Source organism: Thermostichus sp. MS-CIW-25, assembly GCF_054060015.1.
This window is the reverse complement of sequence record NZ_JBSSCS010000009.1, coordinates 1-57,671: the sequence shown is the minus strand read 5'-3', so window position 1 is coordinate 57,671 and position 57,671 is coordinate 1. Positions and strand designations below refer to the sequence as shown.

Below are 57,671 nucleotides of genomic sequence, written 5' to 3'. Positions count from 1 at the left end.
TAAAACCCTCTGCCGCCCAGCAGCGGACAATTGCCCTGGATTATATCAATCCCCATCCACCCAGATCCGAGCGTGGCCGCGAACCGGATTGCGGACTTGGGCAGTCTGGAGTGCAAAAAGCAGCCTCCCCCGCTCAAGGCAGGCGCAGGGATCCCCTACAGCGCTGGCCGCAAGACCTCGGCTCGACTTCCTCGGCAGCTAGGTTGACTTGGAAGTTGAGGATGACGACGGTGATGGGAGCAGGAGTGGGAGGCAAAGAGCGGCTGCTCCTCCAGCCCCAACTGTCGGCGTACTGTTGTGGGGGAACGTTGGGCAGGATCAGGACGGTGTTTTGCAGGACGTTGCTTTGCAGGGTGGTGGCGTTGCCGTTCAGGATCGCCATCTGCTGGGTGTGGGAAGTCTGAGCCAGGACGGCTGGAGCAAACCCGAAGCCGAGCAGAGCTGCCACTCCGGGGAGGAGGAGTTGGGTGGACAACATCGAGGATTCTCCACAAGACGCCAGGATGCCGACACTTTAGCCTGCTTTGCCCTCCGCTGAGTTGCCGCAAAAAAAGCTACGTGATGGGGAGGGATCCCTGCTGGGGACGTACAGCCGCGCGGCCCAAACCCACAAAAAGGCCTGCAGAGAGTACTCTGTGCAGGCCCGTCTTACTTATATCGTCTCAATTGAGCTCGGAAGGAGAAACCGGCCCCCGCTCAGGAGCCGTAGGGGAAAATCAGCTCTCCGGCTCAAACACCTTCAGATCGACCACATTCCCCCCCTGGAAAGTCCAGTGGGCAAAGGTGCCGGCCACCTCCCCATTCTCATCGAAGTTGATGGATCCAGAGGCGCCGGTGTAGAAGATGTCTTCCCCTTTGCCGATCAGCTCCACCGCCTTGGCCCACTCTCCGGGCAGGATCTCGGTGCCGGGGGGATTGGCCACTTCCCGCAAAGCATCCCGAACAGCAGTGCCATCGGTGCTGCCGGCTTTCTGAATGGCCAGAGCCAGGACAAAAGCGGCATCGTAGGCGGTGTCGATGTAGGGGGTGGGGGGCAGCTCCCCGTAGGCGGCTTTGTAGGCTTCGGCAAAGATTTGGTAAGCCTTGCTATCGGTGAGGGCCTGAGGCGAAACGCCGATGGATCCCTCTAGCTTTTCGGCTCCCACCTGGGCTGCCACGTCGGGAGAGCGCATGCCATCGGTGAAGACAAAGCGGTCAAATAGTCCTTCTTCCAAAGCTTGCCGCAAAATGACCACACCGTTTTCGGGGTAGCCGATCAGCACCAATGCCTGGGGATCCCCTTCCTTCAGTTGGGTCAGCTCACTGCGATAGGAAGCCTTGCCGGGCTCGTAGGGAACCGACTTGGTGATGGTGCCGCCCCGCTTTTCAAAAGCCGTCTTAAAGCTGTCGGCCAGGCCCTGGCCGTAGTCGTTGTTAATGTAAATAATGGCCAGGCGCTCCAGCTTCTCTTCACGGGTGATCTGGGCCAGGGCTACCCCTTGATAGGCATCGGAAGGAACCGTGCGAAACAGAAAATCGTTGTCCTCCAGAGTGGTAATGGTAGGAGCGGTGGAAGCCGGGGAAATTTGCGGGATCCGATTGGGAACCGTGACCGTCGTGGCCACCGGAATGGTGATGCCGCTGCCCAAGGCGCCGATGATGCCGGCCACCTTCTCCACGGTGACCAACCGTTGAGCTGCGTCGATAGCCGGCTGAGCCGACGTCTGGTCATCCGCTTCGACCACTTGGGCAGGGGATCCCAAAATGCCACCGGCGGCGTTGATTTGGTCAATCGCCAGCTTGATCCCTTTGAGGCAGTTTTCCCCGAAGGCCTGCAGATCCCCGGTAAGAGACATCAAGGCCCCGATTTTGACCGGCCCCTGAGTGGCCTGCTGAGCCGTGCTGGGCAGCAGAGTGGTGGCAAGAGCAGCAGCCGTCAGGGCAGCCGCCGCCGCAAAGGCCCGTCGGGTGAGTTTGTTCATGGGAGACATAACCAACAACCTCCTATGAGGGAAGAGAAAGTAGAACTCAGATCCCAAAAGTCAAGCAAGTGTTGAACCGTAGCAGTCAGACGTTGGCTCACCTCAAAGCGTTCCCCACTCCCTCAAGAAAAGATGGCTCCGGGAAACAGGCGGGCCAGACTCAGGATCTCGCCCGTTCCTTGGCTGCTGTAGGGCTGGCTGCGGCCTCCAAAGGCAGTTGCCCCTGTAGGAATCCAGGAAGGATAATAGGCAAACTCGGCCATTGGGCTCATTATATTTTGAGAAATACTGAACTCATCGGTCGGCGGGGTTTTCCCAAGGCAGCGGCGTGATTGTTATCGACGACATCTCCAAGCGGTTTGGCGGCATTAGCGCGGTGGATCACTGTTCCTTCCGCATCGAAACCGGTCGGATTACGGGCTTGATCGGCCCGAATGGGGCAGGGAAGACCACGCTCTTTAACATCATCGCCGGGTTTATTCGGCCCAGCAGCGGGCGCATCTGGCTAGATGGGGAAGACATCACCGGCCTGCCCCCTCACCATCTGTTCCGTCGAGGGCTGGTGCGCACCTTTCAGATCCCGCGGGAGTTTGGCCGCATGACCGTCTTGGAGAACTTGATGGTGGTTCCCCCCAACCAGATAGGGGAAAACCTGTTCGCCACTTGGTTCGGTTGGCGGCGGGTGCAACGACAAGAACGCAACCTGCAAGCTCGGGCGGAAGAGGTTCTGGAACGGCTGAACCTGATCCATCTGCGGGATCAACTGGCCATCACCCTTTCCGGCGGGCAGAAAAAACTCCTGGAACTGGGACGTACCTTGATGACCGATGCGCGGGTGATCCTGCTGGATGAACCGGGGGCCGGCGTCAACCGCACTCTGCTGGCGGATTTGATGCGTTTTATCGAGTATCTCAACCGCGAGCGCGGCTGCACCTTCTGCATCATCGAGCACGATCTGGATCTGGTGACCCGTCTCTGCGACCACGTGGTGGTCATGGCTGCCGGCAAGGTTCTCACCCAGGGATCCATGGAGGAGATCAAACAAAACCCAGCCGTGCGGGAGGCCTATTTGGGATCTGTGGCGCTGCCACCCCAGCCCTCCCCTCTGCCTTCGGAGGGATCCCTCTCATGACCCCTTTGCTGGACATCCAAGATCTCTACAGCAGCTACCGGGGGGTGGACATCCTCAAAGGGATCCACCTGAAGGTGAACCCCGGGCAAATTGTGGTGATCATCGGCCCCAATGGAGCCGGCAAATCGACGGTGCTGAAATCCTTATTTGGCTTGGCCACCATCCGCTCAGGCCGAGTGCTGTTTCAGGGATCCGACATCACCCACCTGCCCACTGAGCAACTGGTGCAACGGGGAATCGGCTTTGTGCCCCAGACCAACAATGTCTTTCCTTCCCTCACCGTGCAAGAGAACCTGGAGATGGGGGCCTTCATCCGACGCGACAACCCTGCCGCCCAATTGGAGCGGGTTTATGAGCTGTTTCCACCCCTGAAAGAGAAACGACGCCAAGCGGCGGGATCCCTATCGGGTGGACAACGGCAGATGCTGGCCATAGGGCGAGCGTTGATGGTGGAGCCGCAGTTGTTGTTGCTGGATGAGCCGACCGCCGGCCTGTCACCGCTGTACATAGAACAGACCTTCGCCCTCCTGCAAGAGATCAACCGTCTTGGCATCAGCATCCTCATGGTGGAGCAAAATGCCAAGCAGGCCCTGAAGATGGCGGACTGGGGCTATGTCTTGTCCACGGGAGAAAACCGCTTTGAGGATACTGGCCCCAACTTGTTGAACAATCCTGAGGTGCTGGAGCTGTTCTTGGGCGGGTGAGGCCCTCACCCCCCTCCCCTCACTCAAAACAAAAGGAGAGGAGAGTCAAGCGGGACTGGCCAGTTGCTGCTTGCGCAGTTGAGCTGCTTGGTTGAGAAGAGCCTCCACAAACGTCATCGCTTCTTGGGCAGAGTGACCGGCAGTGAGTTGGGCCAGTTCTTCGCGGCGTTCCCGTTCTCCCAAAAGCTCCACCCGCACAGAAGTTCGTTTTTGGTGCACCACCTTGTGAACCCGCAGGTGGTGATCCGCCAAGGCAGCGATCAGGGGTTGGTGGGTGACGCAGAGGATCTGGTGATCTCGGGCAATGCTGTGCAGCTTGGTGGCGATGGCTTGCGCCACTTTGCCCGACACGCCGGTATCGATCTCGTCGAAAACCATGGTGGCCACCGGATCGATGCGGCTGAATACGGCTTTCAAGGCCAGCAGAAAACGGCTCATCTCGCCGCCGGAGGCGATGCTGGCCAAGGGCTGAAGAGGCTCACCCGGGTTGGGGCTAATCCAAAAACTCACCTGATCCACCCCCTCTGCCGTCGGGGGGCCGGGTTGGATCTGCACCCGGAATTGCACTGCGCTCATCCCCAGCGGGCTGAGCTCTTCTATGAGGGCCTTTTCCAGTTGACAGGCCGCTTGTTGCCGCAGTTGAGAGAGCACCTGGCAATGGCGCTCCAGGTCTTGGGCAGCTTTGTCCAGCCGCACCTGCAATTCCTCTAGGTCGGTGTTGTCTCCTCGCAGTTGGGCCAACTCCGTCTGCACCCGCTCCGCATGGGCCATCACCTCGGCCAAGGTCGGGCCGTATTTGCGGCAGGCTTGTCTGAGTTGCGCCAAGCGCCGTTCAATTTTGTTCAACCGACCGGGATCCGCCTCCAGCGTCTCGCCGTAGCGAACCAGCTCCCGCCCCACCTCCTCCACCTGAATGAGAGCGCTGCTGACCATTTCCGCCAGAGGGGCTAGGTCGGGATCCCGCTGGGTCATGGTCTGGAGCAACCGTTCTACCTGGCCCAACAGATCGGCGATGGCCGGTGAGCCGCTGTCGTTTTGATAGAGCAATTGGTGAGCTGCGTAGCTTTGCTGTTGCAGTTCCACGCGGTGGGCCAGGCGCTCCCGTTCCCGCTCCAGCTTGGCCATTTCGTCGGGATCCTCCAGGCGCAGGGCGGCCAGCTCTTGCGCTTGAAACTCCAGTAGGTCTAGCCGTTGCAGGCGCAGTTGTTGGCTTTGCTGGCGGGATTCCACCTCTGTTTTCAGATGGTTCCAGGTTTGGTAAAGGGCAGCCACTTCTGCCCGTGTTCGCAACAGCTCTTCGCCGCCAAAATCGTCCAGCCAACGGCGCTGGGTTTGCGGAGATTGGATTTGAACGGTTTGCCCCTGGGCGGTGATCTCCACCAATTTGGCCCGCAGGCTGAGCATCTGGGCTTTGTTCACCAGCACCCCATTCACCCGCAGGCGGCTGGTGAGCTTGCCGTTGCGCAACACCAGCTCGCGACTACAAACCAGGCCCTCCTCTAGGGGTTCGATTTGTTCTTGTTCTAACCAGGCTTGCAGTTCAGGATTAGGACTGAAGATCGCTTCCACCAGACCTCGTTCGCTGCCAGTTCGCAGAGCCCGAGCTGTACCTCCTAGAGCTGCATCCAGCGCATCGAGGATGATGGATTTGCCGGCCCCGGTTTCTCCGGTGAGCACGTTCAGCCCCGCTCGAAAAGGGATCTCCAATTGCTCGATCAGGGCAAAGTTCTCGATCCGCAGCAGGCGCAACATAGGGATCCCGTGGGCTCAGCGTGCCGTTGGCAGTTTTCAGGATAGGGCTTGCAGGGGTCGCTCTGTCCCACGTTAGCGTACCCACCATCCCTCGGTAGACGGGTACTGTTAGCGCAGCGGTGCGGAGCACTACCCGTTCTGGTTTGGGGATCGGAAATTGGCAGCCCGGCTCAGCCGGCCAGGGGGTAGCGCTCCATCAGGTAGCAGAGGCAGTCTTGGCGGATGATGCGGCTGTTGAGGGTGAGCATGCCCGGCATGATGGGCACGCTGGTGCGAATTTCTCCGTTGCAGGCATAGAAAAAGCGATCCGCCACATTTTGGCCCTGCTCGTCTTGCACCTCCAGGTGGAAGCCGTTGTTCGTCCAGCCAATGGGGGTGTGGGGGGGAAGCTCCCGAAAATTGAGGAGATCCAAATCCGGCGGGAAGCGGATGTGGGAGGGGGATCCCTCTTGGTTGCCATCCTCTTCCCCAAAGCTGAAGCTCACCTGATCCGGGATTTTGACAATGGCGACGCTGTGGAACAGGTCGATATCTTGGCGGAAGACAGGGCGCTGCGGGATCGCCGACAGGTGAAGGCAGGCTTCCAAGAATTCGTAGGCATGCTGGGTGCCGTGGGGTTGATCCGGCTTGCCACACTCCAGGGTCACCGCCGGGCAGAAGCGCCCGAAGGCCATGCTCTGCACCCCTTCTGGCTTGGTGAAATAGAGGACGGTGCGCCCAAACAAGGTGGCCAGGTGCAGGGTAGGGGCATCCAGGTGATTGACACAGGCGTAGTGGGGGTTGGTGCCCGTGTTGTTGTGGATATCGACGCTGGCAAAAACGCCCCGCTGCTGCATTTGCTGCAGGACGGCCTGGGCCATGGCATGTTCGGGGGTGGAGCCGGAGCCCCAAATGCGGTTGTAGTCGGGTTGGCCGTCCAGCCGCCGTTGTCCTTGACGGGCTGCCTGAACATTGCCGATGAAGAGGGAAAGGGAGCGGGGCAATTCCCGTTCGCGGCAGCGGTGCAGAGGACTGTAGCGGCGGAGAAGCTGTCGCACCGCCTGCCAGCCGGTGGTTTCGTTGCCGTGCAGCAGGACGGACACAAACAGGGCGGGATCCCGTCGTCCCGGCAGATGGATGAGGGTTGGCCCACCCAATCGGTCGTAAAGCTGATGGGCCTCTAGATCCAGCAGTTGATCCGGTAGATGATCGAGAACGGTGAGCATACTGTTTGGGCTAAGAGGCTCGACTCAAACTTCTGGCTTCTGGCCTCTCTCCCTGGGGTAGGAGGGAGCAGAAGTCCAACGAAGTCCTTGGTCGCGAATGAACCGTTTCGCTGCGGTAGCTCGGGTCGCAACAAGGCCATCTGAGAGAGAGTTTGCCCACTCGAGATGCGGGCCAGGGATCCGTCCTGCCGCCGCGGTGGCCCACCGCTGGTACAACCGGCTGTGGAGAGAGCCCTAGCTGAGATCCCAGGTGTGTACCGGTTGGCCTTGCCGCTGCTGTTCCCAGTAGGCACAGGTTAATTGTTGCATATCTTTACCATGCCGGGCGACATAGCGGCGCTGCCAGGTGGCCCCATTCTGCCCCGACTCGACGCGGGCGCGGAGAATGCCCAGATACACTTGGATATCCTGTTGGGCCAAGTTCAGTTGGGCCAGCCCTCCCTCGGCCAGGGGGAGCAGCTCTTGCAAAAGCAATTGGCGCAGGGATCCCTGCCAACCCTTGAGCCAAGTGATGGGGGCCTCCAGACCCCAGCGGGCCGCCGTGTAGAAATTGGCGCGGCACTGGGCAAAGCTCAGCTCCTGCTCGGGGGGGACGGGCTGGGATCCCAAGGCTTGCACCAGACCAAAGTAGAAGGCCGCATTGGCGATCATATCGGGTAGGGTTGGGCCTGCCGCCGCCACCCGCTGTTCGATGCGCAGATGGGGAACCGGATCCAAGCCGATCAGGGGTCGGTTCCAGCGCCAGATGGTGCCGTTGTGGAGGCGCAGATGGGCCAGCTCCCAGGGAGAGGCGGCCAACGTTTGCGGCAGCACCACCGGGTAGCGATGCACATTTTCCCAAAACAGCTCCATCAGGGACTCTTGCACATAGCCTTGCCCAAAGGTGACGCGAGGTTGGTGGGTGGGGGCAAGGGGGGGTGGCCCATCTAGGGCCTGCTCGAACAAAGGGATGCGGGTTTCTGCCCACAGGTTGTGCCCGAATAGGTAGGGAGAATTGGCCGCCAGCGCCACCAAGGGGGCTGACACGAGCAGGGAAGCGTTGAAGTAACGGGCCGCCTGTTGGGGGGATACCTGCAGATGGATTTGAAAGGAGGTGGTGGCTGCCTCCAGCATGATGTCCGGGTGGGTAACCCGCAACCGCCCAGCCGGTCCTTCGATATCTAGCCCCAGGGAAGGGATCCCTGGGGATTGCTCGCGCCGGTGCAAGTTCAGGATTTGCTCATTGAGGGCCAGGTAACGCTTGCGGGGGGAGATCATCTCCAAGGTCAGTTGCTTTTGCTGCACCGTGGGCAAAATCCCGATCATCATCAACCCCGCCTGCAAGTGTTCGGCCACCCGGCAACAGCGATCCCACGTTTGGCCCAGCTCTTGCTGAAACTGCCGCAGAGCCAAGCCGGTCAAAACTTGGGGCCGGCTGTTGATCTCCACGTTAAACTGGGCCAGTTCCGGCACCACCAGCGGATCGTTCACCGCTTCCAGGTAGGCTGAGTTGATCGGGGCCGGATCTCCCTGAGGGGTCACCAGCCATGCCTCCAGCTCAAACCCGCCCACCGGGGATCCCTGGGCAAAGGGCTGACAAGCCGGATCCAGCCCCGGCGCACCGGCCAACCAGCGCTCCAGCAAATCCGTCTCTTGCCGGAGTTGAGCGGCGAACTTGGCAAAGTCTTCGGCGCCAAAGCTGAGGCAGGCAATCTCCTGGCCCATCGAGAGAACTCCGCAGAGGGCATGACACCACTGTACTGTCCTTCTCAGGGTCTTCAGCTCTCCAGGAGAAAAATATGGGCAGGCATCGTCCAGGGATCCAACTTGATGTAGTTGGTGGATCCCTGCCAGGAATACTGCTGGCCGTCCAACAGATCGGTCAGCTTAAAGGTTTGCCAATGCTCCAAATCCAGAGCCCCCAAGTTGAGGGTGACCCAGCCGGACTGAATGTGGAAAGGATCCAAATTCACTGCCACCAAAATGCGGTTATCGCCACTGAAGGTGCGCTTGGAATAGCAAATCAGGGCCTCGTTGTCGGTGGGATGAAACACCAAGCTCCAGTCGCTCTGCAGGGCCGGGTTTTGTCGCCGGATCCGGTTCACCTGCTGGATCAAAGGCCGCAAGTTATCCGGGGCATCCAGATCCCAGTGGCGGATTTGATATTTTTCCGAGTCCAGATATTCTTCGCTGCCGGGACGGAGCGGGCGGTTTTCGCAGAGTTCAAAAGCCGGGCCATAGATGCCGTAGCTAGCCCCGAGGGTAGCCGCGAGGATCAAACGCAGCATAAAAGCCGGGCGACCCCCCTTTTGCAAAAACTCGTTCAAAATATCGGGCGTATTGGGCCACAGGTTGGGGCGATAGTACTCCCGCATTGAGCTTTGGGTGAGCTCGGTGAAATACTCGGTCAGGCCCCACTTGTCGTTGCGCCAAGTGAAATAGGTGTAGGACTGGGTAAAGCCCAGCTTGGCCAGCGATTTCATCAGTTTTGGGCGAGTGAACGCTTCGGACAGAAAGATCGTCTCCGGGTGCTTGGCTTTGATCTGACCAATACACCACTCCCAAAAGCCGAATGCCTTGGTGTGGGGGTTATCCACCCGGAAGATCTTGACCCCCTGGTCAATCCAGTATTCGATCACACCTTTCAATTCTTCCCAAAGGGCTTGCCAGTTTTCTGTTTCAAAGTTGAGGGGATAGATATCCTGATACTTTTTGGGCGGGTTCTCCGCATATTGAATGCTGCCATCGGGCCGCTTTTTAAACCATTCCGGGTGCTCTTTTACATAGGGGTGATCCGGAGAGCATTGAAAGGCAATATCCAGGGCGATGTCGATGTGGAACCGTTTGGCTTCCGCCACCAGATGATGAAAGTCGGCCAGGGATCCCAATTGGGGGTGAATGGCTTTGTGCCCGCCTTCCAGCCCGCCGATGGCCCAGGGAGAACCCACGTCCTCTGGCTCGGCGGTCATGGCATTGTTCTTGCCCTTGCGAAAGGTGCGCCCAATGGGATGGATGGGGGGCAGGTAAAGCACATCAAAGCCCATTTCCGCAATCAGCGGCAGCCGCGCGACCACATCTCGGAAGGTGCCGTGGGTGTGTTCGTTGGGGCCACAGGAGCGGGGAAACAGCTCGTACCAGGCACTGAAGCGGGCTTTGACCGGATCCACCCAAACCCGCCGCTCTGGGTAGGTGCTGACAAAAGGGCGCTCGCCGTAAACCTGCATCAGGGATCCCAACGTGGGGGATAGGGCTGCTTCTATGGCGGGATCCCCCCCTTGGCGGAGTGTTTGGGCGTAGTTGCGCAGCTTTGCCTGCAGAGAGTGCTCCGCGCCGCCACCGCGATCGCCGCTTTGCTGTTGGGCGGCCCGCTCGATCAGCTTGGCCCCGATCAGCAGCTCCACAGAAACATCCTGCTCGGCCTCCACCCGCTTGTACAGATCCTGCTGCCAGGTTTTGAAGGGATCCACCCAGGCCAAAATCCGGTAAGAAGCTTGGCCGATCTGAGTGACCTGAAATTGGGCCCGCCAGCGGTCGTTGCCGATGGGATCCATGAAGATCTCCTGCCAACCCTCTGCACCGGCCTCGCGAAAACAGAGCACCGCCGAGAGCTGATCGTGGCCGTCGGCGAAGATGTCCGCTTCCACCACCACATACTCTCCCACCGTCCGCTTGATGGCGTAGCGCCCGCCGTCGATTTCCGGTGTCACCGCCTCGATGATGACGCGCTGCCGACCCTCTACTGGCCACATAGGATCCACCCTCTGTTTGTCTCCTGCCTGTTCGCAGACTGGCTACTCTCCACCCTCTGGTCAGGAAGGCTTGTCCGCCCCCCACGATACCCAGTTATTCAAGACTCCGTCCCGCCGGCGCGACTAGCCAGCCGTTACCGATACATCTTCAATGCGCAGAGCAGGAAAAGCCGTGCTGCCGTTGAAAACGGTCACCTCTTGTGAGATGGCGGAGATATTACGCAAACAATCGTAGAGATTGCCGGCAATGGTGGTCTCCAGGATGGGGCGTTTTTCGCCGCCTTTGACCAAGAAGCCCCCTTTCACCACCCCGGAAAAGTCGCCGGTGATGGGGTTGCTGCTGCCGGAAAGACGGGTGACAATAATGCCCCGCTCCATGGCATACAGCTCAGACAGGGGGGTTGTCCCCGGCGCCACTCTCAAACAAGCTGGCCCCACCCCCGGCAGGCTGCCCGCCCCCCCTGTGGCATGGCCGTTGGACGGGATCCCGGCAGCGCGAGCTTCGTAGCTGTTGTACATGAAGTTGCAGAGGATCCCTTCGTGAACCAAGGGGGTGATTTGGCGAGGGATCCCTTCGCGGTCGAAGGGCTCAATGGGGTAGCCGGGCAGGCCCAGGCCTTCAGAAACCACGGTGAGCAACGGGCTGGCGATCCGGGATCCCATTTTTTGCGCCAGAGGGCTTTTGCCTTTGCGCACCGCATCTGCCCCCAAGACAAAGAGGAGATCCCCCAGGAAGTCCTCCACCACATCTGGAGGGAGAATGATAGGGCCGCGAAAGCTCTCCCCTTCGGTAGCCCCCAGCGCCCCCACACATTTTTGGACAAAGCGATCAAAAGCCCGCTCCAGCGTTGGGATGAGATCGGCCCGCTTCTGGACGCTGTCGCCGTCGTAGGCAAAGCTGCCCACCTCGTCCCCATCAATGGCCATGCCAAAGAGGGAGCCCCCCGCTTCCACGCTGTGATGGTTGGCGCGGATGCCGGTGGAAGAGGCGATAGCCAGGGTCTCTTCCTCAACGCTGAGGGAGCCGCTGTCGATGGTGATGCGAGGGTCTTTGGATCGCACCCACTCCAGCAATTGGGATCCCAACTGGGTCAGGGTGGCGGCATCCAGTTCCAGCAGGCCTGGGTCGAGGGCAAAGGGCACCTGGGGCAGAGGTTGGGGCTCCGGCAGCCCGTTCAGGGGATCCGCCGGCGAAGCCTTGGCCATGGCTACAGCCTCAGCCGCCGTCTCGGCCAGCTCTTCCGGGCGGTTGGAGGTGGCAAAGCCCAGCCTGCCGCCACAGAAAACCCGAATGCCGAACAGGGTCTCGCTGCTGCTGCGGGCCAGGTTCAGGTCGTTTTTTTCAAACGTGACTTCCGTTTCCCGGCCTGAGTTGGCAAACACTTCTGCCTGGTCGGCTCCAGCAGCCAATGCCTTGTGTACACCCTGTTCACAAAGATCCAGCAGGTTTTCCGGGGAAATGATGGAGCTGGGCATAAAAGTGAGATGGCAAGAGGACAGTCCTATTATCGGCTATGGCTCAGGGATGCCTTTCCCAGCCCCCTGCGGCCCATGGGATCCCAGCACCAACCCCTTCGTCCAACAACGTCACTCTGGTGCGCACCTTCCGGCCCGCTCCCCCTGGGCAACAATCAGCAGAGAGCTACCCACAGGGATTCCACCCTGCAGCAGCAAACAAAGGGGCTGAGATCAAAAGGGATCCCTCGTGGCGCTTTGACCCCACTTGCCGCTTGTCCTTAGCGGCCTGCCGGGTGCAGGAACCCTAGAATGGAAGTTAAGCCTACTTGCCGTGAGTGCCCATGAGCCTTTTGCCCACTTCCGCTGCTCCCCTAGCCATTGCTCCGACAGCAGCCAAGCCAAGGCGACTGGACTTCGAGGTGGTGATTGCCGGAGCTGGGATGGTGGGATCCACCTTGGCAGCCGCTTTGGGTCAGGCCGGAATCCGTGTTGGGCTGATCGAGGGGCGGGATCTCTCGCAGGGGGTGGGGCCCGATGGCCGAGCCAGCGCTTTGGCTCTGGGGACAGCCCGCATTCTGCAGCGAATTGGGGTGTGGCCCCTCATGGAAGCCTGGGGAGTTTCTCCCATTCACCGCATTCAGGTCTCTGATGGGGAAAGCCCCTGGATGGCTCAGTTGTGCCGCGAAACGCTCCAAGCGCCGGCGCTGGGCTACGTCGTGGAAAATCAAATTACCCAAAAAGCTCTGTTGCAGCGCATTCGCGAGTGCCCTTCGGTAACCCTTTTCAGCCCTGCTCAGGCGCAAAGTTTCTCCCCTGCAGCAGATCACATTCGGGTAGAGCTGGCCCAGGAGGGATCCCGGCAAACTCTGCGAGCTGCTTTGCTGGTGATTGCAGATGGGGCCCGTTCGCGGCTGCGGGAACAGGCTGGGATCCCGTTATCCCGCTGGGGCTATGGACAGGTGTGCATCGTTTCCACCCTCACCCATGAGCATCCTCACCGGCAGGTGGCCTACGAGCGCTTTCAGGTCAGCGGTCCCTTCGCCATTTTGCCCACCTCCGATCCCCATCGCAGTTGCGTCGTCTGGACAGTGCGCCAAGCGGATCGAGATCGGCTGATGGGCTTGTCTGAGGCTGAGTTTTTGCAGGCCATCCGGCCCTGCTTTGGATCCCAGTTGGGAGCCTTGCTGGCGGCCTCTCCCAGAGCCTGTTATGAGCCACAGCGGGCCCATGCCCAAACCTACATCGGATCCCGGCTAGCTTTGGTGGGGGATGCTGCTCACACCACCCATCCGCTGGGGGGGCAGGGGGCCAACCTGGGCATGCGGGACGTGGCAGCTTTGGCCACCCTGTTAATCGAAGCCAAACTGACAGGCCAGGATCCCGGCGATCCGGCTTTGCTACAAGCCTACGAGCGCTGTCGCCGCCCAGAAAATGCGCTGGTTCTTTTCGCAACCGATGCTGCCAATCGCCTCTTTTCCAACCGAAGCTGGCCGTTGCTGGTCTTGCGTCGCCTGGGCCTGTGGGGACTGGAGGTTTTGCCGCTGCTCAAGCCTGCCTTGATGCGCCAAGCGATGGGGATCCGCCCCCACCAACCCCAACTGCAGCAGCTCCCTTTCCCTGCACCCCCGGAACCTCTGGCTACGCCTGTCTAGATCCGGCCAAACTGTTGAGAGCTGGGCCCAGATCCTCGCCCGCCGCCTTTGTCCCCAGCAGACCAAGCGCTCCACAGGGATCAAGGCTGCTCCAGGGGTAAGTCTGAAAACAGCAATGGGGCAATATTGGCCGCCTGGTTGATGGGGATCTCGTCGTTGACGGCATACTGATAAAACTGATCCAAGCGCCGACACAAACCTTCTGAGGTCAAAGCCTGCACATTGGAGCTGATGATATAGCTTTGGGAAGGAGAGGCGCGAAACGCTTGAAAGGCTTTGCGACAAAAGTCCTGCTTGGCCTCCGGGTCTGCTTGTCGCCACTCTGGCCCCGTAAGTTTGCCGGACAAAGTGGGGCCGGTTGCCGCTCCCAAGGGCAGGCCTGTTCCCAAGATTAGGCCAGCCAGGATCAGAAACAGAAGGCCCCCCTTCAAGACTGCCTGCCAGAAAGAGAACTGAAGCCGTTGCCGGTGCTGCTCCATGGTTGGATAGGCTGGAGTGGAAAGGGATCCCCTCGATCATACCGATCACACATACCGATCACAGGAGGATCTGAGGGAAACTCAGGATCTCGGCTGGCTTTGCCGCTCCCCTCGATCCCCGCTGCCGTCCTCAGGAATGGCCGGAAAGCTGGGTCCCTTTCATCCCTTACCCGCTTGCACCCTCCGTCCCGTGGCTCGCAACAAACCCCGTCGGAAACAGCCTTTCCCGCACCTCCTCGGCTCCAAATGGACTTCCGTTCAGCCTGTTCTAGGTTGGCGACATTTTCAGGTCACCGCTCGCCAACAAGGGGAAGGAGGGCTGGTGTTTGCCGAGCTCAGAGCCGTCTGCGATCCCCAGGTGCGCCTCTGGGTCAACGCGGCCACCCTGAAGAACCGGGATCTTTGGCAGCCGGGCTGGACGCCTCTCGAAGACGGGATCCCCTGTGGGCGGCAGGATCCCCTTCTGGACAGGGCTGGGGGATAGTTTCTCTCAAGCTGGGGCTCAGGGATCGATTAGGATCATCTCTCTAGTGTGGTGTTTTAATTCGGAAGCTTGAGGAGAAGAAAGCGGGATGGCCAGATGTGACGTTTGCGGAAAAGATCTTATCTTAGCTACAGCGATTATCAGTGGGCCAAGCGCTGCGCCAATCCCTACGGGAAGTCTCACCTCATCTGCTTCGACTGCTACAGTGGTTCGTCTTGTCCCATCTGCTATTCCCCTCTGGAGCCGGCAGAATAGAAAGAGGCGTTCTCAAAAGCTGCTTGTCGGTTACTCGACTCCCATCCCCCTAGCTCCTCGGAGGGGGCGATGGTCGACAAGGGTCTCGATGGTTTTCCCAAGGGAGCCGGAAAAGTGCGCATTGGCCAGGGCTACGACATCCACCGCCTCGTCGAGGGGCGCCCCCTGATCCTGGGCGGGATCCGGATCCCCTACGAAAAGGGGCTATTGGGCCATAGCGACGCCGATGTCCTCACCCACGCCATCATGGATGCTCTCCTGGGGGCTGCCGCTCTGCGGGATATTGGCTACTACTTCCCCCCTGAAGAAGAGCGTTGGAAAGGGGCAGATAGCATCCTTTTACTACAGCAAGTGGTGCAGCTGGTGGGCCAAGAGGGCTGGTGCGTTGCCAATGTAGACAGTGTGGTGGTGGCGGAGCAGCCGAAGCTCAAACCTCACATCCCCGCCATGCAAGCCCGTCTAGCCGAGGCAATGCAGATCTCCCCTAAGCAAGTGGGGGTAAAGGCCACCACCAACGAAAAGCTGGGCCCCGTCGGCCAGGGAGAGGCCATTGCTGCCTTCGCCGTAGCTCTGTTGCTGGAGTGCTAACCTTCCCAGCAGAGTCTGAAAAGAACCTGGTCACCCCACTGCCTGAGCTGCCAAACTGGCAAGCAATCGCTCCCTCAAAAACGCAGAATCTGCCCAAGTCGCAGTCAAACCACCCATTACCTGGATCCCCAATTTTCCCTCTGGGAAAGGGGCCGGGAGGGGGGCTACTCCTCTAGGAGAAGGGCTGGGGGTGAGGGCCTCAGCAGCGCGGAGCGCTTGGGCCACAGGGCGCGGGATGCGGGCGAGCCGTCCCAAACTTGCTTGGAACAACGACTTGGCAAAAGAAATGGCGGGCCAAAACAACACCTCGGCAAACCGACTTAGGAGGAACCTTTTTGTCTCTCTACTAGGGATCCTCCTGCTCTGGCTTGGTGCCTGTGCTGCCCCTGCCCGCCCGCCCCATTTGATCGCCACGGTGACTTCGGATCCCAAAACCTTCAACACCTATTTGGCCGCCGAAAGCTCCAGCCGCGACGCCATCGCCTACCTGGAGGCGGGCTTGGTCACCTTGGATGAGGATACCCTCTTGCCCAAACCGGAGCTGGCGGAAGGCTGGGAAGTGTCTGAGGACGGCTTGCGCTATGTCTTTACCTTGCGGGAAGGGCTGCGCTGGTCGGATGGAGAGCCTCTGACAGCAGCAGATGTGGACTTTACCTTCAACCGCATCATCTTCAACGAGCGGATCCCGACTTCTGCGCGGGATGTGAAGCGAATTGGAGAAGCCGGAGCATTGCCTCAGGTGCGGGCGCTGGACGAGCGGCGGATTGAGTTCGTCTTGCCGGAGCCCTTCGCTCCCTTTCTGCTGCAGGCCGGATCCCCTATTTTGCCCAAGCACATCCTCGAGCCCACTGTCGAGCAGTTGGACAGCCGGGGCAACCCCCTTTTCTTGCAAACCTGGGGTATCGACACGCCGGTGCAGCAATTGGTGGGGGCTGGCCCCTATGTCATGCAGGAATACACCCCTGGCCAACGGCTGGTGTACCGGCCCAATCCCTACTACTGGAAGGGGGAAGGGATCCCACGCATTGAACGGGTAATCCTGCGCATTGTGGACTCAGAGGACACCGCGCTGCTGCAGTTTCGCTCCGGCGAGACCGACGTGTTTTCGGTGCGGGGGAGAGATTTTCAGCTCTTGAAGCGGGAAGAAGAACGGGATCAGTTCACCATCTACAATCTCGGCCAGACATTGAACAACAGTTTCTTTGCCTTCAACCTCAGCCGCGCCCGTAACCCCCAGACCGGGCGGCCTTTTGTGGATCCCGTCAAAAGCCGCTGGTTTAACGATTTGAACTTCCGCCGGGCGGTGGCCCACGCCATGAACCGGCAGTTTTACGTCGATAGCGTCCTGCAAGGGTTGGGCCAGATCCAGCACTCGGTCTTCTCCCCCGCCAGCCCTTTCTACCTCAGCCCCGAAGAGGGCTTGCCCACCTACGACTACAACCCTGAAAAAGCGCGGCAACTGCTCCTCGATGCCGGATACACCTATGATGCGGAGGGCCACCTGCGGGATTCCGAGGGCAACCGCGTCCGTTTCACCTTGCTCACCAACGCCGGCAACAATCAGCGAGAGGCCACCGGCGCGTTGATCAAAGCCGACCTGGAGCGGATCGGCATCACCGTCGATTTTACTCCCATCGCCTTCAACACCCTGGTGCAGCGCACCGATAGGCGCGATTGGGAAACCCTGTTGCTGGGCTTTGGCGGCGGCGGTACCGAACCCAACAACGGCTCCAACATCTGGCGCAGCGATGGCCGTTTGCACCTCTTCAATCTGGGAGATTTGCCCGGCAACCCGGCAGAAGGGGTTGAGGTCAGCGATTGGGAACGGGAGATCGACCGCATCTTTATCGAAGGGGTGCGGGAACTGGAGTTTGAGAAGCGCAAAGCCCTCTACGACCGGTTTCAAATCATCATTCAGGAACAACTGCCCCAAATCGGCACTTTTAACCCCCTGGTTCTCTCGGCCCTGCGCAACCGCATTCAAGGGGTGGATCCCCGACCTATTCTGGGGCCCTTGTGGAATTTAGATCAGCTCTACATTCAAGAGTAGGGCTTCTGATGTGGGATGAGCCGTTTGAACCGTTGAGCTGTGTCCCTATCGCCACATTTGGCAGGTGAAACTCAGTTGTAGGTTGTGTTGTGGACGTCTTGGATTTTGCAATTATTTCACCGTCAATTCCACGTCCCCCACACTCCTGAGGACGGTGATCCCCACCCCTCCTGACTGCAGATAGAGACCGATGTCCAGGGATCCCTGGCCCACCTGCACATTCTCAAGAATGACATGGGGCAGCCACAGGGGCAGAGTGGGCTTGGTCAAATGCACCCGTTGAGCCAGCCCGTCGATCTCCAGCCCCAGACAAGCCTGCAGCAGCAAAAACACACTGGCCGCCGCCCAAGACTGGGGCAGACAGGCCACCGGATAAAGGGTGGGGCCCTCCCGCTGTCGCCGCCGAAAGCCACAAAACAGCTCAGGCAGCCGCTTCAGCTCCAGAAACTGGCTGGCATCGAACAGCGCTGTCAAGACCCGCACCGCTTCGCCCTTGAAGCCATAGCGAGATAAGCCTGCTGCAATCAAGGCGTTGTCGTGGGGCCAGATGGAGCCGTTGTGGTAGGACATGGGGTTGTAGCGGCCCTCTCCCTCCGGCACCGTGCGGATCCCCCAGCCGCTGAAGAAAGCTGGCTCCAGCAGTTGCCGGGCAATGCAGGCAGCATGCTCGGGATGGGCGATCCCCGAAAACAGACAGTGGCCCATGTTGGAGCTGCGCACCCGGCAAGGTTGCTTCTGGCCATCCAAAGCCAGGGCATAGCCCCCCAACTCTTCGCACCAGAAGTGATCCCAAAACTGCTGCTGCAGCTCTTCCGCTTGTTGCCGCAACTGGGCAGCTTGCTCTTGCCGCCCCAGCAGCTCGGCCATCTCTGCTGCCAACTGCTTAGCTTCGTAGGCATAGCCCTGCACCTCGCACAAGGCCAGAGGTGGCTCTGCCAAAGATCCGTCCGGGTAGAAGATGGCATCTTCAGAATCTTTCCAGCCCTGGTTGCGCAGGCCCCGCCGCGCCTTGCCGGCATACTCCAAAAAGCCGTCCCCGTCCGCATCCCCGTAAGTGTCCATCCAGTGCAGGGCTGCTTCGATGTTTGGCCAGAGCTGCCGCAACAGCTCTAGATCGCCGCTGCGGCGCACGTAGCGCCCTGCTAGCACCACAAACAAAGGGGTGGAGTCAATGCTGCCGAAATAATTGCCAAAGGGGATCTCGCGCGTCTTGGCCATCTCGCTGGAGCGCTGCTCATGCAGGATCTTGCCAGGCTCCGCATCGCGGCTGGGATCCAGCTCCTGGGCCTGATGGGCCGCCAGATACAGCAGCACCCCCCGCGCCAAGTCTGGAAACCACCAGAGAGTGGCCAGGGCGGTGATCAGGGCGTCGCGCCCGAAGACCGTGGTAAACCAAGGCACCCCCGCATAGGGATAAAGCCCGTAGGGAGTGCGGGTGAGCATCATCAGCAGATCATCCCGTGAGGCGTTGAGCCAATCGTTAAACTGAGCATTGCCGGTGTCGATCCGGTGGGCTTGCGCCCGCAAGGAAGCCCTTTGCTCCCGCTCCGCCTGCAGAGCCTCCTGGTAGGTCAAAGGGGCAATCTCCTCCCCGCCGTAGCTGCAGATCACCCTCAGCTCCAAATCCCGTTCCTCCTGCGGGGCCAAAGGCACCCACCACTGCGCCAGCTTCTCCGACACTAGCTCCGGCGCCGGCAAAAATTGCAACTGGGTTTGCCGCTCCACTCCATCCAAGCCGCGGTAGCGGAGAACCACTCCCTCAGGGTTCACCTGGGCCGGCAGCACTTGACCCCGCTGGGCCCGTCGGATGCCCCGGATCTCAAAAATATCGGCAAAGTCCGCCTCAAAGCGCAGGGTAATCGGCACGCGAAACGGCTCCGAGCCGTAGTTGTGAATGCGAATGCGCTCGTAGGCTACGTTGTTCCACAGAAAAGTAGTCCGTAGAACATGCAGGGTATCTTGACCGATAAACTGCCCCTCTGAGGTGGTGAACTCCGGGTTGGTCAGATCCACCGCCAAAATATCTTTGTCTTCCCGCACCTCTGAGCTGAGCAGCAGGAACTGCTTTCCCTGCAAGTCCAACACCCAGCGGGACAAAAAGCGGGTGTCGTCCCGGAAGAGGCCATGATCCCGGATGCCGAGGGGGCGCATGTTCCCTCGCCGGTCAAAGATGGCAAAGCAGTTGTCATGCTTGAGAACATGAGAGCGTGCCTCCACCCAAGAGGCGCTGGCCCGGATGTAGTACTGATCTTGAATTTGGATGATGTCTTCTGCCATCTCGGTCTTCTCGATCCCTATCCAGCCGGTCTCCTACGCGAACAGCTTACTGCTATCGGTCCACTCAAAGGAGGCGAAGAAGCAGGGGCCCCCCGATGCAGCCCAGCAGCCCTAGCTGCTACTTGGCCCATCTAAGCCTTATTAAGCTGCCTTCTTCGCGACATCTCCTGCCGCTCGTTCACCAGTTGGCGGTAGAGAGCCTCGTAGTCCGACACCATTCTTTCCACGCTGAACCGCTCCTCAAACACCTGCCGCACCCCGGCTCGGCTCAGGGATCCCACCTTCTCCACAGCCTCCACTGCTTCCTCCACCGAGTCGACAATAAAGCCGGAGCGCCTGTCGGCCATTACCTCGGGTACTGAGCCAAAACGGGTGGCAATTACCGGCGTGCCACAGGCCATCGCTTCAATCATCACCAGCCCAAAGGGCTCCGGCCAGCGGATGGGAAACAGCACTGCATAGGCTTTGCCCAGGAACTCACTTTTCTCCTGCTCAGTAATTTCTCCCATGAGCTCCACGTTGGGATGGCGGCGGGCCAAGGGTTCAATTTGAGACTCATAGTACTGCCGATCCACAGGGTCGATTTTGATGGAAGCCTTGAGGGGCATCCCAGCCCGGACGGCAATTTCAATAGCCGTATCCAGCCCTTTCTCCGGCGAGACCCGACCCAAAAAGGCCAGATAATCCCCTGTTTCCGGGTAAAAAGAGTGGAGATCCAGAGGCAAGCCATGATAAACCGTCCCCAGCCATCGCGCCTGGGGCAAAGGCAGCCGCTGGGCATTGGAGATGGAAACTACCGGAATATCCTGAAACTCGGTGTAGAGGGGCTGAAGCTCCGGAATATCCAGCCGCCCATGCAGGGTGGCCAGAAAAGAAACCTGGGGGTGGCGACGGGCCAGGGCATAGGGATAGTAGTCGATGTGGCCGTGGATAATGTCAAACTCGTCGGCCATCTGAAAGGCTTTCTCCACCATCAAAATATGAGGAGCCACCGTGTCGATAGCCGTGGGATCCAAACGCAAAGCCCGCTCCCGAAAGGGGATTAGACGCGCTTGGGTTTGGGAGTCGCCGCTGGCGAACAACGTCACCTCATGCCCCCGCCGCACCAGCTCTTCGGTGAGCCAAGACACAACTCGCTCGGTGCCGCCGTAGAGCTTGGGGGGCACACTCTCATGCAAAGGGGCAATCTGAGCAATGCGCATAGCCATCCTCCACACCAAATCATCACCGCTCAGGGCTGTCTGCCAGACCGGGCTCACTGGCATTTCCGGCTGCTCCTAGGGAGAGCTTCTCACCCACGCCATGAGCTGCAACGTTCTTCAAGGGCAAAGCCAGGCCCAACCTTTATCGTAGCCAGCCAAGCCTGTTGGATGGGTCTTGTCGGAAAGCGTCTCATTTTCTGGCCTGACAGTTTTTGTCCAGAGGGGAAGGGGCTACACCTCACCGGCGCGTTCGCGCAAGCGTCGCGTAGCGATAACGAGCTATGCCCAGTTGCTGCCGGGGAGGCTGCTGGAGCCGGCCATAATGGGGAAACGCCATCCTAGCTGTGGCGGACATCCTTTGCGAGAGCTTGCCTGCATCCATGCTGGAGCACGACATCGTCATCATTGGGGGAGGGCTGGCCGGTTGCCGAGCGGCTTTGGAAGCTATGCGACGGGATCCCAACCTCGACCTGGCCTTGGTATCCAAAACCCATCCCATTCGCAGCCACTCGGTAGCAGCCCAAGGGGGCATTGCCGCCGCCTTACAAAATGTCGATCCGCAAGATTCCTGGGAAGCCCACGCCTTCGATACCGTCAAGGGATCCGATTACCTAGCGGATCAAGATGCGGTGGAGATTCTGGCCCGGGAAGCTCCTGAAGTGATCATCGACCTAGAACACTTGGGGGTCTTGTTCTCCCGCCTGCCGGATGGCCGCATTGCCCAGCGGGCCTTTGGGGGACACAGCCACCCGCGCACCTGTTATGCCGCCGACAAAACCGGGCACGCCATTTTGCACGAGTTGGTGAGCAACCTCAAGCGTTTTGGGGTCAAGCTCTACAGCGAATGGTATGTGCTGGATCTGATCCTGGAGGACAACCAAGCCCAGGGCGTGGTGATGTTGGAGCAGGCCAGCGGGCGGCTGGAGGTGGTGCGGGCCAAGGCGGTTATGTTGGCTACAGGCGGCTATGGGCGCATCTACAACTCCACGTCCAACGACTTTGCTTCCACCGGCGATGGCATGGCGATGGTGGCGCGGGCCGGCCTGCCTCTGCAAGATATGGAGTTTGTGCAGTTTCATCCCACGGGCCTGTATCCGGTGGGGGTGTTGATCTCAGAGGCGGTGCGCGGGGAGGGGGCCTATCTGATCAATGGGAAGGGGGAGCGCTTTATGGCCGCCTATGCCCCCAGCCAGATGGAGTTGGCCCCACGGGATATCACGTCGCGGGCAATTGTCACGGAGGTGCGGGCCGGGCGCGGTATTGACGGCAAAGATTTTGTCTACTTAGACCTGCGGCATCTGGGGGCAGAAAAGATCCACACTCGGCTGCCCTTCTGTTGGGAGGAGGCCCATCGCCACTTGGGCATCGATGCGGTTGTCGATCCCATTCCGGTGCGACCGACGGTGCACTACTGCATGGGTGGGATCCCGGTGACGGTGGATGGGCAGGTGTTGCGGGATGTCCAAACCCGTGTGGAAGGGCTGTTCGCTGCCGGTGAAACGGCCTGTGTTTCGGTGCATGGGGCCAACCGGCTGGGCAGCAACTCTCTCCTGGAGTGCATTGTTTTCGGGCGGCGCACAGGGGCAGCCCTGGTAGAAGCCGTCAGAGGTCGAGCCTTGCCGAAAGTGGACGAGGGATCCCTGCTCAAACAGGCCGCCGGGCGGATCACAAGGCTGCTAGAACGATCAGGGAAGAGCCGCATTGATCAGGTGCGGAGGCAATTTCAAGATTGCATGACCGAGCATTGTGGGGTCTACCGCACCGAATCGGTTCTCCAAGAGGGGATCCAAAAATGGCAGCAGATCCGCCAGCGTTACGAGCAGGATTTGCGCTTGGACGATCGGGGCAAGGTGTGGAACACCGAGCTAATCGAAGCGCTGGAGCTGGACAACCTCATGACGGTGGGGGCTTTGATCCTCGCCAGCGCCCTGGAACGGCGGGAAAGCCGTGGCTCCCACGCGCGGGAAGATTACCCCCAACGGGACGATCAACGGTTTTTACAACACACCTTGGCCGCTTTTCGGGAGGGATCCCCGCAGATCAGCTATCGCCCCGTGGTGATCACCCGCTTTCTCCCTCAGGAGCGGAGATACTAACTTTTCAGAGGCATCTCAGGCCGATTAGGATTGCCCTAGCATTCCTGTTGGCGAGACGGAGTCTCTTTCCAATGACTGTGGTCATTTCGATTCAAACTAGGACACTAAACCCCTAACTCAATGTTGACTGTGCGCTGCCAGAAGGCTTCTCCCAACAGCCCGGCGTCTCACCCTAACTTGAAATGACTATATCCACAACAACTATCCAATCCAAATCTGCTTTCCAGCAATTATCTAAATCTAGAGATCCCATCTCTGCCAGCTTGAAATCTCATCTACTGCCGGAGGGCCAGCCATGCAAGAAACCCTGGAAAAAGCAGCCGTCGCTCTGCAAGCGGAGCTGAATCTGGAGCCTTTTTGGATGCCCTTTACGGCCAATCGGCAATTTAAAGCCAACCCGCGCCTGTTGGTGGCCGCCCGAGACATGTACTACACCAGCCACGATGGCCGCCAAATCCTAGATGGGACTGCCGGGCTGTGGTGTGTGAATGCTGGCCACTGTCGCCCCCCAATTGTGGAAGCGATCCAACAGCAGGTGGCCCAACTGGACTACGCCCCAGCTTTTCAAATGGGCCATCCCAAAGCCTTTCAACTGGCAGAGCAGCTCATCCAGCTCACTCCTGCCGGACTGGATCACGTTTTTTTCACCAACTCTGGCTCTGAGGCGGTGGATACGGCCCTGAAAATGGCCATCGCCTACCATCGCTTACGCGGACAGGGATCCCGGCAGCGGCTGATTGGCCGAGAACGGGGCTACCACGGCGTTGGCTTTGGGGGCATCTCGGTCGGGGGCATCTCCAACAACCGCAAGTTTTTCGGCAGCCTCATTCCCGGCGTAGACCACCTACCCCACACCCACAACCTGGAGCAAAACGCCTTTAGCCGCGGCCTGCCCCGCTGGGGATCCCACTTGGCAGAAGACTTGGAGCGGATCGTCGCTCTCCACGATGCCAGCACGATTGCAGCAGTAATTGTGGAGCCGGTTGCCGGTTCAACGGGGGTGTTGCTGCCGCCGGTGGGCTATTTGGAAAAGCTGCGGGCCATTTGCGACAAGTACGGCATTCTCCTCATCTTCGACGAGGTGATCACCGGCTTTGGGCGGCTGGGATCCCCTTTTGCGGCCAACTATTTCGGAGTGGTGCCGGATCTGATTTGCTGTGCCAAGGGCCTCACCAATGGCACCATCCCAATGGGCGCGGTGATTGTCAAGCAAGAGATCTACACCGCCTTCATGGAGGCTGCTGGTTCCGCTGATGACCTGCACCGTCCAGGGGACAACAGCAGGACACTCTCCTGGAGCCCCATCGAGTTTTTCCACGGCTACACCTACTCCGGCCACCCGGTTGCCAGTGCCGCCGGCTTGGCCACCCTGAACCTGTATCGAGAAGAAGGCTTGTTCGAGCGGGCTGCCAGCCTTGCCCCCCTCTGGGAAGAGGCTCTCCATTCCCTACGGGGCTTGCCTCATGTCATCGATGTGCGCAACCTCGGCTTGGTGGGGGCAATTGAATTGGAAGGGATCCCTGGCCGACCGACAGCGCGGGCTTTTGAAGCGTTTTTGCGCTGCTACGAGCGGGGGGTATTGATTCGCACCACAGGCGATATCATCGCTCTCTCCCCACCTTTGATTATCCAGGAAACCCACATTGAACGCTTAGTCACCACTTTGAAGCAAGTTCTTCAAGAGCTACCTTAGCCCTGAGCATCGACAGGAGAAACGGATCGAGGGAGTTAGGAGCTTCTCGGGCTGGGCGTCGGCGAAGGACTGGGACGGGGAGAGGGACTGGGGCTAGGCGAAGGCGACACCGAAGGAAAAGGATTAGGGGTGCCGGTCGGCGTTGGCGAGGGGGAGGGACTGGGCGCAGGCAACACCCGTAAAGGAGCTTTGGCCGAAGCAATTCGGCCCTGGGTATCCGCCACCATTGCCGTCACCTCATAATCCCCGGTGGGAGCAGAAGCAGGAATGGTAATGGGGATGGTGCCGATGCAGGTTTTGCTGTTGGGCTGACAGCCGACGGCAGCGGCAGTGAAATCAAAGGTGAGGGTGAGGGGGCTTTGTCGGATTTCCACCCGGAAACTGATGCCGGCCCCCAAACCCGCAGGAGTCGTCACGGCCACCAGCACGTTGAAGGGTACTGTCTGTCGCGCGTCCGTCAGCGACACCACGGCAATCGAAGGCGGCTCTGCCGCAAAGGAAGCGGTGGGAGAGGGGCTGGGAGTGGGGAAAGGATTAAAGAGGGGAGTGGAAGTGGGGGTTGGGGTGAGCAGCGGCGTAGGGACAGGACTGGGGATGAGGAAAGGAGTGGGCGTTGGGGCCACCACCGAGATCGGCGTGATGGTAACCGCAGGCTGTTCGCGGGCATCTTCCTGGCAGGCCACCAGTGACAACGACAGAAGAGCGGCCACACTGGTTTTGATCACAGGGGCTGCTAACGTCCAGCTCTGACGGAACCTATGGGGCTGCTGTCTCATGGGCTTTGACTCCTCACAACGCAAAGCTATGGGATCTTGCCGGTTCTAGGAGAGCCGAGCTTCGGTGGCATTCAACTCAAAAACCCGGCCAACCTGCTTCCTCAGCCGCAAAAGCAGGAGCGTCTCACACGCTGCTAACACTATAGATAGAGCATTAGTTTTTTGCAAACCCCATCTGTGGAATCTCCTTCGGGGGTGAAGCTAGACAGAGGGGAACGACCTGGGCCGAGTTAGACTGGTAAGCGTGACAGCAAGAGGGGATCCATGGCAGCAAGGGCGGGAGCAGAACCATCTTCTGGCTGTGGAGAAGCAGAGGGGCAGACTGCCGTTGGCGTTGAGGCTCCGCACCGTTCAAAGGACGTCCGCGGGACGGAGTGTGCCCAGGAAGGGCCGCAGGAAGCTTGCGGAGTGTTTGGCATTCTGGCCCCAGGAGAGGAGGTGGCCAAGCTGGCCTACTTTGGCCTATTTGCCTTGCAGCATCGTGGTCAAGAATCGGCAGGGATTGCCACTTTTGAGGGAGCCTTTTGCCGGGTTCACAAAGCGATGGGCTTGGTCTCTCAGGTCTTCGACGAGGTGAACTTGGCCCAACTCACCGGGGATCTGGCAGTTGGTCACACCCGCTACTCCACCACCGGATCCAGCCGCGTGGCCAATGCTCAGCCGGTTATCGTGGAGACTCGCCTGGGGCCGCTGGCTCTGGCCCACAACGGCAATTTGGTCAACGCTGAAGAGCTGCGGAAGGAACTGGAGGCCGCCGACCGGCACCTGACCAGCAGCACCGACTCCGAGTGTATTGCCCATGCCATTGCCCAGGCAGTGAACCAAGGTCAGGACTGGATTGCGGCCATCTGCCAAGCTTTGCGCCGCTGTCAGGGAGCTTTCAGTTTGGTGATCGGCACGCCAGAGGGCCTGATCGGGGCACGGGATCCCTATGGGGTGCGTCCGCTGGTGTTGGGGCTTTTGGGCAGCAACCCTGCTTTGGATGAGCTGCTGCAGCCGCAGATGCTGGAGATCATCTGTAGCGACGGCACCCTCAGCCACCCCGAGGCCGAGCCGCTGCATTATGTATTGGCTTCAGAAACCTGTGCTTTGGATATCATCGGGGCCGATCCTCTGCGGCAGGTGGAGCCGGGAGAGTTGGTGTGGATCAGCCGTCGGGGGCTGCAATCGGTGCGTTGGGCGGAGGCCACCCCCAAGCTGTGCATCTTCGAGATGATCTACTTCGCCCGCCCCGACAGTTGGATGCACGGGGAAAGCCTCTACTCCTACCGGGTGCGGCTGGGAGAACAACTGGCCAAGGAGGCTCCGGCAGAGGCCGACTGGGTGATCTCCGTTCCCGATTCCGGCACGCCGGCGGCCATTGGCTATGCTCGCCAGTCGGGGATCCCTTACACGGAAGGGCTGATCAAAAATCGCTACGTGGGCCGCACCTTTATCCAGCCCACCCAATCCATGCGGGAGCGGGGCATTCGCATGAAGCTCAACCCCCTGGAGGATGTGCTGGGGGGGAAGCGGATTGTGATTGTGGACGACTCGATTGTGCGGGGCACCACCAGCCAGAAAATCGTCAAGGCCCTGCGCCAGGCGGGGGCTACCCAGGTCCACATGCGCATTTCCAGCCCCCCGGTTACCCATCCCTGCTTCTACGGCATCGATACCGATAGCCAGGATCAGTTGATTGCTGCCCAGCATTCCGTAGAGGAAATCGCCGAGAAGATTGGAGTGGATTCTTTGGCCTACTTGAGCTGGGAAGGCATGCTGGCTGCCACGGGCCGGGATCCCAACTCGTTCTGCTCCGCTTGCTTTACCGGCCACTACCCCATCCCCATCCCAGAAGGGCTGAAGCGCTCCAAGCTGGCCCTGGAACTGGTGGCTACTGGCAAGAGCCGCTAGGCTGCTCAGGGATCCCCGCTAGACTGAGAAGAAGAATTGCTTGGGGCAAGCCATGACTTTTCGCCTACGCCAATTGGGGGATCCCATCCTGACGCAAGTGGCCGAGCCGGTGACGGAGTTCAAAACGCCGGCCTTGCAAGATCTCATAGAAGGCATGCTGGCTACCCTGAAAGAGGCGCAGGGGGTGGGCTTGGCTGCTCCTCAGGTGGGATCCCTGCTCCAAGTGCTGATTGTGGCCTCTCGTCCCAATCCCCGCTATCCCAACGCCCCACAGATGCAGCCTTTGGTGATGGTTAACCCCCGTCTGTTGGCTTGTAGTGCTGAACAGGTGCTGGGTTGGGAAGGCTGCTTGAGTGTGCCCAATTGCCGTGGTCTGGTGGCCCGCGCCCGCGAAGTGGAGGTGGAGTATTACACTCCAGAAGGCGTTCAGCAAAGGGTGGTCTGGCAGGATTTTCCGGCGCGGATCTTTCAGCACGAATACGATCACCTGATGGGTCGGGTGTTCCTGCAGCGGCAGCCTCGGCAACTGCTTACCGAAGCCCAGTACCAAGCACAGATTTTGGGTCAGCCCGCCTGAGGGATCCCACCATGCCCTACTTAGTCATCTACGACGGCCTCTGCAACCTCTGTGCCACCGGCGTTCAGCTCTTGGAGCAACTGGATCGCGGACGGCAGTTTTGCTATGCCCCCATGCAAGATGCTTCTACCCTGGCCCAATGGGGGATCCCACCGGAGCAGGTGGAGCTGGGGATGATCCTCATCGACCTGGAGCAGCCGGAGCGCCGTTGGCAGGGATCCGCTGCCGTTGAACAGATTGCTGCTCTTCTGCCGGGCGGGGAGCTGTGGTTGGCTCTGTACCGCAGCTTCCCTGGCTTGAAGGGTCTTGGGGATCGAGGCTACGAACAGATCCGAGATCACCGCTACGAGTGGTTTGGCCGCCGCAACACCTTGTATTTGTCTGCCTACCCTGCTTGTGTTGCCTGCCGGGATCCCTTGGCCGAGGCTGAGGGAAAAGCTGCAGCACCAGCCGCCGGCAAGGCAGAAGCAAGCCGATAGCCAAAATGGAAGTTCCCTCTTCCTCAGCTCGCTATCTTGGATCAGGGAATTTGAAAAAGGATTGAATTCCTGTATCAAAGGTTAACCTTTCTAAGGGAATTCCCTGAACTGGTCTTGACCCTCTCTAAGCCCATAGCAAGAATAGGAACAAAGCAGCCAAAGGGGGGATGAGGCGTGCCTACAGTTACTGATAAAGATCTGGGCAATATCGATTGCAGTTTAGAGATCCTCCAGCCGGTTTTGAGAGGCAAGGATCCCAGAAGCGCAAACGGCGCCATCAAATGTTTTAGCCATTACAACGGAAAAGGCAGAGAGCTTCTCCTCCAAACCCTAAACCAACCTCTGGATTGGGAAAAGCAGTTTGCTCTCTGGACAACCCTAATGGATTCGGGTGATCCCCAACTTATCCAAATCGCGAAAGCCTATCCGGTTACCCTTCGTCCGGTGGGAGATCTGGGGGCAAAATTGGAGGCTGGCGAGCGAGATTTCCGCTGGGCGGATTTGAGAAAGGCCAACCTCAGTCAGCGAGATCTGAGTGGGGCAGACTTGAGAGGAGCAAACCTAAACCGCGCGAGACTGAGCCAGGTGAATCTCAGCCATGCCAACCTGAGCGGAGCCAATCTAACTCAAGCAGACCTCAGCGGGGCCGATCTGAACGGAGCCAACCTGAGCGGAGCCAACCTCCTGGGCACCAACCTCATCGGCGCCAGCTTGCTGGGGGCCAACCTAACGGACGCCAACTTGAGGTGGGTTGTCATTTCTCCCAAAACGCAGATGGATCCCAAGTGGCACCTGGTGTGGACAATCATCAACGGCGTTGCCCAGGGGGAAAGCCTAGCCCAAGCCGACTTGAGCGGAGCCAACTTGGAGCGGGCCGACCTGAGGGGAAGAGACCTGACGCGAGCAAATCTCAGAGGGGCGAGGCTGGCCGCGGCCAACTTGAGAGGAGCCAACCTCAGCGAGGCCAACTTGGAGGGGGCCGACTTGACTCAGGCCAACCTGCGGGGAGCCAAGCTGGAGCTGGCGAACCTGCGCAGAGTTCTCGTCTCTTCTGAGACACAGCTGGATCCCAAGTGGCGCTTGGTGTGGGAGCTCGTCAACGGCCGTGCTCAGGAAAAAAAACTGAACCACGTTGACTTGAGCAGGGCTATTCTAGAGCGGGCCGACCTGAGGGGAAGAGACCTGACGCGAGCAAATCTCAAAGGGGCGAGGCTGGCCGCGGCCAACTTGAGAGGAGCCAACCTCAGCCAAGCCAACCTCAGCGAGGCCAACTTGGAGGGGGCCGACTTGACTCAGGCCAACCTGCGGGGAGCCAAGCTGGAGCTGGCGAACCTGCGCAGAGTTCTCGTCTCTTCTGAGACACAGCTGGATCCCAAGTGGCGCTTGGTGTGGGAGCTCGTCAACGGCCGTGCTCAGGCAAGAAACCTGATCTATGCCGACCTGAGCAGGGCCAATTTGAGCCAGGCTGACTTGAGCGGAGTCAAGCTTACAGGGGCGAGCTTGGTGGAGGCTGACCTGAGAGGAACTAACCTCAGCGGGGCAAATTTGAGGTGGGCAGAGTTGGGCAAAGCCAATCTGAGTCAGGCGGACTTGAGAGGCGCCAACCTCAGCCAGACCAATCTGAATAAGGCAAACCTGGAGGGAACCAACCTCTGTGGAGCCAGCCTGATCAAGGCTGAACTGGTCAGGGCCAAACTGGTGGGGGCCAAATTGGTCGGCGCCAAGCTCATTGGAGCCAACTTGAGCAAGGCCAGCTTAGTTGGCACCGACCTGAGGGAGGCTAACCTCATCGGCACCAACCTCAGCGAGGCCAAGCTGGGCAGGTCGGGTTTGAACTTGCTTGATGTCAATGCTCCCAGCCCTCTGCGCTACCTGAGCCAAACGGACTTGAGCGGGGCAGATCTGAGGAAAGCCAACCTGAGCCGGGCAGACCTTAGCCAAGTCAAGCTCATCGGAGCTAACCTAAGCCGAGCTTCCCTAAGCAGAGCCGATCTCAGCGGGGCTGACCTGAGCGCAGCTAGCCTCAACAAGGCCAAGCTAGGAGAAGCCAACCTAACCCAGACCAAGCTGGGCAGAGCCAAGTTACGTAACGCTTACCTCAGCGGTGCCGACCTCAGCGGGGCCAACCTGAGGGGGGCAGATCTGAAATTGGCCAACCTGCGACGCTCTATTCTTTCTCCAGAAACTCAGCTCGATGCCAAGTGGCATCTTGTGTGGGAACTGGTCAATGGTCGGCCCGACAACAGAAACCTGGAGGGAGCCAACTTAAGCGGAGCTAACTTGAACTGGATCGACTTGGGCGGAGTCAAGCTGGTCGGCGCCAATTTAAGCGGGGCCAACCTTATTGGAGCCAATCTCAGCGGGGCCGATCTCAGCCGAGCCAATCTCAGCGGGGCCGATCTCAGTTGGGCTGACCTGAGCTATGCCAACTTGGAAGGCTCCAACCTGGATCATGCCACTGTAGAAGGCGCAAACCTCAAAGGCGCAAGACTTGATTTCAAGTGGAAATGGATCTGGCTGTCCCTCTGGCTTAAAGGTTTGGCGAGCATCTGGTTTGACCACCGCGATACCCTCTACCTACCTCCCCCAACTCCTGCAAAACGCTAGCGGGATCCCCTAGCTGACAACCCATGCTACTTGCCCCTAGCCGGCAGCTAAACTGCGGGGAGTCAACAGGAGAGGCGCTGTACTTAAGGGATCCCTTGACGACAGAGCATTAGCCCTAACTCGTTTTGCCCATCTCCAAGATCATCTCCGCCATACTTATGCCTTGCGCCTCTGGAACCCCTATTTACAGGCACCGGATTTCTTTCCTTTATTCAAAAGCGGCACGGCCTATCCTGCCACTCTTGAGCTGCCGCCGCTTCAAGCCAATAAGAATGGGCAAAGCCACATTCACCTGGTGATTGGCGAAATCACTGAAGAGGGGTCAACCGAGGTTGTCTGTACTTCCAGCGGTAAAGTCAGCGAAGGGGATATTGATCTCGTTTTGGAAGAGAAAAAACAATACATCCGCCAAACTGAAATCCTGGAGTTTTACAATCCCTCTGAGACTCTGCAAAACGTCGGTGGCCTGGAAAACCTCAAAGCCTGGATTAGGGGGCGCCGCAACAGCTTCAGTGTTCAGGCCCATGCCTATGGCCTACCAAGCCCCAAAGGGATTTTGCTGGTTGGCATTCAGGGCACCGGCAAATCCCTATGTGCCAAAACCATCGCCCGCGAGTGGCGAATGCCTCTGCTCAAGCTGGATGTGGGACGATTGTTCGGGGGCATTGTCGGGGAAAGCGAAAGCCGTGTGCGCCAGATGATCCAAATTGCCGAAGCCATGGCCCCTTGTGTGTTGTGGATTGATGAGTTGGATAAAGCCTTTGGCGGCGTCAACAGCGAGTTTTCAGGGGATTCGGGCACCAGCAAGCGGGTCTTCGGCAGCCTGATCACCTGGATGCAGGAAAAAACCAAACCCGTTTTTATTGTTGCCACCGCCAACAATGTCCGCATCTTGCCGGCCGAGCTGCTGCGCAAAGGCCGGTTTGACGAAATTTTCTTCGTCAATTTGCCCAACCAACGGGAGCGGGAAGAGATTTTTCGAGTCCATGTCCAACGGCTACGGTCCAACCGAGTACGAGACTTCTCCTATACTGAGCTGGCCATGGCTGCAGAAGATTTCAGCGGGGCGGAAATTGAACAGACCATTTACGATGCCATGCACATGGCCTTTAATCAGGATCCACCCCGCGAGTTCACCCAAGAAGATATCCTGACCGCCATTCGCCAAACGGTTCCTCTAGCTGCCATCGCTCGTGACCAAATTCAAAGCTTGAAAGAATGGGCTGCCGAGTCAGGAGCACGTACCGCTTCCCAAGATCAAAAGTTGATTCAGGAGCTACGGACCATCGTCCAGAAGAGAGGGTTAGGCTACATTGAAGTTGATAGTCCCCCATCCTTTTCCTCTCCACCTCCTGCCTAAGCTGTTTTGGTCGGCTCGTTCCGAGTTGTGGCAGCTCCGTGGAAGTAGGCTTGCAAGCATTTTTTCCTGCAAGACGCAGAAAAACTCCGGTTGCCGCTCCGCTTGAATTTGCTGCCTGTGGATTAGCCCCCGTTAAATCCGTCCGGGGAAGCCGCCGATTGATCTGAGCTGCTCAGGTGGCCCCTTGTTGGATTAACTTCCGGCAGCTCCCAGGCAGGGCACTGGGATCGGATCCCGCACGTTAGCGTGCAGGACCGATGGTTTTGCACTTTTCGTATCCTTGACTACAGATTTTTTGGTAGGATTGATCGTGTAGAGGTACTGGTATGTAGAGCAGCCTTATGAGTGCAATCGCTGAAATGAGGGGGACAAGTCTCCTGGCCCGCCATCGCCAAAACATAGCAGCCTCCCTGGCCCGTCGTTTGGAAGCAGCTAGAGCGGCCAACAACACCCGCTTGATGGAGCTGCTGAAACAAGAAGAGCGGCAGCTGGCAGCCGAGTACGGCGGCAGGGATCCCTTCTCTTCAGCGCTCTTCAGAGGACTGCGCCACCTTTGGCAGAGCCTGAAGGCAGTCTTGGCGGCCTGCGATGAACTGCGGGTGCGGCAGTGGGTAGATGGCAGCGGCATGGTCTGGTGGTCTGTCCAAGACCCAATCACGGGAGAGCGCCTGTGTACCCATTCCGAGGGGGAGCTCATGGAGTGGATCGAGAAGCACCAGCGAGAGGATTAGTCTTCGCGGCTAGGACTTGCCTGAGCACCAATAGCCAGTGTTTCCCCTGGCGCTTCGTGCGTGTCCCAGTCTTTCCAGCTTGGGGAGGAAGGGAACAAAAAGTTTCACGGCTAGGCCGGGGCAATGGCCACCTGAGAATCCAAATTGATAGGATTACGAAGACTCATCATCTGCTTTAGGGGCCCTGGGATGGTTTGGCAATTGTTGACGTGGCCGGCCCAAAGTTTGCTTTGGCTAGCGGAGCAGATCCAAGAACGCGCCGAAGCGCAGCTAGACAGCAAAGAAAACCTGCAAAAAGAACTTACAGCCCTGCAAATTCAGCTAGATTTGGGAGAAATTGACGAAGAAACCTACGCCCGCCGAGAAGAGGAGATTTTATTGGCTCTGGAAGCCTTAACCCAAGCAGAAGGAGAAGCCGAAGCATAGAGTTCTGCCGGTGGGCCTGGAAGGGATCCCTCAGCATTGCAGGGGGGGCAGAACATGGGAGAATGAGCTTCTGTACACCCCCATCTTTCCTGGGCTGTTTTCAATGACTGGATCCCATGAAACCTTGGTGCTCCGTGACGAGCAAAACCAGCCTCTCAAGTGCGAGATCCTGCGGCAGGTGGTCATCGACGAGCAGACCTATGCTCTGGTGACTCCCGTTGATGCTGTGATTAAAGTGCTGGTTTGGGAAGGGGAAGAGGAACCCAGCCAAGCGGTGAACGGCGATGCCGACATGGAAGGGATCCTGGACGAGCCGGATCCCGAAGAGCTACAGGCTGCCCTGCCCACCATCCAGGCTGTTCTGGGGGAGTTGAACCTCACCTTGCAGCAAAATGGCTTCGACATCCTCACGGTTCAGGGGGAATTGCCCCCAGTCGAAGAGGAAGATGTGTTCGAGCTGGGCGAGAGCGAGGAAGATGCCCAGGAGTTTCAACTGCTAGCTACCTTTTTCTACCAAGAGAAGAAATACGGCATCTTTACTCCCCTCGATCCCGCTTTGCTCTACGCCGCTTTGCCCGACGAAGGGGATCCCTACCTGCTCACCCCCGATGAGCCGCCAGAGCTTTTTGATCAGCTCTATGCCCTGCTGCTGGATCTCGATGAGGAATGGGAAGACGGAGATGACGAAGAAGATGAAGACGAAGATTAGGCGGTCAACCCCTTCTGTTCTGCCGAGTTGGATACTCCTGCCCAGCCAGTCGCCTCGGCGGTGCGGAGCACCATAGGGATAGAGGTGGTGAAACTACCCGGTAAAACTTGCCCAGAGTTTTTCACCAGCCACTCCAGACCCGTCTCAACATCTGTCGGGGGCGTCGGATCTGCGGGCCAAGGGTCAGAATAAGCCAGCCTCAGACCAGCCGCCTGAGCATTGCGTAGCGAAGGAGCAACAGGGATGCAGCCGGTTGATTTAACCACCCTGCGTGCTGTGCTCGCCGATCTAACCCAGGCTAAGACAGGTCGGGATCCAGTGTTGCCTGCCCGCGTGGAATGGATCCAACAGACCGATCTGTGGACGGTGGTCATTGGCTTGCGCACCCTCACTGCCCGCCCCTGCTTGCTGTTGTGCTGGCATCCTCAGGCGGCCCGTCTCCACCTCTGTCAGCCTCCTCCCAAAGAGCCGGATGGCTTTCAATTCAGCCAGTTCCTCCAACGGCACCTGAAGGGTTTGGCTCTGACGGAGCTGGCTCTGCTGGACGATTGGGAACGGGTGATTGACTTGCGCTTTGCCCCTCGGCCCGGGGATCCCCCTTATCGCCATCTCTACCTGGAGGTGATGGGCAAGCACAGCAATGCCATTTTGGTGGACGAGGCGGGCATGATCTTGGCCAGTGGCCATGGGGTGAGCGAGCGCCAATCGCGAATCCGTCCAGTGCAGCCGGGCCTGCCCTACGAGGCTCCTCCGGCCCTAACCGATCCGATCCCGCAGCGATCCGAGCCCTTCTCCTGCTGGCAAGAGCGCGTTGCCCTGATCCCTGGCCCCATCGGCCAACGGCTGTTGCGCTGTTATCGCGGCCTCAGTCGGCATTTGGTGGAAGCGATGTGCCATCAGGCTGGGATCCCGCCGCAAACCTCCACCGATCACCTCTCTGCCCGCGATTGGCAGGCACTGTTTGCCAGGTGGCAAGACTGGTTAACCCGTCTGGAAACAGGCCAGTTTGACCCAGCTCCCACTCCCCAGGGATACACCGTCCTCGGCTGGGCAAGCGGTGCCGTTCCCGTTAGCGGGACGGAGTCCCTGCAACAACCTTCTCGACTCAATCTGCACCAACTTCTGGAAGGCTACTACCAGGCTCAGCTTAACCGCGAACAGTTTGAGCGAGAGCGCCACCGTCTGCTGCAAAGGGTATCCACCCTGCTGAAAAAGCTCTATCAGCGGCGAGAGCAATTTGAGGCAATGCTGGCCGACTCCACCCAAGCGGAAGCCTCCAAGCAGGCTGCCGACTTGTTGATGGCCCACCTCCACCTTTGGCGGCCAGGGCTGCACCACATCGAGCTGCCGGATTTTGCCAGCGGCCAGACGGTCAAGATCCCTCTCGACCCCGAAAAAAATGCCATTCTCAATGCCCAAGCCTACTACCGCAAGCACCGCAAACAAAAACGGGCCCAGGATGCTATCCGGCCCCTACAAGAGGCGCTCGGCCAAGAGATCCTCTACCTCGAGCAGGTGGAAGCGTCTCTACAGCAGCTAGACACCTATCGGGATCCCCAAGACTTGACCACCCTCAAGGAAATTGAGACCGAGCTGATTGAACAGCGCTACTTGGAGAGTCCCACTCGCAACAGCGGGACAGAGTCTCTGCGGGCGAGCTCAAAACATGCCTCACCGGCAACCTTCAACCCCCACCGCTTTACCAGCCCCAGTGGCTTCTCCATTTGGGTGGGGCGCAACAACCTGCAAAATGATCAGCTCACCTTTCGCGTGGCTCAGGAACACGATTGGTGGTTTCATGCCCAAGAGATCCCCGGTAGTCATGTGCTGCTGCGCTTGCCCCCCGGGGCTGTAGCAGAAAGCGAAGATCTGCAGGCGGCTGCTGATTTGGCGGCCCATTTCAGCCGCGGTCGCCTCAGCGAACAGGTGCCGGTGGTCTATACCCGCCCGAAACTGGTGTTCAAACCCAAGGGATCCCCGCCCGGCATGGTCGTTTACAAGCAGGAGCAGGTGCTTTGGGGGCGGCCCAGCCGTGCTCAATTCCTCATTGCGTCAGCCCTCGTGAACACCGACGCGACCGGTGGCTTCGTTTCTGGCCCATGCCACGAGCAGGCTTGAGGGAATCTAGGGAAGAACCTTGAGGGAGTAAGGGGCGCTGCGGCCATAGCGGCTGGGGTCGTACATTTCTTCGGCCAAAGCAGGAGCCACCTGGAATTGGCCGGGGATCTCCGGACGGAAGAGATAGACAAACTCATGGCGACCCTGCTTGAGCTCGGTGCTGAAAAAGGCCACGCGGTCATCCCGATTCTCTTGGCGGGTCCAAAACCAGTCCCACCAGTAGTCTGGGGCCAAGCCGGTGAACTCTCGCGGATCCTGGGAGGTGATCTCGGCGCCGCTGGGCAGGGGATCCTCGACCGCCACGTAGTGGCTGTCCCGCTCGGCTTCCACCGTCAACCGGGCCAGGAGGATTTCTCCGGCCCTTACTGTGTCGCCAGGGCGCAGCGGCTGCTCTCGGTAGCGGATCTTCCCGTTGGGTTGGGGCTGGGGCTGTAGGCGGAAGTAGCTGCGGCTCACCGCAAAGCCTTGGGCTTGAGAGGGCAGAGGGTTGGGGACGAAGGCTTCTCCCCTCAAGCTGTAGTAAAGGGGGCCGGGGCCGGACTTTTCCAGGCGCAGGCTGCTCAGGTTCCCCACTTCTGCGTCAGCCCAATCCAGCCCATAGCGGGGATCCCCAGCGCCGGCCTGCCAGCGATCAAGAAGGGATCCAGTTGTCCCATCCAACACCCGCACCTCGCCGGGGCTGGGAAGCTGCTGCTGCTGGGCTTGGTAGTAGGCGGACAGGCCGAGGAGAGCATCGGCGGTGGCTTTGGTGGTGCGCCAGCGGTTGTTTTGCCGCTGCTGGAGAAGGGCCTCGGCAATCTGGGCAGCCCGGTCATCCTGCAAGCGAACGGCCAATTGCAAAAGCGGGCCGGCCACCTCCATGTCGTCGTAGGTGGAGCGCTCTTGGGTCGCACGAGTTGGAGCAGCCGGGATAAACCAGCGCCCTTGGGGATCCTGTTGCCGCCGCTCCAGAACCTCATCCAGGGCTGCCTGGGCAAGATCCCTCTGGCCCAGTTGCAGGGCGGCCAGGCCATGGTAGGCCAGGCCAAAGGTGGAAAGCTGGGCCGGCGGCGGCAGGTCGGCAGTTACCAAAGCGGGATCCCAGAGGGCCAGGCTGTAGGCGACAAAAGCCTGCAGATCCGGGGAGAGGGCTTGTGGCTGGGCCAGTTGAGCGGCCAGATAGTCCAAGGCCTGCCGCACCCGCCACTCTTTGAGGGCATAGCCAGCAGCTTGGGCAAGGTGATATCCCTGCAGGATGTATCCGGTCAGATAGGGGTTGCTCCGGTCACGGGCCCACCAGCCCCAGCCCCCATCGTAGTTCTGGGATCCCTCCAGTCGCTGCAAGCCGGATCGAAGCACTCGAGGCAGCCGCTCCAGGGTTTGAGAGCGCAGGTTCAAGCCCAACTGCTCGCTGACTTGGGCGACGGCTAGGGCGGGCAAGAAGCGACTCAGGGTTTGCTCGGTGCAGCCGTAGGGGAACTCCACCAGGTAATCCAGCGGCCCCAGCAGGGTTGCTGCCGGGCTAGCGGCCAGTTCCAGGTGAAGCTGCCGGGATCCCGGCACCCAGGTGGCGGGCCAATCCAGCGGCAACTCCAGACTGCCAGACTCCCCTTCACGCAAGCCAGACGGGGTTCCCAGTTGGCCCACTTGGGAGAAGCGATGCGCCGCCCCAAAGGGCTGGCTGGGGATCCGCAGTTGCAACGCATCTTTCAGCCCATTCCCTTCCGCCCAGACCCGCAGAGAGGTATCTCCGGCCCCCAGAACCTGGAGAGGCCATTCCACCCGCCCCGCTCCTTGGGCCGGCACGGTGAGGCGTTGTCGTTCCGGGCCTTGCAATTTCAAGATCCCACCGGCAGGAACAGGAACTTCCAGCCGCACCTCCACCGCTTGGGCTTGACCCGTGCGGTTTTGCACAATGGCCGCCAAGGTGAGCTGATCCCCCACCCGGAAAAAGCGGGGAGCGGCCAAGCGCACCAACAGGTCTTTGCTGACTGAGACTGTGGCAAGAGCGGATCCCACCTGGGTGTCGGCAGTGGCGGCGCGGGCGGTCAAGCGCCAGGTGGTCAGGTTGTCGGGCCAGCGCACCTGCACCTGAGCCAGGCCATCGGCATTGGTGACCAGATCCGGAAACCAGGCGGCGGTATCGCGAAAGTCTTCCCGCACTTGGCCGGCCAGCTTGTCAGCACCGCCGGGATATTGCTGAGGGAAAGAGGTAGTGGTGGTAACTTGGTTGTACTGGCGCCCATAGAAGAAGCGGCGAATATCCGGGGTGAAGTCGGGTCGCAATAGGTAGAGGGCATTGTCTACAATCCCTAGGCCCACCTCGGCGCTCACCGGCTGCCCTTGGGCATCGCGGGTGCGGATTTGGATTTGGGCGGTCTCGCCCGGTCGATAGTTGGGCTTATCGGTCTGCAGCTCCACCTGCAAAAAGCGATCCAAGGGGGAGACCCGCAGCAGGGCCTCGCTTCGGTACAGCCGCCGCTCTGGGCCGATGGCAGTGGCAGTGACGTAGAGATTAGGACGATAGTCGCCGCGGATGGGCAGCCGCAGCGTGGCCGTATGCCCCTGGAGACGCAGCACCTGCACCTGGTGCAGCCGGGATCCCTCAATGCCCACCAGCACCGCCACATCCGGCAGCGGCGAGACTATCAGGATCTGGGCCTCCTCCCCCACCTGGTAGATCTGCCGATCCGCCACCACCTCCAGGCTGGGCAGGGATCCCCAACTTTGCAGGGGGCTGCCCGGCTCCACCACCCAGAGATAGTCCACCTCCTGCACCCGTTCGCGCCAGCGGTGCAGAGCACTTTGACGGCGGGGATCCCATGCCGTCAACCGCACCCGGTAGTCTCCCGGCTCCAGGTCGGCGGGCAAGCTGAGGGTGAGGCTGCCCTCCCCGTTGACGATCTGAAAAGGCTGCCGCAGCAGGGTACCTTGCCGTTGGTAGGTGCTGCTCTTGGGATCCCAGCGCCAGCGCTCCAGGCTCAGCTCTCCGGTGGCGCTGACGGGGCGGCCATCGTAATCGCGGGCTTGCAGCCGGTAGGTGAGGGTATCCCCCGGAGCGGGCAGGTGGCGGTCGGCCTCGGCAAAGAGGGCAAATTCGCCAGCCGTGACCCAGGCCCGCGCCGATCCTGTTACCGTCCGGCGGCTGATATCGGTCACCTCCACCTCGATGCGCAGTTGCTGCACCTCTTGGGGGCCCCAGTAGCTGTCTTCTTCCCAGTCCAGATCGGCCAACAGGCGGGGTAGGTGAAAGACGGCACGCCCCTGGGCATCCGTCACCCCTTCCCCTTCCGCCACCAACTGGCCGTAGCCGCCGTAGTAGCCCTGCTCCTCTCCCAGGTCGTCGGCGAAATAGTCTTCCTCGGCAGAACGGGGCAACAGCCCATAGCGCAGGCTCCAGTCGGGGCTGCTGTAAACTCGGTAGCGGAGCTGGGCAGCGGCCACCGGCGCGCCGAAAAGATACTCGGCCTCCACCTGCACCTTCAGGGATCCCCCCCGCACCAGCCAAGGTCGGTCGGGCACCACCGCCACCTCAAACTCCGGCTTGCGGTAGGCTTCCACCTGAAAAGAGGTGTATTCGCGGCTGGATCCCTGCGGCCCTGACACCTGCCACTCCAGGCCGTAGCTGCCCAGGGACGCTTCTTCCGGCAGTTGAAACTCCCCATGGACACTGCCAAAAGCATTGGTGGCCAGGGTTTGTTCGCTCAACACATCCCCGTTGGGGGCCGTAAGGGTCAGTTGCACTGCTTGTCCTGGGGGGGGCGGCGTGAGGCGGGTTTGCTCTCGCACCAGGGCGCGGAAATAGACGGTTTGGCCAGGGCGGTAGAGGGGACGATCCGTGTAGGCGTAGATCCGGTGGGGCTGGTTCCAGCCATAGGCGTAGCTGCGGGACAAAGCCTGCAGGGTGTTGTCGGCACTGCGGCCATAGACCACCAGGGAAGAACCCTCTCTCGCCGGCAGGCCAAAGCGGGCCAGCCCCTCTGCATCGGTGGTGGCCGTCAGGGGATCCCCCCACTCCCCGAAAACTTGGATCTGGATCCCGGCCAGGGGACGCAGCTCCCGCAGGTGCACCGCCTGCACCACCAACTGGCTGGCATCCTGCTTCTGGATGAGGCCGAGATCGCTCACCAAAAACCAATGGTCGAAACGGGGCAAGGGTGCAGCCGCATTCAGCGGCTCCCGGCCCTCCGCCTCCACCCAGTAGGCCCCCGGCGGCAGGATCCCCAGCTCCAAGGTTTGGGCTGTCCACCCCTCTCCCGCTCGTCGTGGCACCGGCTGCTGCCAACTGCGCACAAGCTCCCGCCGCAGGGTGGGATACAGAGCCGGATCCAGGGAGCCATAGCCAGCATCCGCCAAATCCCGCAAGAGAGGGGATCCCTGCAGATCCGCCAGGGAAAAGCGATAGAGGCTGAGCTGCACCGAGCCCAGGCTGGTGGCCCGCCACTGCAGCCGCGCCGGTTCTGCGGTCGTGAACACCTGGCTGGTGCTGTAGAGATGGAGACCGGGGGGGACAAGCTGAGGGCGCAAGGTGGGGATCCGAACCGTTGCCCCCTCCCGCACCAGAACGGATCCCTCGCTGCCCACCGTTTCCAGGCCGCTCCCCTGCACCGTCACCTGGTATTCCCCAACAGGCAATCGATCCAAGCGATATTCGCCATCTGCGGTCAAGCTGGAGCTGCGAGTGGCCGGGCCGGCGGCGATCACCCGGACGCTCTCCAGAGCTACCCCTGCCGGTAGCTCCACCCGTCCCACCAGGGATCCCGTCGGCTGTTCGGAAAGCAAAACTGCCAGCCCCACCCCCAACAACAGCACCAGGGCCGCTAACCATCGCCTCAGCATGGGATCCCTCTCCTTTGTTGCTCCTACCCTGTGCCCTGGCCGCCCTGGGGGTTCAAGGGTCAGCCCAATCCACTACTTCACCAGCTCGAAGACGTTGAACATGGGCAGGTACATGGCCACGATAATGCAGCCCACCATACCGCCCAGGATCACGATCATCAACGGCTCCAGCAGGCTGGTGAGGGCGCGTACCGCCTCCTCCACCTCCAGCTCGTAGAAATCCGCCGTCTTCATCAGCATCGCGTCCAGCTCCCCTGTCTCTTCCCCCACGCTGATCATCTGAATGGCCATGACTGGGAAGACCTTGGCCTTGTCCAGAGCAGGGGCAATCTGCCCTCCCTCTGAGATGGATTGGCGGGCGGCGTCAATGGCGTTGGCCACCACCTGGTTGCCGGAGGTGTCGCGCACAATTTCCAAGGAAGTCAGCACCGGCACCCCGGAGCGGGTGAGAGCGCCAAAGGTGCGGCAGAAGCGAGCCACCGCCGACTTCTGGATCAGATCCCCGAAGATAGGGAGCTTGAGGGCCAGCGCGTCGATGGTCTCCTTGCCGGCAGGGGTGCGGTAAAAGCGCCGGAAAGCAAAATAGACGGCCCCTAGAAAGCCCACCAGCCCCAAGCTGTACTGGGGCGTGCGCAGGAACTTGCTGATGTTGATAAAAAACTGGGTGAAGGCAGGCAGCTCCCCTCCCAAGTCGTTGTAGATGCTCTCAAACGTGGGCAAGATGAACAGCACCATCCCTAAAAAAATAAGGATTGCCAAAATTGTCACCACCACCGGATAGGTCATGGCTGATTTAATCTGCTTCTGCAGGCGATCCATGTCTTCCAGCAGCTTGGCCAGACGGTTGAGCACTTCATCCAGAACCCCCCCCACTTCTCCTGCCTGCACCATGCTGCAGTAAAGGCCATCAAAGGCATCCGGGAAAGGGCGAATGGAGTCAGAAAGGTTTTTCCCGGCTTCCACGTCTGAGCGAATGGCCCTCAGGTATTTTTTGAGCTTGGGGTTGCCGGTTTGCTCCTCCATGATGGTAAGAGAGCGCACCATCGACACGCCGGCGTTGATCAGGGCAGCGAACTGCCGGGAAAACACCGCCTTGTCGCGAATGTCGATGGATCCCAGCATCGACAAATCGAAAGACGTCTCCAAGGAGAAAAAGGGCTTTTCTTCCTGAATGTCCTCCTGTTTGGCGAAAATCCCATCTCGGCGCAGCCGTGCGCGGGCCTCGGTCAAGTTGTTGGCCACCACCGTCAGGCGTACCGGCTGACCGGCCTTTAACCCCCGAACCTTGTAGCGCGGCATGGCTGTACCCCCGGCTAGATCACTCTAAATAACGAAATGGCTTTAAATGTTTCGCAGGTGCAAAAGAGAAGTCAGCCCAAACCTTGGGCAGATCAACAATCTCTCAGCTAGAGCTTAGCCACAAATCAAGTCAGCGGCTAGAGATCGGCGATGAACCCTCACCCGGGGATCCCTGCGCTGCCTGGTGGAGACGAAGTTTAGCGACGGGCGGCAACTGCTGCTGGCCGCTGTTGTTGGGCAGCCGCGGCTGGCGAGGGCCCGGTAACGTTGCCCAAAAGCCGTTGCAACTCCTCGGGGCGAGAGGTCTTAGACATGGCCGTATCGAAGTCGATCTTGCCCTGTAGGTAAAGGTTAGCCAGATCTTGCTCCAGCGTTTTCATGCCCTGCTTGCCCCCCGTCTGGATGGCGGAGTAGATCTGGGCAGTTTTGCCCTCCCGAATCAGGTTGGCAATGGCCGGCGTCACTACCATGATCTCCTGCACCAGCACCCGTCCAGGCTCTCCCGGTTTGGGGTTAAGGCGGCGGGCCAGAGTTTGGGAGAAGACGGCCTTGAGGGAGTTGGAGAGCTGCACGCGAATCTGCTGCTGCTGCTCGGGCGGAAACACATCCACCAAGCGATCCACCGTCTGGGCAGCAGAACTGGTGTGTACCGTGGCAAAGCAGAGGTGGCCCGTCTCGGCGGCGGTAATGGCCAACTGGATGGTCTCCAGATCCCGCATCTCCCCGATCAGGATCACATCCGGATCCTCCCGCATCGCTGCCCGCAGGGCATTGGCAAAACTCTTGGTGTCTTCCCCCAGTTGCCGCTGGTGGATGATGCTGCGAATGGGGGTGTAGATATACTCAATGGGATCCTCGATGGTGAGGATGTGCTCGGCCCGTTCGCGGTTGATCATGTCGATCATGGAAGCCAGCGTAGTCGATTTGCCAGATCCCGTTGGGCCGGTTACCAGCACCAAGCCCCGCGGCAGGCGAGCTGCTTCCTTACACACATCCGGCAGGCCCAGCTTGTCGATGTTGGGGATCTCAGAAGCCAGGGCCCGCATGGCGCAAGCATAGGTGCCGCGATCGCGGTAGACGTTCACGCGGAAGCGCCCGATCCCCCGCACCCCATAGGAGCAGTCCAATTCCCAGTTTTGCTCCAGCTGCTTGCGCTGGTTGTTGTTCAGCATGCTGAAGATCAACCGCTGCACCTCCTCTGCCGAGAGAGGCTCATGCTCTGTCGGCTCAAGGTGACCATTGATGCGGAAGTAGGGGGGCAAACCCGCCGAGATATGAATGTCGGAACCGCCCTTTTGGACGATTGCTTCCATGAGGTCTTCGATCATCAGTTGGGGCATAGGGTTGGGTTCTCCAAAGGCGAGTAGAACTGTCTATCAAAAGAGCCGCCGGCCAAAGCCATGTGAGAAAGGCAACTGTATAGGACTGTTATAGTCGGCACCCCAACATCGTCAAGGGCCAAGCCGACTTCCTAAAACTTCGGCGTCAGGCAATAGGGGCAGTCCATCCAGTCCACATGCAAGGCCGCGCCACAGTTGCGGCAGGTGCTGAGAGCCTTGGCACGGGCCTTCAGCTCGCTTTCCAGACCCTTGTCGGTGAGGGTCACCCGATCCACCTCCTCCAGCGTGGTGAGGCCCTGCTTCACCAGCATCAAGCTGTAGGCCAGCAGGGTTTTCATGCCACTTTCCACCGCCGCTTCTTTGATCACCTCCGTGGGGGCCTCTTTGTTGATCAAGTCCGCAAGGCGGTCGTTCATGCGCATGAACTCGTACACCCCTACCCGACCTTTGTAGCCCACGCCCCCACACTTCTCGCAGATGGGCTTGCCGGTGGCCTTGCGCTGCTCCACTTCTTTGGGGGAGAGCTTGTTGGCTTTGTAGAAGGTGAGCTGCTCGCCGTCGCCACTGAGGGTAAGGCCATAGCGGGCCAGCTCCTCCGGCGTGGGGTGGTAGGGGATCCGACATTCGGTACACACTCGGCGCATCAAGCGCTGAGCCAGCACCCCCAGCAACGAGCTGGAGATCATAAATGGCTCGATCCCCATCTCCGTCAGGCGGGCGATGGCACCGGGGGCATCGTTGGTGTGCAGCGTGGTCAACACCAGGTGACCGGTAAGGGAAGCCTCGATGGCGGTTTTGGCCGTCTCGTGGTCGCGGGTTTCCCCCACCAGGATGACATCCGGGTCTTGCCGCAAGAAGGCCCGCAGGATCATGGCAAAGTCCATGCCCTTTTCTCGGATCACCTGCACCTGAGTGATCCCCGGCAGCGAGTATTCAATGGGATCCTCGGCAGTGCTGATGTTGATGCCCGGATCGTTCACCTCCGCCAGAGCCGAGTAGAGGGTGGTGGTTTTCCCGGATCCCGTTGGCCCAGTTACCAGGATTAGGCCAAAGGGTCGCCTGACAATCTCCTTGAAGCTTTCCAAGGTCTCTGGGTCGGTGATCAGCTTGTCCAGCCCCAGTTGGGTGGCGGAGTTGTCCAGGATCCGCAGCACGATCTTCTCCCCATAGCGGGAGGGCAGGGTGCTGACCCGGAAGTCCACCTTGCGCCCCTTGAAGACCCGCCGAATCCGCCCATCCTGGGGCATGCGCCGCTCGGCAATGTTCAAATTGGACATGATTTTGAAGCGAGCGGTGAGGGCAGGGACGATCTTCTTGGGAAAGTTTTCAAAAGCCTGCCGCAACACCCCATCTTTGCGGAAGCGGATGCGCAGGTATTCTTCTTGTGGCTCGATGTGGATGTCGGACGCCCCATCCTGCAGGGCCTTGACCAGGATCTGGTTGGACAGTTTAATAATCGGGGCATCATCTGCCGATTTGACCTGCTGCTCCAGGGATCCCTCGCCGGCCTCATCGGCAGCCACATCCTCAATAGCATCCAGATCGATTTCGGCAGTGTTGACCACCACCTCTTCTTCCTGTTGGGCAGCAGCCGCGTCGTTGATCCCCTTGATGGCCAGCAGCTCCGCCTGCGCATCCATGTAGCGGTTGATCAGGGTCTCGAAATCCCGCTGGGTGAAGACCCGCCGCTGCAGCTTCAGCCCCTGGATGCGGAAGCGCCGTTGAATGTCGTCCAGTGCCTGCAGGTTGTCTGGCTTGACCATCGCCACCGTCACCTGATTGTCTCGACGGCGAATGGGCAAGAACTTGTAGCGGTTGCAGATGTCGAGGGGCAAGATCGAGTCGATCAGCCCAATCATCTCGGAGATCTCCACCGGCTCCAGGTCGACATCCAGGGAGGGGATCCCGTAGATAATTTTGAGTTCAAAGAGCTGCTGCCGTTTGTAAGCCCGCTCCAGGTCAGGGGTGATCTCTTTGCCCACGATATCCTTGACCACCAGAGCCAGGGCCTTGCTGTTGCCCTCTCGATCCGCTTTGAGGGCGTTTTGGATGTCCTGGATCTGCTTATCGTCGGCAAAGCCCAGCTCCTTTAACTTGCGGCCAAAGGGGGTAATGCTGACGTTGGCGATGGCCAGAGCTTTGCTGGCAGCGCCGGCACGGCGCGAGGTAAAAGGAGGGGGAGGAAGATCGTTCATGCTGGCGGGTCACCCACAATGCCTCTATTTCAGTGCACTTGGCTGCTAAGGGTCAACGGTAAAGATACATAAGTCTGGACTTCCCAGAGGCCGCCAACCCTGGGCTTACTATGCCCCAACTCGGCTCAAATCTCGCATTCCTATCCACCTCACCCCCTAAGTCTCGCAGACCAGCGCTTGCGACCGCTGGGTCAAGTAAAGATTTTCGCCGTAATCGACAGGGCAGTCGATGAGGGTGGGCACCGGCTGCTCGAGGGCCTGCTTCAGGATGGGGATCAGGTCGGCAGCCTTTTCGACGCGGTAGCCCTTGAGGCCCATGCTCTCCGCCAGCTTGACGAAGTCTGGATTGCCGAACTTGACGAAAGCAGCCTCGTTGTATTGATTGTGTTGCTTCCACTCGATCAGCCCATAGCCGCCATCGTTGAAGATGAGAGTTACAAAGGGGGTGCCCACCCTGAGGGCAGTTTCCAGCTCTTGGCAGTTCATCATGAACCCTCCATCTCCGGTTACGGCCACGATGCGCCGGTCAGGATGCACCAGTTTGGCGGCCAAGGCCCCCGGAATGGCGATGCCCATGGCGGCAAAGCCGTTGGAGATGAGACAGGTGTTGGGTTTGTCACAGTGGTAGAGGCGGGCCATCCACATCTTGTGGGCACCGACATCGGAGATGACGATGTCTTCCGGTTGCAGGACTTGGCGCAGGTCGTAGATCAGCTTCTGGGGTTTGATCGGGTAGCTCTGATCCTGGGCATAGCAGGTGTACTCGCGGACGATGTTCTGCCGCAGGCTGAGGCCATAGGGATCCGGCTTGCCCGTGCGATCGCAGCGGCGCAGGATCTCCATCAGGGAGTCGGAAATGTCTCCCACCACCTCCACTTGCGGGATGTAGCTGCTGTCGATTTCAGCCGGCAGGGCGGCGATGTGAACGATGGGGATGGTGCCGTCGGGGTTCCATTTCTTGGGAGAGTACTCGATGAGGTCGTAGCCGACGGCGATCAACAGATCGGTTCGGTCGAAACCACAACTGACCAGATCCCGCTGCTGTAGGCCAACGGCCCACAAGGACAAGGGGTGGGTGTAGGGGATCACTCCTTTGCCCATGAAGGTGTTGACCACGGGGATGTTCAAGCGGGTGGCAAATTCCGTGAGGGCGCTGCTGGCTTGGGCGCGAATGGCCCCATTGCCGGCCAAAATCAAGGGGTTGCGGGCGCGGGAGATCAGGGAGGCCGCTTCGTTCAGGCTTTGATAGGAAGCGTAGGTTTTGTCCAGGCGATCTCTCCTCAAGGGAGTGCCGCTGGCTTCCATGGCGGCGATGTTTTCCGGCAAGTCGATGTGGACGGCCCCGGGCTTCTCGGTTTGGGCCAATTTGAAAGCCTTGCGCACGATCTCCGGGGTGATGCTGGGGCGCACGATCTGGGCATTCCACTTGGTGACGGGGGCAAACATGGCCACCAAATCCAGGTATTGATGGGATTCGATGTGCATGCGGTCGGTGCCGACTTGGCCGGTGATGGCCACTAGGGGTGCTCCATCCAGGTTGGCATCGGCAACTCCGGTCATCAGGTTGGTGGCGCCCGGCCCCAAGGTGGAGAGACACACCCCCGCTCTGCCCGTCAGCCGGCCATAGACATCGGCCATGAAGGCGGCCCCCTGTTCGTGGCGGGTGGTGATAAAGCGAATTGAGGAGCGGCGCAGGGCTTGCAGGACTTCCAGGTTTTCTTCGCCAGGAACGCCGAAGATGTACTGCACCCCCTCATTTTCCAGGCAGCGAACCAGCAGTTCGGCGGTATTCATGGTGGCAAGGGTATGGAGAACGGTGGATCTGGATCCCACCATAGACGGCGGACGGGGCAAGGGATAACTTGTTTTCTGGCCTTGGGGACGGGAGCAGGCTGGGTGGGCAGTGGGAACCAAGCTAAGCTCAAAGGGGCGGCCCAGGCCCAATTGCCCCTCCAAGCTTCCTCTTCTGGAGATGCCCATGCGGCTCTACGTCGAACCCTTCACCGTTCACAAGCGCTACGCCTTGACCATCAGCCGGGGTACCCACAGCGAGACAACCCTGGCTTGGGTGCGGATTGAGGAGGAGGGAATTGAAGGGTGGGGGGAGGCCTGCCCCTTTTCGGTGAGCGACGATTGCCACCAGTCTCTGGACGACATCCTGATGGGCTTGGACGTGGCCAAAGGGATCCTGCGCCGCCATTCCCCCTGGGAGCGACAGCCAATCGAGGCAGAACTGCTGCGGGCCGGGATCCCTTCGGCAGCGCGGGCAGCGGTGGATATGGCCCTGCACGATTGGATGGGCAAACGGCTGGGGAGGCCCCTGTGGCAGTTGTGGGGGCTGGATCGCTCCCGCATTCCGCCCACGACGATGACGATCGGCATCTCCACCCCGCAGGCGGCCCGCCAGCGCGCCTTGGCCTGGATGGAACAGACCCAAGCGCGGGCCTTTAAGATCAAGCTGGGCAGCGGCTCAGGACTGATGGCGGATCAGAACATGCTGATTGCTGTACAAGAGGTGATCCCGCTGGGATCCCTGATTACAGTGGATGCCAACGGCGCTTGGACGGTGGAACAAACCCTGAGCATGAGCAACTGGCTGGCGGGGCAAGGGGTGAGCTACCTGGAGCAGCCTTTGGAGAGGGGGCAGGAAGCAAAGCTGATCACCCTCTGGCACGAGTCGAAGCTGCCCATTTTTGTGGATGAGAGCTGTATGGACAGCCGCGATATCCCCCCTCTGGTGGATCGCGTCCACGGGATCAACATTAAGCTGATGAAGTGCGGGGGCCTCAGCGAAGCTTGGCGCATGATCCACACCGCCAAAGCCCACGGCCTGCAGGTGATGTTGGGCTGCTACAGCAACACAGCCCTGGGGAATACAGCGGCAGCCCACTTGGCTCCCCTGGTGGATTACCTGGACTTGGATAGCCACCTCAACCTCATCGACGATCCCTTTGCCGGGGCCATCCTGCAGGACGGCTGCCTGCTCCCCACCGACCGACCGGGCTTGGGGGTAGAGCTGAGGGAGGAATGATGGGAAAGCCAGGATCCCTGTCCAGCGAAAGTCGCGTGGCCATCCTGCTCCACGGGGGGTTGCTGGGGGAGCATGGGAAAACGGGGCTGGGGCTGCTGCGCTACGGCTCTTTCCCGGTGGTGGCGGTGATCGACCGGGAGCAGGCGGGGGGATCCCTGGCCCATCTGACCGGAATAGCCAAAGACATCCCCATCGTGGCCTCGGTGGAGGAGGCGCTGGCCTACCGGCCTGAAGTTCTGGTGATTGGGATTGCCCCTTCAGGGGGGCAGTTGCCGCCAGCCTGGCGGGAGGAGTTGGGCCTGGCCCTGCGAGCTGGCCTGTCTCTGGTGAATGGGCTGCACACGCCTTTGGCCGAGGATCCCCAGTTTCGGCAGTGGTTGCAGCCGGGGGCCTGGATCTGGGATATTCGCCGCGAGCCCCCCAACTTATCGGTGGGGAAAGCCCTGGCCCGCACCTTGCCCTGTAAACGGGTGTTGACGGTGGGCACCGACATGAGCGTGGGCAAAATGTCCACCAGCTTGGAGCTGCACCGGGCCAGCCTGAGACGGGGCCTGCGCTCCCGCTTTTTGGCCACCGGGCAAACCGGGATTCTGATCGGCGGCGAGGGGATCCCTTTGGATGCGGTGCGAGTGGACTATGCCAGTGGGGCGGTGGAGCAACTGATCATGCGCTATGGCTCTGACCACGACATTCTGCACCTGGAAGGTCAGGGATCCCTGCTCAACCCCGCCTCTACGGCCACCTTGCCCCTGTTGCGCGGATCCCAGCCCACCCACCTTATCCTGGTACACCGCGCCGGCCAGACCCACATCAAGGGGATAGACTACGTGCCCATCCCGCCCTTACCCAAGGTGATTGAGCTGTATGAACAGGTGGCGGCAGCTGCCGGGGCTTTTGCCCCCGCGCCCGTGGTGGGGATTGCCCTCAATACCTTCGGCTGGGAGGAAGAAGCGGCCCTGGAGCAGATCCGCCGGGTGGAGGCTGAGACCGGACGGCCCTGTACAGATGTGGTGCGCTTTGGGGCAGATCCCTTGTTGGAGGCAATTTTGGCGGCAGGATAACTCAGTTTGCAGACAGCGGATCTACTCCCATTGTCCATCTGGGAAAAACTCATCATCTTCAACAGGTGAGCGATTCAGATGGTTCCCGGTGCCGTTGTCTTCTCTGAGATGCGATCTCCTCAGCCAGGTATTCTCGATCCAAGTCGCTCCCATTGGCCGGGGGCCAGGAACTGGGCTTGCTCCGTGTTCAGAGAAGAGGCCTTCAATCTTCGGAAAGTAAGCCGATGGGTACACCTGCACAGCCAAGATGGGATCCTAGATTCACAGTCTTCCCCAGAACTCCAGATGACAACTCCCCCCGAAAAGCCTGATCCCAAAATGAAATCGGGATCCCTGCCCTCTGCCCTGCGATCCGGGCTGAACATTGCCCTGTTCCTATTCTTGGTGGTGCTGGTTTCCTACTTGGGTCTTAACTTCGTGCTGGCCTTGGTGGACAAGCTCAGCTAACTGCTTACTTTGTAAACTGAGCAAACTGATCCCTCAGCATCACCCAGGTGCTGCCGGCCCAGATTTGCCGATAGCCCTTTGTCGCCAAGGGCAGGAAAGATACACTGGATTTACAGGACTTAACACCTTCTCTCAGTTGCCCCCTTGCCACCATGAGCCCCCTCTTTTGGTTGAGGCTGCCCTCTTTCTCCTGGCCTTCGCCGGGATCCCTTAAGCTTTATTCCAGATCCTACTCTGGATCTCAACCAGGGCCGACCCTAGCCCGCCGGGATCCTTCCTGGAAGCGTTGGCTGCGCTATCTTTATCTGCGCCTGTTGCGGCTGCAATCGTCGCCAAAAGAAATTGCCCGTGGCTTGGCGGTAGGGGTTTTTGCCGGCTGTTTCCCCATCTTCGGCTTTCAAACGTTGGCCGCTCTGGTGTTGGCTGTTCCGTTTCGGGGCAACAAGCTGGCGGCGGCGGCAGGGACCTGGGTGAGTAACCCCTTCACCTATGTGCCCATCTATGCATTCAACTACCAGGTGGGAGAATGGCTACTGGGATCCCGAACTGTCCTTCCCGCCACAGAGCTGGTGGCGGCCACTTGGCAAAACTGGATGCAGTGGGGCTTGGAGATGTCGGGCACGCTGTTTGTCGGCTGTGCGTTTGTCGGTTTTTGGGGATCCCTCGTCAGCTATTTTCTGGGGCTGTGGTTGGTGCAGCGGATTCGTCGGCGGCAGAAAATGGCCGGCAGGGGTCTGTGAATGGGCGCAAGGCGATTCAGAATCCCAACTGAGAACCCAATCCTGGACAGTCTGCAGGTGCAGAGATCCATCCGTTTTCACAGAGCTTTTCACAGATAAGGTCTCATGATGGAAGACATGCGAGCGTTGTTGACAGACCTCAGCCGTCGCTCCCAGCGATGGGGGGAGCAGTTGGGATCCGCTTTGCAGACGGGTATGAACCAGCTCACGCAAGCCCCTCAGCCCATTGTGTTGCTCTCTTCGCGGGAACTGGAGAAAATGCGGCGGGCTTGTCGCCTGGCGGCAGATCTGCTCAAGCACTTGGAGCCGATGGTGCGACCAGGGGTCACCACCCAAGAGCTTAACGACGAGGCCGAGCGGTGGACGCGGGCGCATGGGGCCAAAAGTGCCCCTTTAGGCTACCATGGCTTTCCCAAATCCATCTGCACCAGCGTCAACCACGTGGTCTGCCACGGCATTCCCAGCCCCAAGCAGATCCTGCGAGAAGGCGACATCATCAACATCGATGTCACCCCGGTTTTGGATGGCTACCACGGCGATACGTCCAAAACCTTCTTTGTCGGACAGCCTTCTGAGCGGGCGCGGCGCCTGGTGGAGGTGACCGAAGAATGTCTGCGGCGGGGCATTGCTGCTGTAAAGCCGGGGGGGAGAGTCGGCGACATTGGCGCTGCCATTCAAGAATACGCCGAGGCCCAGGGCTACAGCGTGGTGCGCGATTTTGTCGGGCATGGGGTGGGACGGCAATTCCACACGGCCCCCCAGATCCCCCACTACGGCGAACGGGGAAAAGGGGAGAAACTCCGCCCCGGCATGGTGTTCACCATCGAGCCGATGATCAACGAGGGCACCTGGGAGGTGAAGGTGCTCTCCGACGGGTGGACGGCGGTCACTTTGGATGGCAAGCTCTCGGCCCAATTTGAACATACGGTCGCCGTTACCGAAACCGGTGTAGAGATCTTGACCCTGCCTTCCCAAAGCCCCTGAGCCGATCATGAACAGCGCCCCCGCTCTCCGCCTGCGCCTCTCTTCCGAGAACCTGCTGCTGCTGCTGGCGGCGGCAGTGGGGTTGGGCACGGGGCTATCGGTGGTTGGATTTCGCTACTTGATTGGCTGGTGGCGCTATCTGCTGCAGGACACCCTCGTGGATGGCCTCGGCAGGGCTGCAGAACACTATGGCCTGTGGCTGCTGGGATCCTGGCCGCTGGCTTTGGCGCCGGTGTTGGGGGGCCTGCTGATCGGCGCTTTGGGGGCAGTTGTGCCCTTTCCCAACTTGAGCCTCTCCGGCTTGGTGAGTCCTGCTCGTCCTTTGGCACTTCAGCCCTGGTGGATCCCGCTCAAGCTCTTGGCGGCTGCCATCTCGTTGGGCGCGGGAGCTTCCCTTGGCCCTGAGGCCCCCAGTGTGGAAAGTGGCGCTTTGCTGGGATCCCTGCTGGGGCAAAACCTACGCCTCTCGCGGGAGCGGGTGCAACTGTTGATGGCTGCCGGAGCAGCGGCTGGCCTGGCGGCAGGGTTTAACGCGCCCATTGCCGGGGTGTTTTTGGCGCTGGAGCTGGCTTTGGCCCGCACCTTCACCACTTCTGCTGTCAGTGTGGTGGTGTTGGCGGCGGTGGTCTCCGCCTTGATCGCCCAGGTGGGGTTGGGGGCACAACCCGCTTTTCTTTTGCCCACCATCACCCAGCCGGCTTTTGTCTTGCCGGACTACGAGATCCACAGCTTGCTGGAGGTACCTCTGTATCTCGGCTTGGGCTTTTTGGCCAGCCTGGTTTCTATGGCCTTCAGCTACACCCTGGAGTGGGGCAAGCACCTGTTCAACAGTGGCCCCCTGGCGGCCTGGCCAGCTTGGAGCAAGCCCATTTTGGGGGGCGGGATCCTGGGCTGCGCGGGCTTGGGGATCCCATTGGCGTTGGGGGTGGGCTATGAAACCATTGAGTCGATTCTGCAGGCCGTTCCCTTTTCTCTTGGCCATCTGGGCCTGCTCCTATTGGGCAAGCTGTTGCTGAGCGCTTTGAGCCTGGGCAGCGGCTTTGTGGGGGGAACCTTTGCTCCGGCTTTGTTCATGGGGGCAGTGCTGGGGGCAGGCTACGGTCAGGTGCTATCTCAAGCTTTGCCCTTGATTGCCTTGTCTCCCCCTGCTGCCTACGCCATGGTGGGCATGGCGGCGGTGTTGGCGGCCAGCGTGCGGGCTCCGCTAACGGCCATTTTGCTGCTGTTTGAGATGACGCGGGACTACCACATCGCGCTGCCGGTGATGGCGGCAGTGGGTTTGAGCATCTGGCTGACCGAGCAGTTGCATTCGCCGGCCATCTACCCTTCCGCCCGTCGCTATCGCCACGCCATGCTTCCGGGAGAAGGAGTCCTTGGGCGGGAGCCTAGAGAGCTGACGGTGCAAGAGGTGATGGTGCCCCCATCTCTTTTGCTTCGGCAAGACACACCGCTGCGAGAAGCTCTGGAGAGTTTGCTGCAGCAGAAGTGCCATAGCGCGTTGGTGGTGGACGGACAGGAGCGGCTGCGGGGCATTCTCACCCTGGAAGATCTGGAGCGGGCCTTGGCCCATAAGGAGGCGGCGGAGTTGGCGGAGCTAACCGTACAGGAGGTCAGCCAATCTCCGGTTCTCACCACCTTCCCCGATGAGGCGGTAGCGGTGGCAGCTGAGCCGATGTACGAATACGATTTGCGCCAATTGCCAGTGGTCTCGCGGGAAGACCCGGAGCAGATCGTCGGCCTGTTGGATCGAGAGCGGGTGCTGCTCTCCCAAGAGATTCAATCGGTGCGGCAAGCCCTGGAGTTGGAAGTTCCCCCAGCAGAGAGAGACGCCGGCAGGAACGGACAAGAGGGGATCCCAGATGCTTCTACTGCGCCTGCAGAATAGAGCCCTGCTGTCGGGATCAACGCTGCCGCCCAGAGGGGCAGGTGGGACGCAGCGGGCAGCGGCCACATTCGGGCATACGGGCCTTGCAAATGCGCTTGCCCAGCCGGACAAAGTTGACGTGCAGGGAATAGGCTTTGCCTCTGGGGATCTGAGGGGAAAGCTGAGCAAAAGTGTCGTCGGGATGTTTGGCCCGCACCAAGCCCAGACGGTTGGCCACTCGATGCACATGGGTATCCACCGGGCAGAGATCCCGACCCAGCCCGAACAACAACACACAGGTGGCGGTCTTCAGCCCTACCCCTTTCAGGGAGAGCAAAAAATCGAGGGCGCCAGCATCGTCTAGCTCTCTTAGAAAGTCCAGACTCAGGGATCCCTGTCGTTCTTGAATGGCAGCCAGGATCTCCTGAATGCGGGCTGCCTTGAGGTGGGCCAAGCCGCCGGGGCGAATCACCTGAACCAGATCTGCCGGATCGGCGGCCGAGACCGCTTCCCAAGAGGGAAAGGCGGCTTTGAGGGCGCGGAAGGCACGGCTGCTGTTGGCATCGGTGGTGTTCTGGGAAAGGATCGTGCCCACCAACTCGTCCAGGAGATCCGGGCGGGGGGAAAGCCCATCGGGAGCCCGCTGAGGGATCCCGAAGCACTGTTCTAGCCGCATCAACAGCGATTCCATCCTGTCGGCGGGCGGGAGTTCTGCCAGCAGGGTTGGGGACTCCGCCGCTTTGGCGGGCACAGGCGGGCGTTGGGAAAGGCTGTCCAATCTTGGCTGTACCACGGCTTAACGGGCAGAACTCTGGCGGATCTCCTGCAACAGGCGGGCAAGAACCTTGCTGGCATTGGGGGGAGCTGTGGCTTGCAAGTGGGCGGCCATTTGGGCAACCACCTGCGGCTGAGCCAACCAGGTCAACACCGTTTGCCGCAGCAAGTCCAAGTTCTCTTCGGATTCTCGCATGACCACCCCCCCACCGCGCCCCACAAAGGCCAGAGCATTCTGATACTGATGATCCTCAGCGGCAAAGGGATAGGGGATCAAAATGGCCGGGGTGGCGGTGGTCAGCAACTCCGCCAGGCTCATGGCTCCGGCGCGGCTAATGGCAAAGTTGGCCCGCTGCAACAAGGCAGCTACATCTCGACGGAAAGGAAAGGGCCGGTAGCGGGGATGGCTGGGGATCCTGGCTTCCGGATCTTGAGCTTCGCTGCCGCCGGTCAAATGCACAATCCAGGCCCCCGCCTCCAACCAAGCTTCGGCACAGGCGGCCACCATGCGGTTGAGGCCCCGCGCCCCCTGGCTACCCCCCATGACCACAATGAGGGGATCCCCGTCGGGAATGGGGAGGTCGGCAGGGAAAGGCTGGGGCGTGTAGAACTCGGCCCGCACCGGCGTACCCACCACTTGGGCAGCCACCCCTGGCAAATGCTCTGCCGTCTCTGCCATGCCCAGCGCCACCACCTGACAAAATCTCCCCAACCAACGGGTCACTTTGCCCGGGATCCGATTGGACTCGTGCAGCAACACCGGTACCCCCAGCGAGCGGGCGGCCAAAATGGTCGGAGCGGCAATGTACCCGCCGGTGGTCAGAACAACGTCAAACCGTCCCAACTTGAGGAGTTGGCGCACTTGCAGGGTGGCGCGGGCCAGTTGGGCCAAGGCTTGCAGCTTGCGGAGAGGGGATCCCTGCCAGCCGGACATGACAACCCGGTGCAAGGGATAGCGCTCCCGCACCAGCTTCCCTTCCATCCGATCCGGCACCCCCAGCCATTCGATCTGCCAGTCGGGCAACTGCTCGGCAATAGCCAAAGCCGGAAAAATGTGGCCACCAGTGCCACTGGCAGCAACCAGCAGCCGCGGGCGTGAAGCTGGATCCTTGGCGCGTATATCCACCCGTGTGCCGATTAGGGATCCCTGAGACCTTCAGGAGTTGTTGGAGCTGACATAGCGCAAGAGGGTGCCCCGTTGCCCCAGAATAAACCCTTGCTCAGGGCCGAAAAACTCAATGCTGTAGAAGTTGGCGGGGATGTTGCTGAGTTTCTTGGCCTGTTCCCAGGTTTTGCCACCATCAGGGCTGTGGATCAGGGTAGCGCCACCCCCCACCACCCACAGGTCGTGGTCGTTTTGATAGGCGGCATTGAGGTAGCCAAAGCTGAGGGCCCGCCCCGGACGCAGCGGCGACGACCACTGGCCGGAGGTGAAGTCATCGGTAAAGGCGATCTCCGCCCCTTGGTTCAATTTCCAAGCGCTGCCGTGGGGGCCAAAGCCCATGTTTTGAATGCGGCGGGAGCTTTCCCGCGGGTAGGGCTTCCAGGTGCGACTTTCAGGAGTGTACAGAAAGTAGAAGCTGCCCCGCGACGACACCGCCAGATATTCGCCTTCAGGGCCGCGGGCAATGTTTTTGATGGCCCCAATCGGCTCATCCACTTGGGCATGCCAGGTCTGACCGCCATCTTCGGTGCGGTAGATGGCCCCCACATTGGTCACCATTTCGGCGGCGCCAGGGCCCAGAGCCTGGATCAAGAGCGGCTCCCCTGGCAGTTGGTTGTTGAGGCGGATGGAAGTCCAGTCGGATCCCTCGTTCAGGGTGTGGAGGAGGATCTTCGGCTGCCCGGCCACCCAGCCTTCTGCCCCAGCAAAGCTAATGGAGGCCAGGTAGGCTTCCGGCTCCAGACCCGGCAGCTCCCGCACCTGCCAGTGCAGACCCCCATCGCGGGATTCCAGCAGCGTCGCCTTGTCTCCCACCAACCAGCCATGGGAAGGGGTGGTGCCGGTGAAGGCAATGTCCAGCAGAATGTTCTGGGTGGGCACTTCCACCTGCTCCCAGGGCACCACCCGCATGTTGGGCATCCCCGCCGCCATCAGCAGCACCGAGACAGCAACCAGCAGCACCAGCCTCAGGGGTTTGAACATCTTGACCCTCACTCGACGAAATAAAAACTCATCAAAAATAAAAATCCCAGCGCCAATCCCAAAAAGATCAGCAGGTTCTTTTGGGCAGGGGTCATCACATTCACCCCCAGGCCATAGCGCAGGTTCTCTTGAAAACCCGAAGGCTTGCCTTTGGCACCCACTGCTTGGAACAAGCGCTTGTCGGCTCGGCACACCGGACATTTCCAATCGGCTGGCAATTCCTCAAACGGCACGCCCGCCGGGATCCGATTGAGCTGATCCCCCTTAGCCGGTTCGTAAACATAGCCACAAGAACGACATTCGTAACGCTGCATCCGCAGGGGATCGCTGAGCTGCGCATCGGTTTCATCTTCCGGCAACTCAATGAGCCTCGGTGTCTGGGGAGAACGGGGTTGAACACCGGGATCCGGTTGCGAGCCATTCATGGTCAGGGATCCATCTGCATCGTCGATCCTATTATGAGAGGAATTGTTACAAAAATCTACTCAGCTAGAAATCGCAGGAGCCCCGCACTGTACCCGTAGGGTCAGTGCCGGGAGGAATGCGCTTTGATGAAGTACAATGAACTTATGAGCCAAGT

The 57,671-nt window shown here is 60.1% G+C and carries 42 protein-coding genes and 1 pseudogene; 23 read left to right on the top strand and 20 right to left on the bottom strand.

All coding sequences use genetic code 11. From position 1 onward, the window contains the following. Positions 1-133: 133 nt before the first annotated feature. A complete protein-coding gene (locus tag ACVWZ1_RS05310) occupies positions 134-478 on the bottom strand; it encodes a hypothetical protein (protein WP_457465831.1) in 345 nt (114 codons plus the stop codon). A gap of 238 nt (positions 479-716) precedes the next feature. Continuing rightward, on the bottom strand, positions 717-1,970 hold the full coding sequence (locus tag ACVWZ1_RS05305) for an ABC transporter substrate-binding protein (protein WP_457502749.1): 1,254 nt from the start codon (positions 1,968-1,970) through the stop codon (positions 717-719). 319 nt (positions 1,971-2,289) lie between these two features. On the opposite strand from ACVWZ1_RS05305, the gene ACVWZ1_RS05300 reads away from it, so the two are divergent. Both ACVWZ1_RS05300 and ACVWZ1_RS05295 read left to right on the top strand, forming a co-directional pair. Beyond that, positions 2,290-3,093: an ABC transporter ATP-binding protein gene (locus ACVWZ1_RS05300; RefSeq protein ID WP_457502748.1), complete on the top strand. Its 804-nt coding sequence runs from the start codon at positions 2,290-2,292 to the stop codon at positions 3,091-3,093. Beyond that, a complete protein-coding gene (locus tag ACVWZ1_RS05295; RefSeq protein ID WP_457502746.1) occupies positions 3,090-3,797 on the top strand; it encodes an ABC transporter ATP-binding protein in 708 nt (235 codons plus the stop codon). The genes ACVWZ1_RS05300 and ACVWZ1_RS05295 overlap by 4 nt, the downstream gene beginning before the upstream one ends. A gap of 45 nt (positions 3,798-3,842) precedes the next feature. Here ACVWZ1_RS05295 and recN read toward each other — a convergent pair whose 3' ends face one another. The 5 genes from recN to ACVWZ1_RS05270 all read right to left on the bottom strand — a co-directional run bounded on the left by recN (position 3,843) and on the right by ACVWZ1_RS05270 (position 11,958). After that, positions 3,843-5,549, bottom strand: coding sequence for a DNA repair protein RecN (recN, locus tag ACVWZ1_RS05290; RefSeq protein WP_457502745.1), 1,707 nt, complete (start codon positions 5,547-5,549; stop codon positions 3,843-3,845). 170 nt (positions 5,550-5,719) lie between these two features. Beyond that, positions 5,720-6,754 (bottom strand): M14 family metallopeptidase, encoded by a 1,035-nt coding sequence (locus tag ACVWZ1_RS05285; protein WP_457502744.1) that lies wholly within the window; start codon positions 6,752-6,754, stop codon positions 5,720-5,722. A 234-nt stretch (positions 6,755-6,988) separates the two neighbouring features. Next, on the bottom strand, positions 6,989-8,458 hold the full coding sequence (locus ACVWZ1_RS05280; RefSeq protein WP_457502743.1) for a glutamate-cysteine ligase family protein: 1,470 nt from the start codon (positions 8,456-8,458) through the stop codon (positions 6,989-6,991). Between the two features lie 53 nt (positions 8,459-8,511). Next, the gene (locus ACVWZ1_RS05275) at positions 8,512-10,482 is read right to left on the bottom strand and encodes an alpha-1,4-glucan--maltose-1-phosphate maltosyltransferase (RefSeq protein WP_457465839.1); all 1,971 of its coding nucleotides are present in this window, start codon (positions 10,480-10,482) and stop codon (positions 8,512-8,514) included. A 123-nt stretch (positions 10,483-10,605) separates the two neighbouring features. Beyond that, a complete protein-coding gene (locus tag ACVWZ1_RS05270) occupies positions 10,606-11,958 on the bottom strand; it encodes a TldD/PmbA family protein (RefSeq protein ID WP_457465841.1) in 1,353 nt (450 codons plus the stop codon). A 323-nt stretch (positions 11,959-12,281) separates the two neighbouring features. On the opposite strand from ACVWZ1_RS05270, the gene ACVWZ1_RS05265 reads away from it, so the two are divergent. After that, entirely contained in the window at positions 12,282-13,592 is a 1,311-nt protein-coding gene (locus tag ACVWZ1_RS05265) for a UbiH/UbiF/VisC/COQ6 family ubiquinone biosynthesis hydroxylase (RefSeq protein WP_457465842.1), read from the top strand. A gap of 80 nt (positions 13,593-13,672) precedes the next feature. Here the strand turns inward: ACVWZ1_RS05265 and ACVWZ1_RS05260 are convergent, their stop codons facing one another. Then, on the bottom strand, positions 13,673-14,071 hold the full coding sequence (locus ACVWZ1_RS05260) for a hypothetical protein (RefSeq protein ID WP_457502742.1): 399 nt from the start codon (positions 14,069-14,071) through the stop codon (positions 13,673-13,675). 190 nt (positions 14,072-14,261) lie between these two features. Here ACVWZ1_RS05260 and ACVWZ1_RS05255 point away from each other — a divergent pair, with 190 nt between their 5' ends. From ACVWZ1_RS05255 to ACVWZ1_RS05245, 3 genes are all read left to right on the top strand, one after another. Then, positions 14,262-14,555, top strand: a complete 294-nt coding sequence (locus ACVWZ1_RS05255; RefSeq protein WP_414329949.1) for a TIGR02450 family Trp-rich protein — start codon at positions 14,262-14,264, stop codon at positions 14,553-14,555. A gap of 369 nt (positions 14,556-14,924) precedes the next feature. After that, positions 14,925-15,398 (top strand): 2-C-methyl-D-erythritol 2,4-cyclodiphosphate synthase, encoded by a 474-nt coding sequence (gene ispF, locus ACVWZ1_RS05250; protein ID WP_457502776.1) that lies wholly within the window; start codon positions 14,925-14,927, stop codon positions 15,396-15,398. Positions 15,399-15,684: 286 nt separating this feature from the next. After that, entirely contained in the window at positions 15,685-17,448 is a 1,764-nt protein-coding gene (locus tag ACVWZ1_RS05245) for an ABC transporter substrate-binding protein (RefSeq protein WP_457502774.1), read from the top strand. A 111-nt stretch (positions 17,449-17,559) separates the two neighbouring features. Here the strand turns inward: ACVWZ1_RS05245 and ACVWZ1_RS05240 are convergent, their stop codons facing one another. Then, positions 17,560-19,725 (bottom strand): amylo-alpha-1,6-glucosidase, encoded by a 2,166-nt coding sequence (locus tag ACVWZ1_RS05240; RefSeq protein WP_457502741.1) that lies wholly within the window; start codon positions 19,723-19,725, stop codon positions 17,560-17,562. 131 nt (positions 19,726-19,856) lie between these two features. Further along, on the bottom strand, positions 19,857-20,927 hold the full coding sequence (locus tag ACVWZ1_RS05235; RefSeq protein WP_457502740.1) for a glycosyltransferase family 4 protein: 1,071 nt from the start codon (positions 20,925-20,927) through the stop codon (positions 19,857-19,859). Between the two features lie 380 nt (positions 20,928-21,307). On the opposite strand from ACVWZ1_RS05235, the gene ACVWZ1_RS05230 reads away from it, so the two are divergent. Both ACVWZ1_RS05230 and ACVWZ1_RS05225 read left to right on the top strand, forming a co-directional pair. After that, a complete protein-coding gene (locus ACVWZ1_RS05230) occupies positions 21,308-23,023 on the top strand; it encodes a succinate dehydrogenase/fumarate reductase flavoprotein subunit (protein ID WP_457502773.1) in 1,716 nt (571 codons plus the stop codon). Between the two features lie 295 nt (positions 23,024-23,318). Beyond that, positions 23,319-24,716, top strand: coding sequence for an aminotransferase class III-fold pyridoxal phosphate-dependent enzyme (locus ACVWZ1_RS05225; RefSeq protein ID WP_457502739.1), 1,398 nt, complete (start codon positions 23,319-23,321; stop codon positions 24,714-24,716). 35 nt (positions 24,717-24,751) lie between these two features. Here the strand turns inward: ACVWZ1_RS05225 and ACVWZ1_RS05220 are convergent, their stop codons facing one another. Then, positions 24,752-25,492, bottom strand: coding sequence for a hypothetical protein (locus ACVWZ1_RS05220; protein WP_457502738.1), 741 nt, complete (start codon positions 25,490-25,492; stop codon positions 24,752-24,754). A gap of 264 nt (positions 25,493-25,756) precedes the next feature. On the opposite strand from ACVWZ1_RS05220, the gene purF reads away from it, so the two are divergent. The 9 genes and pseudogenes from purF to ACVWZ1_RS05175 all read left to right on the top strand — a co-directional run bounded on the left by purF (position 25,757) and on the right by ACVWZ1_RS05175 (position 36,392). Beyond that, positions 25,757-27,385 carry an amidophosphoribosyltransferase gene (gene purF / locus ACVWZ1_RS05215; RefSeq protein ID WP_457502736.1) on the top strand — a complete coding sequence of 543 codons (1,629 nt, stop codon included), beginning with the start codon at positions 25,757-25,759 and terminating at the stop codon, positions 27,383-27,385. A gap of 52 nt (positions 27,386-27,437) precedes the next feature. Then, a complete protein-coding gene (gene def, locus ACVWZ1_RS05210; protein ID WP_414342313.1) occupies positions 27,438-27,962 on the top strand; it encodes a peptide deformylase in 525 nt (174 codons plus the stop codon). Between the two features lie 11 nt (positions 27,963-27,973). Further along, complete coding sequence (locus tag ACVWZ1_RS05205; protein WP_457502735.1) at positions 27,974-28,441, top strand: thiol-disulfide oxidoreductase DCC family protein; 468 nt, start codon at positions 27,974-27,976, stop codon at positions 28,439-28,441. Between the two features lie 381 nt (positions 28,442-28,822). After that, positions 28,823-31,048 (top strand): pentapeptide repeat-containing protein, encoded by a 2,226-nt coding sequence (locus ACVWZ1_RS05200; protein WP_457502734.1) that lies wholly within the window; start codon positions 28,823-28,825, stop codon positions 31,046-31,048. Between the two features lie 352 nt (positions 31,049-31,400). Continuing rightward, positions 31,401-32,408, top strand: a pseudogene (locus ACVWZ1_RS05195) (AAA family ATPase); the annotation flags it as partial. 341 nt (positions 32,409-32,749) lie between these two features. After that, positions 32,750-33,139 carry a hypothetical protein gene (locus tag ACVWZ1_RS05190; RefSeq protein ID WP_414342319.1) on the top strand — a complete coding sequence of 130 codons (390 nt, stop codon included), beginning with the start codon at positions 32,750-32,752 and terminating at the stop codon, positions 33,137-33,139. A 189-nt stretch (positions 33,140-33,328) separates the two neighbouring features. Beyond that, positions 33,329-33,565, top strand: a complete 237-nt coding sequence (locus ACVWZ1_RS05185) for a gas vesicle protein GvpG (RefSeq protein ID WP_011433717.1) — start codon at positions 33,329-33,331, stop codon at positions 33,563-33,565. A 103-nt stretch (positions 33,566-33,668) separates the two neighbouring features. Further along, positions 33,669-34,274, top strand: a complete 606-nt coding sequence (locus ACVWZ1_RS05180; protein ID WP_457502732.1) for a DUF3727 domain-containing protein — start codon at positions 33,669-33,671, stop codon at positions 34,272-34,274. A 243-nt stretch (positions 34,275-34,517) separates the two neighbouring features. After that, positions 34,518-36,392, top strand: coding sequence for an Rqc2 family fibronectin-binding protein (locus tag ACVWZ1_RS05175; protein WP_457502730.1), 1,875 nt, complete (start codon positions 34,518-34,520; stop codon positions 36,390-36,392). Between the two features lie 6 nt (positions 36,393-36,398). On the opposite strand, the gene ACVWZ1_RS05170 is transcribed toward ACVWZ1_RS05175, so the two are convergent. The 5 genes from ACVWZ1_RS05170 to ACVWZ1_RS05150 all read right to left on the bottom strand — a co-directional run bounded on the left by ACVWZ1_RS05170 (position 36,399) and on the right by ACVWZ1_RS05150 (position 47,838). Beyond that, positions 36,399-41,210, bottom strand: a complete 4,812-nt coding sequence (locus tag ACVWZ1_RS05170; protein WP_457502729.1) for an alpha-2-macroglobulin family protein — start codon at positions 41,208-41,210, stop codon at positions 36,399-36,401. Between the two features lie 72 nt (positions 41,211-41,282). Continuing rightward, positions 41,283-42,509: a type II secretion system F family protein gene (locus ACVWZ1_RS05165; protein ID WP_457502728.1), complete on the bottom strand. Its 1,227-nt coding sequence runs from the start codon at positions 42,507-42,509 to the stop codon at positions 41,283-41,285. A gap of 197 nt (positions 42,510-42,706) precedes the next feature. Next, positions 42,707-43,849 carry a type IV pilus twitching motility protein PilT gene (locus ACVWZ1_RS05160; RefSeq protein WP_238376760.1) on the bottom strand — a complete coding sequence of 381 codons (1,143 nt, stop codon included), beginning with the start codon at positions 43,847-43,849 and terminating at the stop codon, positions 42,707-42,709. Positions 43,850-43,980: 131 nt separating this feature from the next. Beyond that, the gene (locus ACVWZ1_RS05155) at positions 43,981-46,044 is read right to left on the bottom strand and encodes a GspE/PulE family protein (protein ID WP_457502727.1); all 2,064 of its coding nucleotides are present in this window, start codon (positions 46,042-46,044) and stop codon (positions 43,981-43,983) included. 156 nt (positions 46,045-46,200) lie between these two features. After that, on the bottom strand, positions 46,201-47,838 hold the full coding sequence (locus ACVWZ1_RS05150; protein ID WP_457502772.1) for an acetolactate synthase large subunit: 1,638 nt from the start codon (positions 47,836-47,838) through the stop codon (positions 46,201-46,203). Between the two features lie 184 nt (positions 47,839-48,022). Here ACVWZ1_RS05150 and ACVWZ1_RS05145 point away from each other — a divergent pair, with 184 nt between their 5' ends. From ACVWZ1_RS05145 to ACVWZ1_RS05120, 6 genes are all read left to right on the top strand, one after another. Next, the gene (locus tag ACVWZ1_RS05145; RefSeq protein ID WP_457502725.1) at positions 48,023-49,075 is read left to right on the top strand and encodes a dipeptide epimerase; all 1,053 of its coding nucleotides are present in this window, start codon (positions 48,023-48,025) and stop codon (positions 49,073-49,075) included. Next, positions 49,075-50,136 (top strand): DUF1611 domain-containing protein, encoded by a 1,062-nt coding sequence (locus ACVWZ1_RS05140; RefSeq protein ID WP_457502771.1) that lies wholly within the window; start codon positions 49,075-49,077, stop codon positions 50,134-50,136. Before ACVWZ1_RS05145 ends, ACVWZ1_RS05140 begins: the two co-directional genes overlap by 1 nt. 285 nt (positions 50,137-50,421) lie before the next feature. Continuing rightward, a complete protein-coding gene (locus tag ACVWZ1_RS05135) occupies positions 50,422-50,583 on the top strand; it encodes a hypothetical protein (protein WP_457406372.1) in 162 nt (53 codons plus the stop codon). A gap of 152 nt (positions 50,584-50,735) precedes the next feature. Further along, positions 50,736-51,323, top strand: a complete 588-nt coding sequence (locus ACVWZ1_RS05130; RefSeq protein WP_457502724.1) for a DUF2062 domain-containing protein — start codon at positions 50,736-50,738, stop codon at positions 51,321-51,323. A gap of 195 nt (positions 51,324-51,518) precedes the next feature. Continuing rightward, complete coding sequence (gene map / locus ACVWZ1_RS05125) at positions 51,519-52,307, top strand: type I methionyl aminopeptidase (protein ID WP_414342345.1); 789 nt, start codon at positions 51,519-51,521, stop codon at positions 52,305-52,307. Between the two features lie 7 nt (positions 52,308-52,314). Further along, positions 52,315-54,192: a chloride channel protein gene (locus tag ACVWZ1_RS05120; protein ID WP_457502723.1), complete on the top strand. Its 1,878-nt coding sequence runs from the start codon at positions 52,315-52,317 to the stop codon at positions 54,190-54,192. Positions 54,193-54,208: 16 nt separating this feature from the next. Here ACVWZ1_RS05120 and ACVWZ1_RS05115 read toward each other — a convergent pair whose 3' ends face one another. The 4 genes from ACVWZ1_RS05115 to ACVWZ1_RS05100 are packed head-to-tail and all read right to left on the bottom strand — an operon-like array spanning position 54,209 to position 57,405. Beyond that, on the bottom strand, positions 54,209-54,964 hold the full coding sequence (locus ACVWZ1_RS05115) for an endonuclease III domain-containing protein (protein WP_457502722.1): 756 nt from the start codon (positions 54,962-54,964) through the stop codon (positions 54,209-54,211). Between the two features lie 3 nt (positions 54,965-54,967). Beyond that, positions 54,968-56,071 (bottom strand): undecaprenyldiphospho-muramoylpentapeptide beta-N-acetylglucosaminyltransferase, encoded by a 1,104-nt coding sequence (murG, locus tag ACVWZ1_RS05110; protein ID WP_457465882.1) that lies wholly within the window; start codon positions 56,069-56,071, stop codon positions 54,968-54,970. 30 nt (positions 56,072-56,101) lie between these two features. After that, a complete protein-coding gene (locus tag ACVWZ1_RS05105) occupies positions 56,102-57,091 on the bottom strand; it encodes a photosynthesis system II assembly factor Ycf48 (RefSeq protein ID WP_457465883.1) in 990 nt (329 codons plus the stop codon). Positions 57,092-57,099: 8 nt separating this feature from the next. Further along, positions 57,100-57,405 carry a rubredoxin gene (locus tag ACVWZ1_RS05100; protein WP_457384587.1) on the bottom strand — a complete coding sequence of 102 codons (306 nt, stop codon included), beginning with the start codon at positions 57,403-57,405 and terminating at the stop codon, positions 57,100-57,102. Positions 57,406-57,671 lie beyond the last annotated feature (266 nt).

Bases quoted from the DNA above. Each gene is read 5' to 3' on its own strand.
- ACVWZ1_RS05310 (WP_457465831.1), bottom strand. From the start codon at position 478: ATGTTGTCCACCCAACTCCTCCTCCCCGGAGTGGCAGCTCTGCTCGGC.
- ACVWZ1_RS05305 (WP_457502749.1), bottom strand. From the start codon at position 1,970: ATGTCTCCCATGAACAAACTCACCCGACGGGCCTTTGCGGCGGCGGCT.
- ACVWZ1_RS05295 (WP_457502746.1), top strand. From the start codon at position 3,090: ATGACCCCTTTGCTGGACATCCAAGATCTCTACAGCAGCTACCGGGGG.
- recN (WP_457502745.1), bottom strand. From the start codon at position 5,549: ATGTTGCGCCTGCTGCGGATCGAGAACTTTGCCCTGATCGAGCAATTG.
- ACVWZ1_RS05285 (WP_457502744.1), bottom strand. From the start codon at position 6,754: ATGCTCACCGTTCTCGATCATCTACCGGATCAACTGCTGGATCTAGAG.
- ACVWZ1_RS05280 (WP_457502743.1), bottom strand. From the start codon at position 8,458: ATGGGCCAGGAGATTGCCTGCCTCAGCTTTGGCGCCGAAGACTTTGCC.
- ACVWZ1_RS05275 (WP_457465839.1), bottom strand. From the start codon at position 10,482: ATGTGGCCAGTAGAGGGTCGGCAGCGCGTCATCATCGAGGCGGTGACA.
- ACVWZ1_RS05270 (WP_457465841.1), bottom strand. From the start codon at position 11,958: ATGCCCAGCTCCATCATTTCCCCGGAAAACCTGCTGGATCTTTGTGAA.
- ACVWZ1_RS05265 (WP_457465842.1), top strand. From the start codon at position 12,282: ATGAGCCTTTTGCCCACTTCCGCTGCTCCCCTAGCCATTGCTCCGACA.
- ACVWZ1_RS05260 (WP_457502742.1), bottom strand. From the start codon at position 14,071: ATGGAGCAGCACCGGCAACGGCTTCAGTTCTCTTTCTGGCAGGCAGTC.
- ACVWZ1_RS05245 (WP_457502774.1), top strand. From the start codon at position 15,685: ATGGCGGGCCAAAACAACACCTCGGCAAACCGACTTAGGAGGAACCTT.
- ACVWZ1_RS05240 (WP_457502741.1), bottom strand. From the start codon at position 19,725: ATGGCAGAAGACATCATCCAAATTCAAGATCAGTACTACATCCGGGCC.
- ACVWZ1_RS05235 (WP_457502740.1), bottom strand. From the start codon at position 20,927: ATGCGCATTGCTCAGATTGCCCCTTTGCATGAGAGTGTGCCCCCCAAG.
- ACVWZ1_RS05230 (WP_457502773.1), top strand. From the start codon at position 21,308: ATGCTGGAGCACGACATCGTCATCATTGGGGGAGGGCTGGCCGGTTGC.
- ACVWZ1_RS05225 (WP_457502739.1), top strand. From the start codon at position 23,319: ATGCAAGAAACCCTGGAAAAAGCAGCCGTCGCTCTGCAAGCGGAGCTG.
- ACVWZ1_RS05220 (WP_457502738.1), bottom strand. From the start codon at position 25,492: ATGAGACAGCAGCCCCATAGGTTCCGTCAGAGCTGGACGTTAGCAGCC.
- purF (WP_457502736.1), top strand. From the start codon at position 25,757: ATGGCAGCAAGGGCGGGAGCAGAACCATCTTCTGGCTGTGGAGAAGCA.
- def (WP_414342313.1), top strand. From the start codon at position 27,438: ATGACTTTTCGCCTACGCCAATTGGGGGATCCCATCCTGACGCAAGTG.
- ACVWZ1_RS05205 (WP_457502735.1), top strand. From the start codon at position 27,974: ATGCCCTACTTAGTCATCTACGACGGCCTCTGCAACCTCTGTGCCACC.
- ACVWZ1_RS05200 (WP_457502734.1), top strand. From the start codon at position 28,823: ATGGATTCGGGTGATCCCCAACTTATCCAAATCGCGAAAGCCTATCCG.
- ACVWZ1_RS05190 (WP_414342319.1), top strand. From the start codon at position 32,750: ATGAGTGCAATCGCTGAAATGAGGGGGACAAGTCTCCTGGCCCGCCAT.
- ACVWZ1_RS05185 (WP_011433717.1), top strand. From the start codon at position 33,329: ATGGTTTGGCAATTGTTGACGTGGCCGGCCCAAAGTTTGCTTTGGCTA.
- ACVWZ1_RS05180 (WP_457502732.1), top strand. From the start codon at position 33,669: ATGACTGGATCCCATGAAACCTTGGTGCTCCGTGACGAGCAAAACCAG.
- ACVWZ1_RS05175 (WP_457502730.1), top strand. From the start codon at position 34,518: ATGCAGCCGGTTGATTTAACCACCCTGCGTGCTGTGCTCGCCGATCTA.
- ACVWZ1_RS05170 (WP_457502729.1), bottom strand. From the start codon at position 41,210: ATGCTGAGGCGATGGTTAGCGGCCCTGGTGCTGTTGTTGGGGGTGGGG.
- ACVWZ1_RS05165 (WP_457502728.1), bottom strand. From the start codon at position 42,509: ATGCCGCGCTACAAGGTTCGGGGGTTAAAGGCCGGTCAGCCGGTACGC.
- ACVWZ1_RS05160 (WP_238376760.1), bottom strand. From the start codon at position 43,849: ATGCCCCAACTGATGATCGAAGACCTCATGGAAGCAATCGTCCAAAAG.
- ACVWZ1_RS05155 (WP_457502727.1), bottom strand. From the start codon at position 46,044: ATGAACGATCTTCCTCCCCCTCCTTTTACCTCGCGCCGTGCCGGCGCT.
- ACVWZ1_RS05150 (WP_457502772.1), bottom strand. From the start codon at position 47,838: ATGAATACCGCCGAACTGCTGGTTCGCTGCCTGGAAAATGAGGGGGTG.
- ACVWZ1_RS05145 (WP_457502725.1), top strand. From the start codon at position 48,023: ATGCGGCTCTACGTCGAACCCTTCACCGTTCACAAGCGCTACGCCTTG.
- ACVWZ1_RS05140 (WP_457502771.1), top strand. From the start codon at position 49,075: ATGGGAAAGCCAGGATCCCTGTCCAGCGAAAGTCGCGTGGCCATCCTG.
- ACVWZ1_RS05135 (WP_457406372.1), top strand. From the start codon at position 50,422: ATGACAACTCCCCCCGAAAAGCCTGATCCCAAAATGAAATCGGGATCC.
- ACVWZ1_RS05130 (WP_457502724.1), top strand. From the start codon at position 50,736: ATGAGCCCCCTCTTTTGGTTGAGGCTGCCCTCTTTCTCCTGGCCTTCG.
- map (WP_414342345.1), top strand. From the start codon at position 51,519: ATGAACCAGCTCACGCAAGCCCCTCAGCCCATTGTGTTGCTCTCTTCG.
- ACVWZ1_RS05120 (WP_457502723.1), top strand. From the start codon at position 52,315: ATGAACAGCGCCCCCGCTCTCCGCCTGCGCCTCTCTTCCGAGAACCTG.
- ACVWZ1_RS05105 (WP_457465883.1), bottom strand. From the start codon at position 57,091: ATGTTCAAACCCCTGAGGCTGGTGCTGCTGGTTGCTGTCTCGGTGCTG.
- ACVWZ1_RS05100 (WP_457384587.1), bottom strand. From the start codon at position 57,405: ATGCAGCGTTACGAATGTCGTTCTTGTGGCTATGTTTACGAACCGGCT.